This is a genomic window from Bacillus sp. LQ01 (assembly GCF_057624735.1).
Window position 1 is genome coordinate 1,150,272 of sequence record NZ_JBYEZL010000001.1, and the last position, 56,503, is coordinate 1,206,774.

A 56,503-nucleotide genomic window follows, 5' to 3' on the forward strand; every position below is an offset into this window, starting at 1 on the left:
CCAAATAAAAAAAAATCCACTTACACATATGCCAATTGTCCCGTATAATCCATTCACTGTGAAAAATTCAACAATTTCTCGTCCAGTAGCAAATCCAGCTCCAACGACAGTTCCGATATAAGTAGCAGCTACTTTCTTTGCTACTTGCCATTGTTGATTGTCCATGTTATCCCTCTTTCTACTATGATGAGCTTGATGTACTATTATGCATATGTATGAGCTTGGACAATTAGACGTATGAAGTGGTTGAAAAAATACATGAATTAAATGATATTAGGGAAGCATTAAAGGTGTTAAAACTTTGTTACATATAAGCCAATTGTTCGAAAGGAAAGGGAATGTATGGTAAAATGTAATTAAGTAATTAAAAGATAAACATTACAAAATGATAAGAGGAGTGATTGTATGAGTACGAAAACAAATGTTGTTGAAGTATTAAACAAGCAGGTAGCAAACTGGAATGTGTTATATGTTAAATTACATAATTATCACTGGTATGTGACAGGGCCACACTTCTTTACATTACATGAGAAATTTGAAGAGTTTTATAATGAGGCTGGAACGTATATTGATGAGTTAGCAGAACGTATTTTAGCTTTAGAAGGTAAACCATTAGCGACAATGAAAGAATATCTCGCAACATCTAGTGTCAGCGAAGGGACAAGCAAAGAATCTGCAGAAGAAATGGTGCAAACATTAGTGAATGATTATTCTGCACTTATTCAAGAATTAAAAGAAGGTATGGAAGTTGCGGGTGAAGCTGGCGATGAAACATCAGCTGACATGCTGTTAGCAATTCATACAACATTAGAACAGCATGTATGGATGCTAAGTGCATTCTTAAAATAACGATAAATATATAGAAACCCATTGAAAAATTATTTCAATGGGTTTTTTTATGATTTTTCAGTTTTCTTTTATGCTATAATATAGTAAAAAGGAGGCGATGCGATGTTTCGCTTTTTCAGAACTGGAAAAGAAGAGCGGGAAATTACGAAAGATGAATTAGAACAAGCGATGGCTCAGTTTTTAGAAACGAATGCTAATATCGTTTATACAGTATTAGTAAATGATGATTATACAGTAAATTATGATTTGTTAAAACCATATTTACCTGCATTTCCAACAAATGTTTTTCTCATAACGAAGGAAACGCTTGAGGTATTTGAACATACAGCAGAAAATTTAAACCTAGTGAAAGAAATTGATGTCGTACAAAAAGCAGTAGATCAATACGTAACAGAAAAAGAAATGTTCCCAATTGTTGAAGGTAGCGAAGATCGCCTCATATGTGGAATGAAATTAGGACCTTACTTAAATCGTAGCTTAAAAAGAGACTTATATATTTCAGAAAAACATTATTTAGTTTCAAGTAAACCAGATAGAAAAAAACAAAAGAGTGGGTAGACGTAATGAAAACAACAATACATATATTGTTGTCTTTTTTTGTTTGTTAAAATATTGATTTTTCAGTCTATTCTTATTTATACTAAATGTATTGGACAGGGAAGAGCAACTATTAAGCATCATTCTGAGAATAAGGTATTGTTAGCGTGGGTTATACAAAGTGGTATAAACATTCGCAAACAAATATTATAAAAGGTTTCGGGGGAATTGGTACATGAAAAATAGTATGACTTACATTCAATTATTAAATGAAACGTTACGTTGTTATGCAAATAAAGGAAGTTTTGAAGCGTACAATTATATAATGGAAAACGCTACAGGTGTAATAGGGAATGAGGCGCAAATATATAATTTTAAGTATGCACTCGCAAGTGCATCGGGACTTGAAAAAGAAGCATTACATTTAATGAGAGAGGCCATTATAGAAAAGGGATTCTGGTATGGAAATGAGTATTTAATTTCCGACGAAGATTTAAAATCACTACATAAATTTGAAGAATTTCATACAATGGTGCAATTATGTAAAGAAAGAGAAGAATTAGCACATAAAAAGGAAAGACCAGATGTGAAATATATATACAGTAAGAAAGAGGGAAATCTACTACTTACATTGCATGGTAACCAAGAAAATATACAAATAGTAGAACCATATTGGAAATCTGTTTTGATACAAGATTATATGTTAGCTTTACCACAGTCTTCACAAATTGAGTTTTCAGATGGATTTGTTTGGGAGGATATAGAGAGAGGGAAAGAGGAATTAAAAGAGCATTACAATAAGTTTATAGAAAATCATACAGTAGAAAGTGTAATCATTGGTGGTTTTTCTGCAGGGGCGAGAGTAGCTTTATATACGATTTTACAACAAGATATAAATGTAGATGGTTTTGTTTTTATGGCACCATGGCTTCCCGAGATTGAAGAATGGGATGAGTTGCTAAGAGTGCTGAAGGATAAACATATAAAAGGATATATAGTATGCGGGGATCAAGATGAAGATTGTTTCGAATCCACGCAGCAATTTGTACAACTATTAAGAGAGAAAAATATAGAACATAAGTATAAAGTTGTGCCTGACTTAGATCATGATTATCCTATTAACTTTGAAGAGCTATTAAAAGAAGCTATTGAATATATAGGAAATGAAAACAATAAGTAGTAAGAAAAAGAGATGCATCACATGTGATGCATCTCTTTTTAGAATTATAAATTAAAAGCATTTGCTAGTAAGCGATAAGAATTTAATTTATGTTCAAATTGATGAGTAATCGTGACAATCATAAATTCGTCAGTATTGTATGCTTTGCTTAAGTTTATTATTTTTTCTTTTACAGAAGACGGATCACCAACAATCATACGTTGACGATTTTCTTTTATACGGAATAAATCATAAGCGCTGTATGAATAATTTTGAGCAGTTTCAATAGAAGGTGTACCAGTAGTTCGTTTTCCTTGCTCTAATAATAAGATTGATAGATCTAAACTAGAAGCAATTTTTTCCGCTTCTTCATTTGTTTCTCCGCATATAACAAAGATGGCAACGATTGAATTAGGCTTATCTCCTAAAAATGAAGGCTCATATTGTTCTTGGTAAGCCCTCATAACTTCAGGGCCTCCGAAGCCGTTAATAAATTGTGCAAATGCGAAAGAAGCTCCGTTGTTTGCAGCAATTTTAGCGCTCTCTCCGCTAGAACCGAGCATCCACATTTCAGGAGATGTTGGGATAACTGGAGTGGCTTTTAAGTTTGCATAGTGATGGTTTTCTGGTATTTGATCATGTAAGTACATTGCAACGTCTGCAATTTGTTCTGGATATTGATCAAGTGAGACCATTTTCCCTTCTTGAAGTGCGCGAGTTGCTATTGGCATACCACCAGGTGCTCTACCAACACCGAGATCGATGCGGTTCGGATACAATGCTTCTAGAACACGGAAATTCTCAGCAACTTTATATGGGCTATAATGCGGTAACATAACACCACCTGAACCGACTCTAATACGGTCCGTTTTTGCGGCAATATGAGAAATAAGTATTTCTGGACTTGAACCAGCTAAGCTTACGGAATTATGATGTTCGGATACCCAAAAACGTGTGAATCCGAGTTTTTCAACTTCTTGTGCAAGCGTAACTGTATGTGAAAAAGCTTGGGCTGCTGTGCTACCATCTGAAATAGGTGATTGGTCTAATACACTTAACTTGATCATAGAATATACCTCTCAATCTTAATGTACATCCTATTATATATTTACTTATGAAAAATGCGTAGTGAAATGCTCAAAATGAAAAGCGGATAATCTTATTTCCGCTTTTAACGAGAAAATCCGCGTTCATAATGATTCATTTCGACTAGATTTAAAATATATTCATAGTTGTCAATTTCACGCTTTAGTTGTTCACGTTCTTTTTCAGATAGTGTCATATTGCTAAGTTTTTTACATAAGTTTTGTTTCTTTAATTCTAAATGTTTTTTTGTAGCATCGTAGTCATAAGTATGTTTCATTTTTAACCACTCCTTCTTTGTAGTTGCTATATTATACGAAGTATAAAGAAAAGTGAGATCTGTCTCTTATGTACTTTTAGTGAATATTCAAATTGCAATGGTGTTATGTTTATGGGGATTTATGAATAAAATGCACTAAACCACTAACGTCCATTTGATGAAGTAAGGGGTGGAATTGTGCAGAAAGATATAATGTATAACACTGAAATGGATGAAGCGTTAAAAGTTATAGATAAAGGATTGAAGAAGACGATAAGCCCAAAACAGATTATTGTAGTGGGAGCTGGTATGGCTGGGTTAGTTTCAGCATCTTTATTAAAGGCTGCAGGACATGATGTGAAAATTTTTGAAGCAAATAACCGGGTAGGTGGCCGTATAGAAACAGTGAGAATGGAAGATACCGGATTATATTTAGATGTTGGAGCAATGAGAATTCCGTATTCGCATACATTAACGATGGCATATATAAGAAAATTTGGGCTACAGGTGAGTCCTTTTATTAATAGGAATGAGACGGATATTATATACGTAAATGGACGGAAAACGACGTTAAAACAATATGAAAAAGATCCAAGTATTCTAAAATATCCTGTGGAAATGAATGAAGTTGGAAAAACGTCAGAGGAATTATTATTGTTAGCGGTACAGCCCATTATAAATTTTATAAAAAAGAACCCAGAAAAAAATTGGGATATTGTTGTAAAGGATTTTGGGAGATACTCTACTGGACAATTTTTAAAGTATCATCCTTATCAGTATAATACTTACTTTTCGCCAGTAACAATTGAGATGATTGGTGTTTTATTAGATTTAGAAGGTTTTTTGGAACGGTCGTTTGTAGAGACTTTACGCTTTCTATACATTATGCAAGAGGAGAGCGGATTTTGTGAAATTGTGGGCGGGAATGATAGATTGCCAAAGTCATTTTTACCGCAATTAGAAGAGAATATTATATATAATCAAAAATTAATGAAGTTACATCAACACGATAATGGTGTGACAGCTTTCTATCGGAACGAGGAAACTTTTGAATATAGTAGTATTACAGGAGATTTAGTTATTGTTACCATTCCGTTTTCGACAATGCGTTTTGTAGAAGTAGATCCGTTTGATTCTATATCTCATGAAAAATGGAAAGCAATTCGTGAATTACATTATATGCCTGCGACGAAAATAGGAATTCAATTTAAAAGCCGATTTTGGGAAGAACAAGGACAATTAGGTGGCAGAATTATAACAGATTTGCCAATTCGTTATGCCTATTATCCAAGTTATGGAATTGGGGAGGAAGGACCGGCTATGATGTTAGGTAGCTATACATGGTCTTATGACGCGTTGTTATGGGATGGTTTATCAAAAGGGGATCGTATTTATTACGCATTACACAACTTAGCAACAATATTAGGTGGTCAAGTGTATGATGAGTTCATATCTGGAATTTCAAAAAGCTGGACATTGGATCCGTATGCGCTTGGAGGATTTGCACTTTTTCAAGCAGGTCAAGAATCTGAGCTGCAACCAGCGATTGTCAAACCAGAGGGGAGAATATTCTTCGCTGGAGATCATACAACGCTATATCACGGATGGATTCAAGGTGCGATTGAATCTGGAATTCGTGTAGCGGTGGAAGTGAATGAGTAAAAGGTTTTCAATTCAGAAAATTCTTTACTATATAACTTCAGATGGATATTATTATATATAAAAGAAATATAGGGAGTGTTTACAGTGAATCCGTTATTATTCGATTTTCCTTCTGAATTTTATACTGACAGACTTTTTATTCGAATGCCGAAACCAGGAGATGGTAAAGTTGTATATGATGCAATTCAGGCTTCAATACAAGAACTAAAACCTTGGATGGTGTTTGCACAAACAGAGCAAACAGAGCAAGAAGTAGAAGAAAGTATTAGAAAATCACATATTCAATTTTTGCAACGTGAGGATTTAAGATTACTAGTATTTTCGAAAGAAACAGGTGAATTTATTGCTTCAGCCGGATTACATCGTATTAATTGGGATATACCTCAATTTGAAATCGGATATTGGATTGATACAAGGTTTAGCGGAAAAGGCTATATGGTAGAGGCTGCGAAAGGTATAACGGATTACGCTTTTTCTGAATTAAAAGCAAATCGTGTAGAAATTCGTTGTGATTCTTTCAATAAGAAGAGTAGAGCGATACCTGAGAAATTAGGTTTTAAGTTAGAAGGTACGTTAGAAAGTGCGAGTGTTGCGGTAGATGGAAATGGATTAAGAGATATGTGTGTATTTGCCATGACTAGAAATACATATGAAAAAGAAGAGCTGTAAGAAAACAGCTCTTCTTTTTATGCATTATGGTACAGGATGTCCATTAGAGCTTTCGAAAATTGTAAACCATTGTTGACGGTCTAAGTTAACTTTTGTAGCAAGAGCGGCAGTTTTTACGCGATCTAATTTACCAGAGCCAACGATTGGCATCATATTAGCTGGATGAGCAAGTAACCAAGCATACATAACCGTATCTATACTAGAAACACCTAGCTCAGTAGCAACTTTTTGCACAGTTTCACGTACACGTACGGCGCGTTCTGATTGACCAGTAAAGATCTCCCCACCAGCAAGAGGTGACCAAATCATTGGATTGATTCGTTTTTCTTGGCATAAATCAATTGTCCCTTTTTCAAAATGCTCAAGCTGCAATGCAGAAACTTCAATCTGGTTCGTAATAAGCGGGAAATCTAAGTACGAACTTAACATATTAAATTGTGAAGGTAAGAAGTTAGATACACCGAAGTGACGAACTTTCCCTTCTTGTTTTAATTGTGAAAATGCTTTTGCCACTTCATTTGGGTCCATAAAAGGATCGGGACGATGAATAAGTAATACGTCAATATAATCTGTATGTAAATTTTTAAGTGATGCTTCTACACTTTGCATAATATGCTCTGTACTAGTATTGTAGTGAGCAACATATCGCTCTGGAAATTTCGGTGATGGGGGAACGATTCCACACTTTGTAATAATTTGCATGCTTTCTCGTAAGGAAGGCTTTAATTGTAAAGCTTCGCCAAATAACCCTTCACACGTATATGCGCCGTAAATATCAGCGTGATCAAAAGTAGTAATTCCCATATCCATACAATCTTCAATGAAAGAAAGTAATTCTTGTTTCGTCATATTCCATTCTGCTAAACGCCAAAATCCTTGAATAATACGAGAAAATTCTAGCGTCTCAGCCATTTGAACTCGCTCCATTATAAGTACCTCCTAGAAGAATAATAATGTTTTGAAAAGGCTTTCTTACTACATGTTATTATATAGTTAATTAGGTGTACAGACAATAAATATGTTTTGCTACAAAAACGATTTTCTCTATATGCTATAATGTAGAAACATATAGCTATAAGGAGATGTACGAAATGATTCCAGTAACAATATTAACTGGTTTTCTTGGATCGGGGAAAACGACATTATTAAATCGTATTTTATCAGAAAATCACGGTAAGAAATTAGCGGTGATTGTAAATGAAATAGGGCAAATTGGCATTGATAATCAGTTGATTATGAATGTGGAAGAAGAAATTATGGAAATGACAAATGGCTGTTTATGCTGTACTGTACGTGAAGACTTACTTGTTGCTTTAAAACAGTTATTGGACGTAAAAGCAGAAGGGAAAATGGATTTTGATGGTTTAGTAATTGAAACGACTGGCCTTGCAAATCCAGGGCCGATTATTCAAACATTCTTTTTAGATCCAGTCATCCAATCTGCTTACCAAATTAACGGTGTTGTAACGGTGGTAGATAGTTATCATATACATAAACATTTTGAAAAAGGATTAGAAGCAAAAGAGCAAATTGCGTTTGCTGATGTCGTTTTAGTAAATAAATTAGATTTGATTGAAGAGAATGAGAAAGAAAATCTCTTGCATGAAATTCAAGGAATTAACCCGACTGCAAAGTTAATTGAGGCGACTAACTGTGAGGTAGATATACCATCTTTATTACAAATCCAAACGTTTAAAACGAAAGATACGTTGCAAATTTACCCTCATAAAGAACATAACCACTTAGAAGGTGTGAAATCATTTGTATTACGTGAAGAACGTCCGCTGGATTTACAAAAGCTTAATGAGTGGATGTCAGCTGTCGTTCAAGAGCTAGGGGAATATTTATATCGTTACAAAGGAATTTTATCGATAGATGGAGTAGATAAACGTATCGTTTTCCAAGGTGTACATACGTTATTTGCTGCTTCGTACGATAGAGAGTGGCAAGAGGGAGAAGAGCGAGTAAGTGAAGTAGTTTTTATCGGAAGAGATATTAATAAAGAGTGGTTCCAAGAACATTTCGAGGAGTGTGTGAAATAAGTCTGCGTAAATTGCAGGCTTATTTTTTATGAGCATTCTATTAGATTGCAAAACAGAATTAAATAAGGGAGAGAAACTAAAAATTGATAAATGTATAATAAAAAGCCTGTTTTCACAGGCTTGTATTTTCGTCTATTAGTAACTCCATTACAACACCTACAACTGGACCTTCATCATCAATACCCCCATTTAAGCGGAAACCAAATGATTCATACAGTCCCATTGCAAGTTTGTTGTCTGGATGTAAACTTAAGTAAATTATTTTGCATTCAAATTTTTCTTGTAAGAATTGAATGAGTAAGCGAAGGAAACGTTTTGCGTATCCTTTTCCTTGATATTGTTGGTCAATCATAAAGCGATCGAGCCATACACTTTTATGTTTTACTGAATACCATCCATACATTGCGTATCCTACAAGTGTTTCTCCATCATATAAACCTACTGACGTTCCGTTTCCTTCATATAATGATTCTGCTAAAGAAAACGCGTTACTTTCAATAAATTGTTGCTGATCTTTTGCGACGTCTAAAGCAACTACTGAACGCCAATTTTTTGCTGTTACTTCACAAATGTGAAGATTCATAATTCCAACTCACCTTCTAAATTAATATAGCTTTAAAGCTAATATGGATAATTTTACTTGTTATTTTGGTCAAGTCAAGGATAAATACATAAAAAGGCAGCTGAATAACAAATTCAGCTGCCTAGAAAGTGTAATGGATTAGTTTGTTGCTTCTTTCAATGTGTTTACGTTTTCTTCCATTAAAGTAAAGTAATCTTTATTATTTTTTGCATCATCTTCAGAAATAGTAGCTAAGTGATTTAAGCGTAAAACTTTTGTACCAGTTTCTTTTTGAATTACGGATGCTACTTTTGGAGTAGAGAATGTTTCGAATAAAATATATTTTAGATTATGTTCTTTTACTGTTTTTGTAATGTCAGCAAGCTGCTTTTGAGATGGTTCATCAGAAGCTGAAATTCCAGCGATAGGAATTTGTTTTAGGCCGTATCGTTGTTCCCAGTAACCATAGGCAGCATGAGAAACTAAAATTTCTTTCGTTTTTGCGTTCGCTACAGCTGCCTTAAATCCATCGTCTAAATCAGTAAATTTAGTTTGAAGTGCTGCAAAGTTTTTTTCGAATTCTTGTTTATGTTCAGGTTGTAATTCTACAAGTGCATTTTTAATTTTTTCTGCCTGTTTCATTGCTAGAGTAGGATCTAACCAAACATGCGGGTCTTTATCGTGATGATGTTCATCTTCTTTATGGCCATCTCCATGATCATGATGTTCTTCTTCAGTAGAAGCACGAAGCTCAATACCTTTAGATGCATTTACAATTTTAACATTTTCTTTTTGTAATGTTTTTTCCATTTTTTCAGCAAATGGTTCTAATTCAGCGCCGTTATAAACAAATAAATCGGCTTTTGCAACTTGTACCGTTTGTTTTTGACTTGGTTCAAATGTATGTGAATCTGCACCAGGTGGGTAAATCGCTTCAACATTTACATAGTCGCCACCGATTTTCTTTGCGAAATCAGCAAGTGGGAAAATCGTTGTATAAACTGTTAGCTTTCCATCTTTCTTGGCATTACTTTCTTTTTTATTTGAGCAGCCAGCGAAAATTAAGGTAAAAATAAGTAAGAATGAAAATATAGTCAATCTTTTAGGCATGAAGTTCTCCTCTTTTCTTTTTTACGGATATATTTTCCCCAATAATAGAAGAAAAATATCATTTTAATGCAAAACGGAATAATTACGTTTTAGTTTGCGAACTTAGTATAATACATCTTTAATAAAGTTGCAATAAATAATAATCATTCCGATTTGTTTTTGTTATAAAGTTGTCAAATATAGGGGTATTATTTTTGCAAATGCATGCATATGTGACAACGCTGTTTTCATATATTGAAAAGGAGGTAAAGAGGGGGATGAGCGCTTGGGTTACTTAATGGAAGCTATTTTATTAATATTAGCGGTAGTATTGCCATTATCTTTCGTATTAATTTTTTTAAGAAGATTAATAAGTAATTTAGGGGACGCTACAACAATAACGAAATTACAAGAGAGAGATGAGAAAAAAGAGTGAGTAAAGCACTATGCGTACGCATAGTGTTTTACTTGTGGTAAAATAAGAGCAGGAAACTCCTAAAGGTTGTATTTTACTAAAGGAGAGAAAAGTAAAATAAGAGGTATATGCATATATGAATAAGCGAACAGCGTTAATACTCGGTGCAAGTGGTTTAGTTGGACAAGAGATAACGCGTCTATTACTTGAATCAGATTACTACGATTCGGTTACTATTTTTGTAAGAGAGCCAATGCAATTGCAACATGAGAAGTTACAGCAGAAACAAGTTGATTTTTCGGTATTAGAGGAATATAAAGAGTTCTTTGCTGTGGATGATGTTTTTAGTTGCTTAGGAACAACAATAAAAAAAGCAAAAACAAAAGCAAATTTTAAAAAAGTAGATTATGAATATACGTTACGAGCTGCTTGTTTAGCTGAAAAACAAGGGGTACAAAATTTCCTTGTCGTGTCTTCTATGGGAGCGAATCCTAAATCATTCTTCTTTTATTCACAAGTGAAAGGAAAAATGGAAGAAGAATTGCAAAAGTTAGTGATTGGTGGTATTCACATTTTTAGACCATCATTATTAGTAGGAAATCGACAAGAATTTCGTTTCGGCGAACGAATGGCTGAAAAGTTATCTCGTATTATTCCGTTTATCTTTAAAGGAGCTTTCAAAAAATATAAACCAATTTCAGCTAAAGATGTGGCGAAAGGGATGTATATAACCGCGCTGCGAGAAGAATCGGGTATCCATACTTATAATTCAAATGAAATTACAACGATAGAATAAATAAAACCGAGAAGAATGACTTCTCGGTTTTATTTATTCGTATGAATTTTTCCTGGTGCTCGCTTATATTGGTGAGGTTCTTGCAATTCAAAGCCAAGTTCATTGGCCGCTATTCTCGGAAAATACGGATTGCGAAGTAATTCACGTCCGATAAAAATTAAATCTGCTTCGTTATTATTTAAAATTTGCTCTGCTTGTACTCCGGTCGTAATTAATCCAACTGCACCAGTTGCAATGTTAGCATGCTCTTTAATATGTTTGGCATATTGTACTTGATAACCAGGATACACATCAATATGTGCTGGTACAACTGCGCCAGAACTACAATCGATTAAATCTATTCCCTGTTCTTTCATCCACTTTGTATACTGAACGTAATCTTGAATCGTTAGCCCGTCAGGATGATAATCATTTGCTGAAATACGGACAAATATTGGTCCGTCCCAAACTTCATTTACAGAGTCGATGATTTCGCGTAAGAAACGATAGCGGTTTTCAGGTGAACCACCATATTCATCAGTCCGCTTATTGGAAAGCGGAGAAAGAAATTCATTAATAAGATAACCGTGAGCACCGTGTATTTCAATAACATCAAATCCAGCTTGTTTTGATCGTACTGCAGCTTGCTGAAAAGCTAATACAGTATCTTTAATTTGGTGTTTGCTCATTTCTATTGGCATTTTCATTGTTTCATTAAATGGAATGGCTGAAGGAGCTAACGCATCTGTTTCTAATTCTGCTTTTCTTCCGGCGTGAGCGAGTTGAATGGCAGCTTTTGCACCATTATCATGTATAAAAGTAGTCGTTTTATGTAAGCCTTCAATTAGGTTGTCATCCCAAATGCCTAAGTCTTTATTTGAAATTCGACCTTCAGGTAACACGGCTGTTGCTTCAATCATAACTAAACCAACTTGACCGGCAGCTCTTGTTCCATAATGAATGAGATGGAAATTCGTTACTTGGCCATCCCCGTTTTCCGATGAATACATGCACATAGGTGACATAACAATCCGGTTTTTTAATGTAACGTCCTTAATTGTATAAGGTGAAAAAAGTTCGGAATTCATCCAATAGCCTCCTAGATTGAATTTTCTTACATTGTATCATTCTCTTTTTTGTTTCTCTAATAAAACGCTTATACGAAAAATTTTGTATATTCGTGTTACAATGACTAATATGAACTGAATTGGAGGATGGCATATGTACCAGGCTTATTATGAAAGCGAAGTAGGTTTGCTTGAAATTACAGCGAATCAAGAAGGAATTACGTCTGTTATATTTGTTGATGAACGACAAGAAGAAAATAAAAATGAAATGATAGAACAATGTATAAATGAGTTAGATGAATATTTTAAAGGGAAAAGAAAAGAGTTTACGGTCCCGCTGTCTGCGGAGGGAACAGCATTTCAAAAAAATGTATGGGATGCACTTTATACTATTCCATACGGCGTAAGTGCTTCATATTTAGATATTGCAGAGAAAGTTGGAAATACAAAAGCTGTACGGGCAATAGGAGGGGCAAATAGTCGGAATCCAATTTCAATAATTGTTCCATGTCACCGTGTAATAGGGAAGAGTGGAAAGCTTGTTGGATATGCTGGTGGTTTATGGAGGAAAGAGTGGTTATTAAAACACGAAGGTATTTTGAAATGACGTATGGATGGGAAGAGGGATTGTTTTGAAATGTATAAATTGTGGGCAACCTTGCGAGGAGGAACAGTTAAATTGTGCAAGTTGTCAGCGAAACTTGGATAATGAACAAGATGAAGGTAGCTCGTTAATAGATAAAGAACTAGAAGTATATGTAGGGAGACAATATCCGTATTACAAAAGGAAATGGGAGCTTGAGAATAAGCGGATTGCTAGGTGGAGCTGGAATGGTTGGGCTGCTATTTTCAATATAGGCTGGCTAGGATATCGTAAGTATTATGTACCAGCTGCTTTATTTATGTTGTTATTAGTAGCGTGTGATGCATTTTCGTATTATATGGGATTTAATGTAGCGTTGCCAATCATTAATATGGTGCCTCTTACGTTTTTATTACTCATTTTTATTCTGTTTGGAATGGGGATTTTTGCAAATGGATTGTACTATCAATTTGCGGAAAGACGTATATACCGAATAAAAGCAAGAGAAATAAAAGATAAATCAGTTGAAAACTATCTAATCAATGATAGCGGCGGAACGAGCAAAATGGGAGCGACAATTGTTACTATTTTAGCAGTTGCTAGCATATTTTTTAGTCATTTCTTTTTTCCGACTGATCGAGACGTTATTCAAAAGGTTCGTACAAGCTCGCTTTATGAATATCCTTTCTTTTCAATAGGTGAATCTTTCGAAAATTATTTTCAAAATTCAGGTTGGATATATTATCGTGGAACGGAAGGGTTAGAATTAGTAGAATTCCAAGGATATAACACCGGAACGCCAAGACAAAAGGTGAAGATTCAATTTGTTGTCGATTATAAATTAGGTGAAGTGGAACCATACTCATTTATGGTTAATGGTGAATCTAAAACTGAAGAAGAGTTTTTGAAGCTAATGGAAGAAATATTTAAAGTTCAAAATCCATTGGATATAGAGGATGGATTACAAGTAAATGCTATTCAAGAAAGCGGCTGGAAAGAAATTTCCGATCGCTTTTTTCTATGTTTGTTAAAATAAATATTTAAAATAATCAGAATCTTTTGTATAATAAAATATATTATATAGGATTTAACTTATACATATAGATTGGGGGAAGGAAGAATGAAGAGAAAGACAACAACAATTGCTGCACTTGCGTTAACGACGAGTGTATTGGTTGCAGGGTGTGGGAATGGTGAGAAGGCTTCGACAACGAAGAAAGAATCGAATAAGGGAATGGCCGATAAACAAGTTTTAAATTTGCTAGAAACAGCTGAAATTCCTTCAATGGATACATCTAAATCAACGGATTCTGTATCTTTCCGTGTATTTGTAAATGCAATGGAAGGTTTATATCGTCTAGATAAAGATAATAAACCAACACCAGGTATGGCAAAAGATGTGAAGATTAGTGAAGATAAAAAGACATATACATTTGAATTACGTGATGCGAAATGGTCAAATGGTGATCCAGTTCGAGCACAAGATTTTGTATATGCATGGCAACGTACATTAGATAAAGCAACAGCGGCAGAATATGCGTTCATTTTATTTGATGTGAAAAATGCACAGAAAGTAAATAAAGGTGAATTACCAGCAGATCAATTGGGTGTTAAAGCGAAGGATGATAAAACGTTGGTAGTAGAATTAGAGCAACCAGCACCTTATTTTCTTGAGCTTACGTCGTTCCCTACATTTTTCCCATTAAATGAAAAATATGTGAAAGAGCAAGGAGATAAATACGGATTAGAAGCAGATAAATTAGTATATAATGGACCATTTACAATGAGTCAATGGAAACATGAACAAAATTATCAGTTAAAGAAAAATCCTAATTATTGGGATAAAGATACTGTAAAGTTAGACGAAATTAATGTAAGTATTGTGAAGGAAACAAGCACGGGAGTAAATTTATATGATAGTGATCAAGCAGATCGAGTTATTTTAACTTCTGAATTTGTTGATAAATATAAAAAGAATAAACCAGATGAATTTAAAACGAAGTTAGACCCGCGCATATATTTCTTACGTTTTAACCAAAAAAATGCAACATTTAAAAACCAAAAAGTACGTGAAGCGATTGATTTAGCATACGATAAAAAAGGAATTGCTGATGTCATTTTAAATGACGGTTCATTGCCAGCATATTTCTTAGTACCTGAAAAATTCACGACAGGTCCGGATGGAAAAGATTTCCGCTCTGTAAATAAAAACTTCCGTGATAGTAAAGATAACGCAGAGAAAGCAAAAAAATTATGGGAAGAAGCGAAGAAAGAGCTTGGTCAAGATACAATTACGGTTGAATTACTAAACGATGATAACGGTAGCCGTAAAAAAGTAGGCGACTTTATTAAGGAAGAACTAGAGAAAAACTTGCCTGGTATTAAAGTGAATTTGAAACAGCAACCATACAAGCAGAAGCTAGATTTAGAAAAGAAATTCCAATATGAATTCTCATTATCTGCATGGAGCCCTGATTATCCGGATCCAATGACTTATATTGATATGTTTGTTACTGGAAGCTCATTTAATGAAATGGATTATTCTAATCCGAAGTATGATGATTTAGTAGCGAAATCAAAAGGAGAGCTATTAAAAGATGATAAAGCACGCTGGAATGCACTTGCGGAAGCTGAAAAAATCTTAATTGGTCAAGACGCAGCAATTTCTCCTACGTACCAACAAAGTACAGCTTATTTAGAGAAGCCATTTGTAAAAGGCATTGCTAACCATACGTTTGGCGGGGACTTCAGTTATAAATGGGCATATATTACAAAAAAATAGTATAATAAAAGATGAGTGAATTTTCGCTCATCTTTTATTTGTATAAGGAGGAATTATAGTTGTTAAGGGGAATCAATCACATTTGTTTTTCGGTATCTAATTTAGAAAACTCTATTATGTTTTATGAAAAAGTATTAGAAGGAGAATTACTAGTTAAAGGAAGAAAATTAGCTTATTTTAACATATGTGGAGTATGGATAGCGCTTAATGAAGAGACGCATATTCCGAGAAATGAGATTCATCAATCTTATACGCACATTGCATTTTCTGTTGAACAAGAAGACTTTAAATGTCTAATACAGCGATTAGAAGAAAATGATGTTCATATTTTACAAGGAAGAGAACGTGATGTAAGAGATTGCGAATCTATATACTTTGTTGATCCTGACGGTCATAAATTTGAGTTTCACTCAGGGACACTGCAAGACCGTTTAAATTATTATAGAGATGAGAAACCTCATATGACATTTTATTAGGGAGGGATAGCATTTGCATGCACTTGTAATTGGTGGAACAGGAATGCTAAAGAAAGTTTCTATGTGGCTTTGTGAGAAAGGATTTTATGTTTCTATTATCGGGCGAGATGAAGTGAAATTAGAAAATGTTAAGCGAATGAGTTCTGCACCAGAAAATATTACATGCCTTTCGTTAGATTATCATAATGATGAAGATGTAAAGCTAGCTATTAAAAGTACAATTAAGAAAAATGGCCCGATCACATTAGTTGTTGCATGGGTACACACAAGTGCAAAGCATGCACTATCAAATATTTGTAAAGAACTAGATTTGTCGTCTAAAACATATAGTTTATTTCATATTTTAGGTAGTAAAGCATCACGTATGCCTGCACAAAAAATAGGGAGTACGCGATGTATTTATCATAGAATTATTTTAGGTTTTATTTTAGAAGATACATATGGAAGATGGCTTACTCATGAAGAGATAGCTGATGGAGTTATAAAAGGGATTGAAAGTAAACGAGCGGAGTGGATTGTAGGGAGAGTTGAACCGTGGGAATTACGACCAACATGGTGAGGGGGAGTAAGAAATGAAAACAACTATATATGTAACAAGGCATGGTGAAACAGAGTGGAATGTAGCGAAGCGAATGCAGGGACGGAAAAATTCTGCTTTAACTGAAAATGGTATAGTTCAGGCGAAACAATTAGGGAATCGAATGAAAGATTTACCAATCCATGCGATTTATAGTAGTCCGAGCGAAAGAACACTTCATACGGCAGAGTTAATAAAGGGGGAACGTGATATACCTATTATAGCGGATGAGCATTTCTATGAAATCAACATGGGTATATGGGAAGGACAAACAATCGCGGATATAGAAAAGCAATTTCCAGAAGAAGTACATCTGTTTTGGAATGAGCCACATCTTTTTCAGTCAACATCAGGCGAAAATTTTGAGGCCGTTTATGAAAGAGTAATTGAAGGGATGCAGCTTCTTTTAGAGAAGCATAAAGGACAAAACATATTGATTGTTTCTCATGCGGCAGCAGCAAAATTACTTGTAGGGCATTTCGCGGGAATTGAAATAGAAAATGTGTGGGATGATCCATTTATGCATAGTGCCAGTTTGAGCATAATAGAATTTGAAGAGGGTATTGGTAAAGTGAAACAATTTGCAGATATAAGTCACTTTCAATAAATGTAAAAAAGGCCGCAAAACGGCCTTTTTTGGGTGGTATAAAAACTAGCAGTTACGTTTTTTATACCAGAAGTGATCGAATTTCTTATTTTTGCAAGATGGGAATTTATGTCCGCCTTTGCAATCATTCCATTTGTGTCCGCTATCGTGACAGTCTTTACCATGATCACATGAATCATCGCAAGAGTGACCGTGTCTGTTAGGGAAGAATTCGCATTTTTTACAGAAACTTCGTTTTGTCCAGAAAAATTTCTTTTCAAAGCGTATGCATTTTGTAATGAATGTACAATGTTTTCTGCGAGTACGTTTTGTAACTAATACGCATTCTTTTCTACGCGTTACTTTCGTAACGAACGTCCATTTTTGAACACGTACACGTGTACATTTCGTAACAAATGTCCATTTTTTTACATGCGTACATTTTGTAACGAACGTACAATGTTTCACGCGAGTACATCTTGTTCTAGGACATTTACCCCCAGTTGTACATTTACATCCAGTTGTACAATGATGATGAGTGAATTTATCATCATCGCACTCAAATGTACTTGGATCTTGGTGTAAGAAATCCTCCATCCCAGCACTTTTGATTTCTTCGACAGCTTTTCTAATATCACGTTTCATAGAAATCCTCCTTATCATGTATTAAAGTGAAAAGGTATTCTTTTTCCTTAACATGATATGTATGTAGGCATCTTTCTGAACAGGACAAGAGTGTAATTTTATATAAATAGATGATTGCGGATGTATGGACAAGACAAGGCGCATACATTGAATGAAGAGAACTGAGAAGGGATGAGAAAACATGCTGCCTTCATATGATTTTTTTGTTCATCCAATGTACTTAGTGGAATTGAAAAAGGACATTTGGTCAGATAGTCCAGTACCAGCAAAATTGACTTATGGAAAAAAGAAGTATGATATTGATATCGTATACAGAGGAGCTCATATTCGCGAATTTGAGAAAAAGTCTTATCATGTTATGTTTTATAAGCCTAAAAAATTTCAAGGTGCGAAAGAGTTTCATTTGAATTCGGAGTTTATGGATCCGTCTCTCATACGAAATAAATTATCTTTAGATTTTTTTCATGATATTGGTGTACTTTCGCCAAAATCACAACATGTATTTATAAAAATTAATGGTCAAATTCAAGGTGTGTATTTACAGTTAGAATCGGTTGATGAAAATTTTTTAAAAAATAGAGGATTACCGAGTGGTTCTATTTATTATGCGATAGATGATGATGCGAATTTTTCATTAATGAGTGAACGAGATAAAGATGTTAAGACAGAGCTCTTTGCGGGTTATGAATTTAAATATTCGAATAAAAATAGTGAAGAACAGCTGAGTGAATTTGTATTTCAAGCGAATACTTTGACGAGGGAAGCCTATGAAAAAGAGATTGGGAAGTTTCTACATGTAGATAAATATTTACGATGGTTAGCAGGAGTTATTTTTACGCAAAACTTTGATGGTTTCGTTCATAACTATGCACTATATCATAACGATGAAACAAATTTATTTGAAGTTATACCGTGGGATTATGATGCGACTTGGGGGCGAGATGTACAAGGGAGACCACTTAATCATGAATATATTCGCATTCAAGGGTATAATACGTTAAGTGCAAGATTGCTAGACATACCTGTATTTAGAAAGCAGTATCGAAGTATTTTGGAAGAAATATTAGAAGATCAATTTACAGTTTCGTTTATGAGGCCGAAAGTAGAAGGGTTGTGTGAATTGATTCGTCCATATTTACTACAAGATCCATACATGAAAGAAAAATTAGAAACATTTGATCAAGAGGCTGATATGATTTATGAATATATAAATAAGAGAAGAAAGTATATACAAGACCACTTACATGAATTGGATTAATTTTGAAAGAGATTGAAACGTTATCAATCTCTTTTTTTTTGTATAATAAAGATGTATCAATAAAAATGAAGTAATATATTTGATAGAGAATGGGGATGCGGATATATGACGATTAAATGGATTGATTGGGTAAAACAAATACAATCTATAGCTCAAGCAGGTTTAACGTATTCTAAGGATGTGTATGATATTGAACGTTTCCAGCAATTACGAGATATTTCTATTTCAATGATGTCACATTACACGAAAACAGATTGGGAAATCGTAGAGAAGTTATTTGCAAGTGAGACAGGCTATCAAACACCTAAAGTTGATATAAGAGCGGTTGTTTTTCAAAATGAAAAGTTATTATTTGTGAAAGAAAAAAGCGATGGGAAATGGGCATTGCCAGGTGGATGGGCTGATGTCGGTTATACGCCAACCGAAGTTGCAGCAAAAGAAGTTTTCGAAGAGACTGGTTATGAGGTAGCTCATTTTAAGTTACTAGCTATATTTGATAAAGAAAAACATCAACCATCTCCATCGGCGACGCATGTATATAAGATTTTCATTGGATGTGAGATTATTGGTGGAGAAAAGAAAACTAGCATTGAAACAGAAGAGGTGGAGTTTTTTGGTGAAAATGAATTGCCTAATTTATCAATTGCTAGAAATACAGAAGACCAAATTAAAGAGATGTTTGCCTACATGAAAGACCCGCAGAAAGAGAAATTAATAGATTAATCCTGCTTGAATTGTACATATTGTTAAAATGAAGATATTGGCAGATTGCAGCCTTTATGTAATAATGGGATGGTATGTGAAGAAAAAAGGAGATAAAAAAGAACATGTTAGCAAACATAATAGATCAGTTATTGCAATTTTTTGCAAGCTTAGGTTACTTTGGAGTAGCTCTTGCTTTAATGATTGAAGTAATCCCGAGTGAAATTGTACTTTCGTATGCTGGCTTTTTAGTAGCGAATGGTAAAATTAGTTTTGTGGGTGCAGTTATCGCCGGAACGATTGGTGGTACTTTAGCGCAAATCTTTTTATACTGGCTTGGATACTACGGAGGGCGTCCGGTTGTAGAGAAATATGGGAAATATCTACTTATTAATAAACATCATTTAGACATAGCGGAAGGTTGGTTTAAGCGTTATGGAGCAGGCGTAATATTTTCTGCGCGCTTTATCCCAGTAGTACGTCATGCGATCTCTATTCCAGCAGGACTAGCTAAGATGCCATTAAAACTATTTACACTTTATACGGTTGTAGCGATCATTCCATGGTCAATTCTATTTATATACTTAGGTGAAAAACTTGGTGGGAATTGGCGACAAATTAAAGAGTATGCATCTGATTACACACATTACATAATTATAGGAGCTGTTCTTTTTATTGCTCTATACTTTGGTTTAAAGTATTTCAAAAAGAAAAAAGCAGCGCGTTAAAGTCAATGATTTTTCATTGGCTTTTTTATTTGTTTCGGTTCTAAAGAAAAGGAGTTGTCCATAATGTGTAATAATAAAGCGTAGCGGAGGAATGTGATGAAAGGGTCACCGTTTATACGTGGAACGATATTTTTAACGATGGCAACGATGATATCAAAAATGTTAGGGTTTATATATGTTATACCATTTACAGCGATGGTCGGTACGAGTGGTTACGTTCTATACACATATGCATATCGTCCTTATACCATCATGCTCAGCATAGCAACAATGGGATTACCGCTAGCTGTTTCAAAGATGGTATCAAAATATGATCAACTGAATGATTATCATACGGTTAAGAGAGTGTTGAAAAGTGGAATCGTGTTTATGTTTATAATGGGAGTCATTTCGTGTTTTACGTTATATATGCTAGCTCCGCATTTAGCTAAACTTGTCATCGATGGGAATGATCAAACGGGGAATAGTGTAGGAGCGGTTACTACTAATATTCGAATTGTAAGTTTTGCGTTAATACTTGTGCCAGTAATGAGTTTATTAAGGGGCTTCTTTCAAGGATTCCAATCGATGGGGCCTTCTGCATTAAGTGTAGTTGTAGAGCAATTTTTTCGTGTTTTAACCATTTTAATAGGAAGCTTTGTCGTTTTATATGTTTTAAAAGCTTCTGTTTCACTAGCAGTTGGTATTTCAACGTTCGGTGCCTTTATGGGAGCTGTAGGTGGATTAACTGTTTTAAGTGCGTATTATATGAGAAGGAGAAGGCACTTAAAGAAAAAAGAAATGGCAAGTATACCACAAACAACGAAATCTTTTTTCTCACTTTATAAGGAGCTCTTTACATATTCTATTCCTTTTGTTGTAGTAGGCTTAGCAATTCCGTTGTATCAGACGATTGATACATTTACAATTAATAAACTACTTATACAGATAGGGTATATGCAAGGCGAAGCGGAAAAAATTAATGCGATAATTGGCCTTGTTCAAATGGTTGTGCTTATCCCGGTATCCGTTGCGACAGCTTTTAGTATGTCTCTCGTACCAGAGATGACGAAAGCTTACACAGCAGGAAATACGAAGCTATTGTACAAACATTTTACGAGAACAAATGTATTAGTAGTAGCAATTACGGTACCGGCGGCAATTGGAATGATGGTGTTAGCCAAGCCTGTATATACCCTTTTATTTGGTGCTGGAAATGATCCAGAGATGGGGAGAATCATTTTACAGTATTATGCTCCTGCTTGCATACTATTTTCTCTTTTTACAGTAACGGCTGCTATGCTACAAGGAATCAATCAACAGCAGAAGACGGTGCTAGGACTAGTGATTGGAATTATTGTGAAGATAGTTTTAAATATTGTATTGCTTCCGTATTTCGATTATGTAAGTTTTATCATTTCAACATACGCGGGCTATACGATTTCAGTCGGGTTTAACTTGTGGATGCTTTCTAAATATGTTATAAAGGCAACATAAGCTTTTAAGGCAGAGAGCACTCTGTCTTTTTCTATGTTTATCCCGCTCTAACGGGCAGTAAGATCCTCATCTCAAAATTCAGCGAAAGAAAAGAAGTTTGGTTGGGGGCGGGCAGCCTGTAAAAGCCCGATTGGTGAGGGCTGAAAATCAGTGGGGGGGATGAAGCCCCCACTGATTAAAGTTTCACTTTATAATATTTTTCTTATAAAAACGTTTTCAAAATAATTTTTCTATTGAAATTTAAACGTATGTTTCATATGCTGAGAATGGCGGTTTAAAAACTGTGATTTAAGAGAGGTAGATTCCTACATGTAAAAAGAATCGGGGTGATAGTATGTTAAATATATATTTAACAGACCGAAACGGAAAACTACAAGAGATTGAGGAAATGCAAAAGGGGTGCTGGATTAATGTACTTCATCCAACAGAAGAAGAAATTCAATATCTAGTACAAACTTTAAATGTAGACTTAGATTTCATTAAAGACCCTTTGGATGATGAAGAACGCTCTCGTATTGAAAAGGAAGACAATAATACTTTAATTATCGTCGATATTCCGACAGTTAGACATGACGAAGAAGGAAATTCGATTTATGACACGATTCCAATAGGTATGATTGTGATGCCGGATTGTTTTGTTACAATCTGCTTAGAAGAGAATCCAATTTTTGAACGTTTTATTAATCAACGTATTAAAGAATTTTATACGTTTAAGAAGACGCGCTTTGCACTTCAGCTCTTATATACAATTTCTACTTATTATTTAAGATACTTAAAGCAAATAAATCGAAAAACAATTGATTTAGAGCATCAATTAAATCAGTCAATGAAAAATAAAGAGATTTTCACATTGTTAGGCCTTGAGAAAAGTTTAGTATACTTTACAACGTCATTAAAGGCTAATAAAATTGTAATTCAAAAGTTAATGCGTAATAGTACATTTTTAAAAATGTATGAAGACGATCAAGATTTATTAGAAGATGTATTAATTGAAAATAAACAGGCTATTGAAATGGCGGAAATATATAGTCACATTTTAAGTGGAATGATGAATACTTTTAGCTCCGTTATATCAAATAATTTAAATAGTGTTATGAAACTGTTAACGTCAATTACGATCATTTTATCTTTACCGACGATGGTTTCTAGTTTCTTTGGAATGAACGTAAAGGTTCCGTTTGAAGGAGAAGCCCACGGTTTTGTAATTGTACTCATCATATGTGTAACACTATCTTTCACGTTAGCTTTTGTTTTTTGGAAGAAACGTTACTTTTAACGATAAGAAAGCTGCTCTAGCATAGTTATACAACTACGCTAGAGCAGCTTTTTTGCTATGAAATCTCAAATTTTGAATAGAATATAACTTGTACAATGTAATGTATATAAAGGGTATGTATTCCATATAAGCCTTGTTCAATTAATGAAATGGGGTTAAAATTACATATTGTTAATGAAAAGTTGGAGGAAATACATCATGGAATTGTTTCAATTACCGAAAGCATTCCTGCAAATGAATACAATTTTTATCTCCATATTGATCGAAGCACTTCCGTTTGTGCTAATTGGTGTATTTATTTCAGGATTCATTCAAATGTTTGTGACAGAAGATATGGTGGCAAAATGGATGCCGAAGAACCGATTTCTGTCTGTTTTATTAGCTACTTTTTTAGGCATGTTGTTTCCAGGTTGTGAATGTGGAATTGTTCCGATTGTAAGACGATTAATTGGAAAAGGCGTTCCACCATACGCAGGGATTGCATTTATGTTAACTGGACCTATTATTAATCCAGTTGTATTATTTGCTACTTATGTTGCCTTTGGGAGTAGTATGCACATGGTATGGTATCGTTCTATTGTAGCGATTATCGTAGCCATTATCGTTGGAATTATATTATCCTTTATGTTTAAAGAACATCAATTAAGAGATGATCACTTCCCAGAAGTGAATAATAAGCGTCCACTGCGTAAAAAAATGTGGGATGTATGTACACACGCTGTTGAGGAATTCTTCTCAATGGGAAAATATTTAGTACTAGGTGCGTTAATTGCAGCAGCAGTACAAACGTTTGTACAAACTTCAACACTTCTTGCTATTGGACAAGGTCCGTTTTCTTCATCAGCTGTTATGATGGGACTTGCTTATATATTATCACTTTGTTCAGAGGCAGATGCATTTATCGCTTCTTCGTTCCAAAGTACGTTTTCAACAGCTTCACTTGTCGCGTTCCTCGTTTACGGACCGATGGTGGATATTAAAAATATGTTTATGATGCTTGCGACATTTAAAACGAAATTTGTAATTGTTGTTATAGTTACAGTTACTCTTGTTGTTTATGCAAGCTCACTACTCATTTATGCGATGGGGTGGTAGGTTATGTTTCGAGCATATATATTATTAGGTTTTACAATATTAATTGCGCAACTGCATATTTCCGGTAACATTACGAAGTATATCAATATGAAGTATGCCTATTTATCAACAACAGCAGCAATTATTTTAGGTTTCTTAACGATTATACAAATTATCGTCGTTTTCCAAAAAGAACACCAAAAGGAAAAAGAGAAAAATGATTGTAGTTGTGACCATGGTCATTGCGGACATGATCATTCAAAAGATGAGAATACATGGTGGAAAAAAGCATTTTCGTACTCATTGTTTTGTTTTCCAATTATCTCAGGGTTATTTTTCCCAATTGCGACGCTAGATTCGGATATTGTTAAAGCGAAAGGGTTTCACTTTCCTGTTGCACAAGCAGAAAGTAAGGATCCATTTATGACAAGACAATTTCTAAGACCTGATACGAGTATTTATTACGGGAAAGAAGGATACCGCGGTGTAATGGAAAAAGGGAAGAAAGAGTTTGTTACGAAAGATAATATTAATTTGAAAGATGAAGACTTCCTAAAGGGTATGGAAACAATTTATAATTATCCTGGCGAGTTTACTGGAAAAAAATTATCTTTTAAAGGGTTTGTTTTTAGAGATGATTCTTCTAAAAAAGAACAATACTTCTTATTCCGTTTCGGTATTATACATTGCGTAGCAGATTCTGGTGTGTATGGTATGTTAGTGAAAAAACCAGAAGGCGTAGAGTGGAATAATGATGACTGGATTCAAGTAGAAGGAGAGATAACTACTGAGTTTTATCAGCCGTTTCATGCGAATATTCCTGTATTAGAAGTAACAAAATGGAATAAAGTTGAACAGCCGAAAGAACAATATGTATTTAGAGGAGCCGATTGATAAAATCGGTTCTTTTTTGTGGACTAAAAGTTCTGAATGTTGTTAATATTAAACGTGTAGTTCATTTAGTATAGTGATTATTGAAATATTAGGGATAGATCATTAAAGGGGTGATAACAATGACAGAAGTAAAGGGGAAAACAGCCAATGAGTCAAGGGTGTTCAAAACGAGCCGAGTCTTCCCAACAGATTTAAATGATCATAACACGCTATTTGGTGGGAAGATATTAGCGGAGATGGATATGGTTGCTTCCATTTCAGCATCCAGACATTCAAGAAAGGAATGTGTCACAGCATCTATGGACTGGGTCGATTTCTTACATCCTGTTCGTTCTTCAGATTGTGTTAGTTATGAATCTTTCGTAATTTGGACGGGAAGAACTTCGATGGAAGTGTTTGTGAAGGTAGTGGCTGAAGATTTAATTTCAGGTGAGAAGCGTATAGCGGCAACGTCATTCGTTACTTTTGTGGCACTTAGTAAGGAAAATAATCCAGTTCCAGTACCGCGTGTTATCCCTGAAACCGAAGAAGAGAAAGAATTACATCGTATTGCTGTGTTACGTGCAGAACAGCGTCATATACGTAAGGCAGAGAGTAAGAAAGTAGCCACATTGTTAACCTTTTGAGATGAATATTTAGCCATTTAAGTTACTATAGCAGTCGGAAATGGTTTTAAAATGAAAAGCGGACACCTAAAAATAGGTGTCCGCTTTTATAGTTTTTTCATCCACATATCATATGACAGTAGCTACTTAGCAGAAGCAAGCAGCACCGACGATGATTAAGAGGATAAATAATACGACTAATAGCGCAAATCCATTACCATGTGCGAAGCCCATTGTTATTTCCTCCTTTTATTTTAAGATACAACATACAATATGCAAATGAGCTATTGTTTGATATGGACATATATCATGCAATGACATATTTTCTTGAATGATAATGTAATAAAAAAGGGAAGATATAGAAATAACAGTAAGTGGAGAAAGGAATTTATCCATGAAGCACTTTTTCGCTATAATTCTTTGTTTAATAGGTGTATTCATTTGGATGAACATCGATGTGGAAATGGGGAAGGAAATGGCTAGTGAATATGAATTAGGACAAGTTCGATTAGGTGAATTTCAACTATATACGAACGGTGAAGAGTTATATAGAAAATTATTTGATGATATAAACGATGCAGAAAAGTATATATATATCCATTTTTATATTGTAGGAAAAGACGAAATAAGCCAAGAGTTTTTACAGTTATTAGAGAAAAAAGCATCTAGCGGAGTAGAAGTGAAATTGTCAGTCGATCGGGTAGGCGGATATAAGCTGAAGAAAAAGGTAATTAGCCGATTAAAAGAAAACGGTGTGAAGTTTACATTTAGTAAAAAACCGAAACTGAAAAATATGTTCTATTCTTTGCATCAACGAAATCATAGACGTATTGTTACGATAGATGGAAAGGTATCATACGTCGGTGGCTTTAATATCGGAAAGGAGTACCTTGGACAAGATCCAAAGTTTGGGCCATGGCGTGATTATCACGTGCGTATCCATGGTGAGGGTGCAGTGGATATGGAAAGAAAGTTCGCCGAAGATTGGAAAGAAGATACAGGAGAAAAAATGCCTATACATGAAAGTATACCTACATTAGGGAATGTGAAATATCAATATTTATTTTCAAATGGAAAAGGCTTATGGGAAAAATATGGAGCACTATTAAAGCAGGCTAAAAAGTCTTTAATTATCGCTACACCATATTTTGTACCAAGTAAAGAAATGGTGAAAGAGTTAAAAGCTGCATTAAATCGTGGTGTTAATGTGAAAATTCTCGTGCCATTTAAAAGTGATGCCATATTGTTAAAACAAGCTGCCTATCCATATTTGAAAGATATGTTACATGCTGGAGCGGAGATTTATCAATATCGAAATGGATTTTTTCATGGGAAAGTAACAATTATTGATGGAGAAATTGTTGATATTGGGACAGCGAATTTTGATAATAGAAGTTTTTATTTAAATTGTGAGTCTAACTGTATCATATATGATAAAACCGTTGTTGATGAAGTATGGAGTCGATTACAGGTAGACTTTCATAAATCAAAACGATTTTCTGAAGAAGATTTTGAGAAAATTAGTAGATGGGATTGGTTTTTAGCAAGAATAGCGAATGTTTTAGCATCATATTTATAGTATATGGACAAAAGAGAAGGGAGGCGCTTTAATGGACTGTATGAAAGAATTAATGAGATATAGTTATATACTAATATACAAGGTTGGAGAGTATGCTGGAAAGGTCAGAGACGAAGAATTAAAAAATCTATTACAGCACCATTTACCATATATGTTACAAGCATATAATGAACAAGTAAATTTTCAAGAAGGAGAGAATGTGCAACATATAACCTGTGAAACAACGGAGTTTGATTTGCATGAAATGGAAAAGGAAACAGTTAGTAAATATACAGGGGATATTCATATTGCAACCAGTTATATTGCGCACTTGAAACGATTAGCTTTAAAGTTTGCTCAAGTTGCAGTGGAAGTTGCTAATCCAGAGTTTCGCTCATTTTTGGAAAATTGTTTCCTGAAAATGAACCGTTACGCTTATAGTGTGTGGCAATATGTTATGAAGAAGGAATATAAGATTACACATCTATATGAAAATGAAAAGTTTGCATGAGAAACTAAGGCGAAATGGTATGCGCCTTAGTTTTTTTACGTCCATTGAGAGAAAAAACTAGTTTTATTGTGTATCGATTGGAAATGAAATATATAAATTAAAATTAGGATTTGTTATCAGAAGATTTACAAAAATTTACCGTATATTTACTGTTTTTCAATCTCTCCTTTAAAAATAGAGAGTAATATGAGGTTGTACATATTCTATCACAAGGAGGAAACGCAAATGAATAAATGGGTTAAATCATTAACTGCTATGGCACTTGCAAGTTCTTTATTAATGGTAGGTTGTAGTAAAGGTGAGGACAAGAAGAAAGAAGACGACACAACAACACAACAAGAGGATAAAAAGGATAAAGAAACAAGCGGAACCGAGAAGTCTACTGATTCTAAAGAAAAGAAATAAAGTAATAATAAAGCTTCCTCTCATATATGAGGAAGCTTTTTTGTTGTAAATTGACTGAGATTATTGAAAAATAGAAAGAGAATGAAAGAGGGGGAAAACAAATGAAAGTATGTATATTGGGAGCAACAGGACGAGTAGGTTCAAACATAATTAATTTAGCATTAAAGGATTCAGCTGAAGTGACTGCATTAGCGCGTGATTTAAATAGAATAGAAATACAACATGAAAGGCTACGAGTGATAGAAGGTAATGTATTGAACGAAAATGATATAAAGAAAGTGATAGAAGGAAGCGATATAGTAATTAGTGCACTTGGAACGGATCAAAATGGAACATTAGGGAAGAGTATGCCACAAATCATTAAGCAAATGGAAGAAGAAGGGGTTCGTAGAATCATAACAATAGGAACAGCTGGTATTTTACAAGCAAGAACGGATCTAAATTTATATCGTTTTCAATCAACGGAATCAAAAAGGAAAACGACAACGGCAGCGGAAGATCATTTGGCTGCATATAAAGTACTAAGTAATAGTAATAATTTATGTTGGACAGTTGTTTGTCCGACACATTTAATAGATGGTGAGGCGACAGAGGTATATCGAACTGAAAAAGATATATTGCCAGAGGGTGGATCAAAAATTACAGTGGGTGATACAGCACACTTTGCATGGGATCTATGTAAGAAAAACATATATGAAAATAGTCGAGTAGGTATTGCATATTAAAAAACCATCCCGAAGTCGGGATGGTTAAAAGATGATATAACACAAGAAGATGATAATCATAATGATTTGGAGAATTGCTTTCGCTACTGTACTGCTTAAAAAACCAACTACAGTAGCGACTCCAACTAGAAAGGCATCTTTTGGCGCTTTTTTATGCACTAGTTCTGTTATAAATACTGATAAGAACGGTATGATAATAAGTCCGAATGGTGGGAAGAAGAACGATCCGGCAATGATAGAAATCATTCCGACACGTTCGCCCCATTTAGAACTACCGTATTTTTTTAAGAAATATCCATTTGCAAAAAAATCAGCAACGAAAATGAAAAGAGTAAAAATGACTTGAATAATCCAAAAAGAAGTTGTTAATTCGCCTCCATTTATACCGAAATGGTAAATCAAATATCCAGCCCAGACAGCTAGTATGCCAGGGATAATTGGATAAATAAAGGCGAGAAATGAAACAACGAAACAGGCAATGATACAAATTGTTAATAAAACAGTCACTTTATAGCTCCTTTTTAATATCTAGTTTATGTACAGCAACTTTTTTGACTTGATGGCCATCAAGTTCTAATACTTTAAATTGAAAACCAGCATATTCAATGGAATAGCCAGCTTCAATATTTAAGTCAACTGCTTGAGAAAGAAGCCATCCTCCGATTGTATCTAAATCACTATCATCAATATGTAGGCCAAACATATCATTTACTTCAGAAATAAGCACCTTTCCATCTAAAACAGTAAGCTTAGGTGTACGCTTTTCAATCATAGGTGATTCATCCGCATCGAATTCATCTTGAATTTCTCCAATGATTTCTTCAAGAATATCTTCCATCGTTAAAAGTCCGGCAGTACCACCATATTCATCCATAACGATTGCCATCTGAACGCGATTTTTTTGAAGATGGACTAACGTTTTACGAATTGGAACTGTTTCAAATACAGTTAGAACAGGATGTATATAAGATTCAAGTGGCTTATAAATACCTTTCGTTTGATCATGGAATACTTCTTTCGTATTGATCATCCCAATGATATCATCTTTATCTTTTTCGATAATTGGATAGCGTGTATATTTTTCAGTAGCGACGATATCCATATTTTCTTCTAACGTATTTTCAGTAGATAAGCAAATCATTTCGGTACGAGGAACCATAATTTCTTTTGCAACTCGATCATCAAATTCAAAAATGTTATTTACATATTTATATTCGGTTTGGTTTATTTCACCGCTTTTAAAACTTTCACCTAAAATGAGTCGCAATTCCTCTTCAGAATGAGCAAGTTCACTTTCTTTCGCAGGTTCTAATCCGAGTAATTTTGTGAAAAATATAGCTGTACTATTGAGTAGCCAAATGAATGGGTACATAATTTTATCAAATAAAATAAGCGGTCTTGCAAATTTGAGTGTGATTGCTTCTGCTTTTTGAATTGCGAAAGACTTTGGAACTAATTCACCTAATACAACGTGGAAAAATGTAATAACACTAAAAGCAATAACAAAAGATAAAGTGTTAGCCATTGTTCCAGTAATATTAATTTTTTCAAAGAGCGGTCGTAGTATATGTTCCACAGTCGGTTCACCAAGCCAACCAAGCCCTAAAGAAGTGATTGTAATTCCGAGCTGACAAGCTGATAAATAAACATCTAAATTAGATAGGACGCTTCTTGCAGCTAAAGCTTGTTTATTACCTTCATTTGCAAGTTGGTCAATTCGACTTTTTCGTACTTTTACAACAGCGAATTCTGATGCAACGAAAAAGCCAGAAATAAGAATAAGTACAAAGATGAGAAAAATATTTAATATGTCCAAGCGTGTTCTCCATTCCAAGGTTTGGAATAAAGATGTCACCTCCTGCAATTATGTTATACTTTTATAATAAATCCAAATGAAAAGAATAGTCAAAGGAAAAGGGTAAATATTGGTATGTTTCTGTAATAGTTTTTGAATTTGCTGTTATTTTGTCCGCTATACAAAAGGAATAACCCCCTACTTTTAGATTATAGAGGGTTATTTTAAATTAAGGTTTTGGAACACTTCTCGTTAAAGTGTATGACTGTTGCTTGGAGTAGTTTGTGGTCCATAGTGTTTGAAGGAAAGAAAGTATGCTATATGGGATATAGAGTAGTAATAAGCCGATTGTAACAATTATGGGTGAATTTCCGCCAAATTGAACGATAAATTGTAACAGTCCATTTGCATGAAAAACGCATTCCATAAAAACGAATGAAAGAATAATGGAACCTAAAATTGATTTATGATTCGAAGTAAGCGCCAAAAACAATGTATCCACAAGAAAAGAATCATGTTTTATTTCATATTCATTTGTGTTTTTTAAGAAAGGAATCCATTTTTTTACTGCTTGCATAACGATAATCATGGAAGTACTACATACGATGATAAATGATGAGTAGTAAGGAAGGTTTATAAATTGTGCGATGTATAGAAGTAGTAATAAGACTGAACATTGTAATACTACAGTGCAAAAAGAGTAAGGTATCCATTTCAATACAGTAGTAAACTTTTTAAACGAATTAGGTACTTTGAAAAATAAATGGCCGATACCCAAACTTATGAAAAATCCGATCGCAAGGGTAAAAGTAAAACGAACAATCGATATAAAATATATTTCCCATATGTAAGGGAATAATGGTGTTGAATGATTAGAAGTATGTATCATTTGGTTTGCTGAGAAAAAGATAGATTCATGCATCCAATCAACCTTTGGAATTGATATAGAAGAAAGCTGTGCGAAGTTTTGAAAAATGCTAATAAATCCATTTTGATAAGAATAATTGTGTGTAATAAAAAGAGCTGGAATAGGACTTATGGCAAAAATAACAATAATACCAATTATAAATTTACATATATGTGAGCGTAATAAGGACATATAACCACCTACTCTTAGAATATTCAGAAAATTCTTATTCTTATTTTAGCTTTTTTTGAAAGAAGTTACAATATATTTTTCATTCAGTAATTCAGAGAGAAGATTTGATAGCAAAAATATGCAAGTGAAGGATTCATGAATAAATTATGACAAGAAAATGAATAATTTTCAGAAAAATAAAATAAATTATTTATTTTTTTCTGAAAATATAATATAGTTATGGCACAGAAAGTATTTTAACATAAGGAGGCTTTTTATGAGGATTAAAGGGAATTACGTGCCGAAAAGGGAAGTTTTACTGTGCTCAAGTTCGATTACGATAGGGGAAGCGTTAGAGCATTTAAATAAAACGGGGTATCGTTGTGTACCAGTTTTAGATGAAAAAAAAGAGAAATTTTTAGGGAATATATATAAAGTAGATATTTTAGAATATAAAGGATCACTTGATGAGAGTGTAATACAATTATTAAACGATAAAGAAGGATTTGTGAGAGAAGATTCATCTTTCTTTAAAGTATTTTTTACAATAAAAAAATTGCCTTATTTATCAGTAGTTGATGAAAAAGGGGTTTTCCTTGGAATTTTAACGCATAAAAAAGTTTTTGAGTTATTAGAGGATGCATGGGGTGTTCACTCTAGTAAATACTCTGTCATGATTGGAACGCAAGACTATAATGGAGCAATCCAAAAGTTATCGACAGTTTTAAAGAAATACACTGGTATTCAAAGTTTGATGACTTTTGATAATGATGCCTTATTAGTTCGTAGAATTATGTTTACATTAGGAGAAGAGTTTAACGACGGTGAATTAGAGACATTATTGAAAGATTTAGAAGATCACGGATTTAGAGTTGTGTATGTGGAAGAGATGAAAAATCCACGTGAAGTTGAAACGATAGAGTAACATACAAAAGCCATCTAAATTATATTAGATGGCTTTTGTATGTTACGTGTATAAAGTTATTTGAAAATAACGATCGAATAATAGGTGAGATTATAACAATATTTGTGTAAGAGAATAAAAAATGTAGATAATTTCGATTTTCAAAAAAATCAATTTGAAAATATGTTTTTATTTTGCAACTAAATATGTTACTATATGTGTGATAAAAACAAAGAGGTCTGACATCTACACTCCACGTAATAACACTCTAATGATTTAAAAATTCAAAAAAATCAAAAATTAAAATAATAATTATATTAATGATTAGAGTAAAAATAAGGGGAATGGAGAAATTATGGAGAAAGACACTGCTTTGTAAGGGGCATATTTTATCATCTTGAGCAGAGAGGAGGATGCATAGCATATTGTAAAATATAGAGATAAACAATGAAAAAGTGCTATGCAAATGAAGAGCATGAAGGGACGTTTAAGGCCAGGTGATACGGTAGCAATTGGTTTAATGCTATTTGCATTATTTTTAGGAGCAGGAAATTTAATTTTTCCGCCAGTTTTAGGTCAACAAGCAGGAGAGAATGTTTGGATTGCTACAATAGGATTCCTTGTAACGGGAGTCGGATTACCCCTACTAGCTGTAACAGCTGTCGCGTTTGTAGAGGGGGACTTGAAAGCGTTATCTTCTAGAGTCCACCCTATATTTGCGTTTATTTTCCCATTGATTAGTTATTTAGCAATTGGACCATTTTTCGCGATTCCTCGTACTGGAGCTGTTTCGTTTGAAATGGGTATGAAGCCGTTTTTATCAGAGGCAATGGTTTCAGAGTGGTACATGCTATTTCTTTTCACGATAGTTTTCTTCGGAATAACGTGGTATTTATCATTAAATCCATCTAAATTAGTGGATTGGTTCGGAAAGTTTCTTACACCATTATTAGTATTAATTGTCGCTGTTATTGTCGGAAAGGCAATTATTGATCCAATTGGAGAGCCAGCTGCGCCGTTAGCTGCTTACAAAGAAAATGCTTTCTTTGGTGGATTTATTCAAGGATATTTAACGATGGATGCAATTAGCGCGCTCGTATTCGGAATTGTCGTTGTACAAGTTATTCGCTCTAAAGGGATAAAAGAGAGTAGTCAAATTGCAAAAATAACAGTAGTATCAGGTATTATTGCTGTACTTGGTTTAACGTTAATTTATTTATCACTTGCTTATCTTGGTTCAACAAGTACATCACTTGGTATCTCAGAAAACGGTGGTCTTATTTTAACGAATGTTGTAAATGAGCTATATGGGACGAGTGGTAAAATTTTATTAGGGCTTGTTATTATACTTGCTTGTTTAACAACTTCTGTTGGGCTAACATCTGCGTGTGCGGGTTTCTTTACAAACTTATTCCCAAAACTTTCGCATAAAACGATTGTAACAATGGTATGTGTATTTAGTTTAATTGTATCTAACCTAGGTTTAACGCAATTAATCGCAGTAACATTACCTGTGTTAATGATCATTTATCCAGTTGCAATTGTATTAATTGTACTTTCGTATTTCCATAAGTGGATTGGGAAGCGTAATACAATTTATATTGGAGCTATTTTAGGTGCATTGTTAATTAGTTTCTTTAACGGTTTAGAAAGTGCGAAAATTAAAATTGACGCGATTTCTAATGTACTACAAATGTTACCGTTATATAACGAAGGAATCGGATGGTTAATTCCATCATGTATTGGCGGGATTCTCGGTTTCTTCTTCTATAAATCAAATGAATCAAGTGAATTACAAAAGAAAGGTGCTTAGGCACCTTTCTTTTTTTGAAGGGGATTTTTGTATTTTGTCTAAGTAATAAGTGGGGGGGAATGATAAATGGCTAATTTTGAAGATTTTTTAAATTTGGATTTGAGAATTGGAACTGTAATATATGCAGAGGAATTTAAAGAAGCGAGAGTACCAGCGATTAAACTAGCAATAGATTTTGGAGAAATCGGGATAAAGCAGTCAAGTGCTCAAATTACGAAAAGGTATAGTCCAGAAGATTTAATCGGTCAACAAATCGTTGCTGTTGTAAACTTTCCACCAAAGCGTGTAGCTGGATTCAAATCAGAAGTACTTGTGCTTGGTGGTGTTCCTGAAGCTGATGATGTTGTGTTACTTCAGCCTAATATGGAATTGCCAAATGGAACAAAAATTAGCTAGGGTGAAGGTAGGGGCTAATATGGATATCGGACGAGAATATTTGCAATGTGCGATTTCGAACTTTAAAGCAACAAAGAAACAAGGGGAACGGGCACTTTCTCAATTATCATATGAACAAATACAATGGTCTTCTCATGAAGAAACAAATAGTATAGCGATTATTATTAAGCATCTGCACGGTAATATGCGTTCTAGATGGACGGATTTTTTAACGTCTGATGGTGAAAAAACAGATCGTAATCGAGATGGTGAATTTGAAGGATGCTATCACTCAAAAGAAGAAACCCTTATAGCTTGGCAAGAAGGATGGAAATATGTTTTTAATACGATGAATACTTTAACGCCGGAACACTTATTGAAGACGGTATACATTCGCGGTGAAGCACATACTGTCATGCAAGCAATTGAAAGGCAAATTGCTCATTATGCATTGCATATTGGTCAGATTATTTACATTGGGAAGATGTTAAAAGAAAATGAGTGGGAATGTTTAAGTATTCCGAGAGGTCAGTCTACGCGTTCTGTAGAGAAAAAACGTTCAACATAATAATAAGAAAGAAACCGATAAAAAATGGGAAAAAAGAAAGTCAGCCAAATAATAGATGGTTCTGTAATCATAAGAATACTGCCAAAAATAAGTCCATATATAATAAGAAAGAAATTGAAAAGTGTATTCACAGGGAGAAATCGTGAGATAAACACTTGCTGTCGTTTAAAACAATCACTGTGAAATAAATAAAAGCGGAAGTACCATGTGGCTGTAATAAGGTCTTTCTTTCTCACAATTCTTTTTTTGCATGTATGACAGATAAATGGTGGTTGCATTTCATTACGCTCCATTTTTTATTTTCATAATAATGTGAGACAAAAGTAGGTACAAAGTGTATGTTCCTATATACGCTCCTGCAATAAGGAAAAATGGATTCAGTAAAATTCCATGAATGCTCGTCATGAAAACTAAATCTTGTATTAAAACATCGTATATATTAATGGAAATAATTATACCGAGTACATACAGTGCCAAGTACGCAGAAATATGTAGCACAATAGCGATTTTTGGTTGCTTAGCGGACAAATAAAAAATGAATGATAGAGTGATTGGTAATATTCCTATTAATAGCTTCAATTCATTTCACCTCATTAACAATATAGCCGAAATTTTAACGGTCTATTCTCTAGGGCTTGTACATAACTTGAAATAGAGAGGTGATAGTATGAATCGGGGCTTTTTTTTTATGAAGTTTACAAGTATGCGTAAGTTAGTTTTATTTGTTATTACTACAATGCTAGCGACTTTTTTTCTTATTAGTATGATGGTAACCTCTATGAAAGAGACAAAGTCAACGTATTTATATAATTGGTTAAATGAGTTATCGATGAATGGTTACATGTATGTACTTGGAAAAGAGAATCATTATTTTACACAGGAGTATCGAAATTTGAATCAAGATTTTTCAATTTCTTCTTTTCTCTTTTCTATGGCTACAAATATTCGCTTTAATGATGTACGCAGTTTCGTCGGGAAAGAGCTCCCGGGGTTTGGTAAGTACGATACAGAAATTGTTATTGCGGGTGAGGGTACAAATTATTCTAACTTACCGATAGAGTCGAGTGTTCCTCTTGAAGAAGTGGTGAAGGAACGGACTAGTGGAACTGGACAAGTACCTAAACAAGATACGAGTAAAGAGAAAAAACAGCCGTCCCAAACGACTGGGAAGAGACAAGTTGCGTTTATTTATCATACACATAGCTGGGAATCTTATTTACCTTTACTTAACTTAACGAATGACCCGAATCCGAATAAAGCAACGAGTTCTGTATCGAATATTTCTATATTAGGAGATCGTTTCCGTGAACAACTAGAAGGTGAAGGGATTGGAGCTACTAACGATAAGAGTGATGTTGGTCAAAAGTTAATAAGTAAAGGTTTAAACAGTAATAGTTCGTATAAAATGTCACGGGAAATTGTGCAGCAAGCTATGGCTGGAAATAAAGATCTTCAATACTTTTTTGATTTGCATCGTGATAGTGCCCGAAAGAATGTAACGACAAAAACAATTGGAGATAAATCATATGCAAAGCTTGCATTTGTAGTAGGGAAAGGAAATAAAAACTATGAAAAAAACTTACAATTAGCGACAGCTTTACATGAGGCGATTAATAAGAAATATCCAGGAGTGAGCCGTGGGGTCATTCAAAAAGGGTTCCAGACAGGAAATGGAATCTATAATCAAGACCTATCAGGACAAGCGATATTAATAGAAGTTGGCGGTGTAGATAATACAGAGGAAGAATTGAATCGATCAATTGATGCACTTGCTAAAGCATTTGGTGAATATTTTTGGCAGGCAGAAAAAGTGAATGGATAAAGTGAAACGTGAATTAGCCAGGACATCTATCGATAATTATTAGCTCACTTCAATCTTGAAAAAACGTAAGTGTAATGCTTGCGTTTTTTCTTTGTAATGGTGAGACGTCACAGAATAGACATAATTTGTCGTTGTTATAGTAATATCGAAATTTGTCAATTTATAGTAGGAGATTTACAAAGGAATTTTCGGGAAAGTAGAGAAAATCTTTTTATAAGGAAAACTTTTTATTATGAAACTGGTAGGGTGATTGAAGTGATTAGGGAAATCGAAATAGAAGATGCAGCATCATTTTTGCAATTAAGTAAGCAATTAGATGAAGAAACGAAGTTTATGCTATATGAACCAGGAGAAAGGAAAACTACAGCTGAGCAACAAGAAAAAATGATCCATCGATTTATGGAAAATGAATATGCAACAATATTTGTAGCAGTTGAAGATGAGAGGATAGTAGGTTTTATATTAGTGAATGGAAATAACATTCAAAGAAAGAGGCATGTGGCAAGCATTGTAATTGGTATTTTGCAAGAGTATAACGGGCGAGGTATTGGAACGAGATTGTTTAAAGAGGTTGAGAAGTGGGCAAAATTACATGATGTATGGCGTTTAGAATTAACAGTAATGGCCCACAATACAAGAGCTCAGGCACTATATAAAAAAGCTGGATTTGAGAAAGAAGGTGTCAAAAAAGCTGCTCTTATTATCGATGGAAAGGGCATCGATGAGTATGAAATGGCCAAATTATTAAAATAAGAGGTCGTTATATGAAAAAAAGATGGGCACTACTTGGTATTGTAGCTGCAATAATTATTATTGGAGTAGCAGGAATCAATTATAAAATGTATAAGGATAAGCAGGCGCGGGAAGTAAGTGTAAATAGCATATTTCCGAAAGCGAAAGAAACGATTGCTAATATGGATGGGGATATTGCGGTAATTAATAATCCGAATTCAATGCTTGTACTTGTAAATAAAAGTAGGCGTTTACCAGATGGGTATAGACCGCCAGATTTAGTTATTCCGAAAGTGCGCTACTCTAGTGAAGGTGATCAAGAAAAGAAAAAGATGAGAAAAGAGGCAGCGAGGGCGCTTGAGGATATGTTTCAGCAGGCTGACAACGAGCGTATTTTTCTTTTTGCAGTTTCTGGATTTAGATCTTTTGATCGACAAAAAGCATTAAATACGATGTATAAAAAACAAGACGGGGAAGCAAAAACAGCAATGTCTAGCGCGGTTCCTGGCACAAGTGAGCATCAAACTGGACTAGCTATGGATATTACGTCTCAATCTGCTAAATTTCAGTTAGAGACGGTTTTTGGGGAAACGAAAGAAGGTCAGTGGCTTTCTGAAAATGCCCATAAATTTGGTTTTGTTGTTCGATACACAAAAGCGAAAGAAACGATTACGGGCTATCGGTATGAACCATGGCACGTAAGGTATGTGGGAAATCCACAAGCTACATATTTGTATGATAATCAACTGACGCTTGAAGAAGTAACAGAGTAAATGATTGAGGGGAGAGACGTATAATGACGATGTTATATAAGAAAAAAGTACATGCATATATTACAAGAGAAAAAGAGGGGGTTATGCAATTACTTGTTTTTAAACATCGTGATATACATGAAGCTGGTATTCAAGTGCCAGGAGGAACGGTTGATGAAGGTGAAACGTTAGAAGCGGCTATATTGCGTGAAGTACAGGAAGAATCCGGATTGCGTCATTTATGCATAGAACGTTTTTTAGCAGATTACATCATACATATGAAAGAAAAACAGGAATATGAAAAACGCCACTTTTTTCATGTAACTTTACTAACAGATGTAAAGGATACTTGGGAACATATTGTAAGTGCTGGTGAGGAAGATAAAGGATTAGTATTTTGCTACGAATGGGTTGATATTGCAAAATGCCCTGAATTAGCTGGGAAACAAGGTGAGTTTTTACATTTGTTAGATGAAGTATACGCACAGTAATGTAAGAGTCTGAAGCGAAGGTTAATGCGTTTCAGACTTTTTTTATTTTTCGGGAAATTAAAGGTGTTTAAATAAGGAAAGTGAATTTCTTTAAAGGAATATTAATTTAGGATGTGTTGAGGTGAAAAAAATGAAAAAGTAAGGGGTATACGCTAAAAAAGTTCATATAAGGGAGAATATAAATGGAAATTCAGTTTAATCCAATCTTAAAAAAGGAATTAACAATTCAAGATATTCAAAATGAAATGGAATCAGGAAAGTTAACTTCAAAAGAGCTAGTGATGTATTATCTTTATAGAATCGCAAAGTATGATCAAAACGGACCGAAAATCAATTCAATTTTAGAAATCAATCCAGATGCAATTTTTATTGCAGAAGCGTTAGATTATGAAAGAAAGACAAAAGGTATAAGGGGTCCATTACATGGAATACCTGTTTTGCTTAAGGATAATATTGAAACGAATGACTCCATGCATACAAGTGCAGGTACAATAGCTCTAGAACAAAATATAAGCAGTGAAGATGCATTTCTTGTTACTAAACTGCGAGAAGCAGGGGCAGTGATAATTGGAAAAACGAATATGACAGAATTAGCAAATGCAATGTCTTTTGAAATGTGGGCTGGATATAGTGCAAGAGGTGGTCAAACAATCAATCCATACGGAACGGGCAAGGATCATATGTTTGTTGGCGGATCTAGTACAGGATCTGCGATAGCAGTTGCTGCTAACTTTACAGTAGTATCTGTTGGGACAGAAACCGATGCTTCTATTTTGAGCCCCGCTGTTCAAAATTCTGTAGTAGGTATTAAACCGACTGTCGGTTTAATTAGTCGTAGAGGAATTATTCCATTTACTTATTCGCAAGATACAGCTGGACCATTTGCTAGAACGGTAACAGATGCTGCTATTTTGCTAGGGAGTTTAACTGGAGTGGATGAGAAAGATGTAGTTACTCGAAAAAGTGAAAATAGGGCATATCGGGATTATACATCTTACCTTGATGCAAATGGTTTAAATGGAGCGAAGATTGGTGTGTTTAACGATGCACCAAAAGATTATTACGAAAATGGTGAGTATGATGAAATCTTGTTTAAGGAAACGATTCAAGTATTACGTAATGAAGGAGCGACAGTAGTAGAAAATATTGATATTCCTTCTTTTCATAGAGAATGGAACTGGGGAGTTCCGCTTTATGAGCTGAAGCATAGTTTAGATAACTATCTTTCTAAATTACCTTCTACTATCCCGGTACATTCTATTTCGGAGTTAATGGAGTTTAATAAAAACATAGCAGAAAGTGCTTTAAAATATGGACAAACTAAGTTAGAGGGAAGAAAAGATTTTCCTAATACGTTACGAAATCCAGAATATTTAAATGCGAGATTAGAAGATATATATTTTTCTCAAGAACAAGGCATTGATTTTGCATTGGAAAAATATAATCTTGATGCGATACTGTTTCCTTCCTATATAGGTTCTACTATATGTGCAAAAGCGGGTTATCCGTCTATAGCAATACCAGCAGGGTATATGGAAAGCGGGAGGCCTTTTGGAATTACCATTGCAAGCACTGCCTTTAGTGAAGGGATATTAATTAAATTAGCTTATGCTTTTGAATAAGCGACAAAGCATAGAAAAATCCCCAACTTATCATGAATAGAATAAACAAAGAGGACAGGAATCCCTGTCCTCTTTGTTTTAGTGATTAAATTGAAATATCGTTCTGCTCTGTCTTATGATATTTTAATAAACTAAAAGATAAACAAGCGGAACATAAAATAAGAATAGAAGCGATGATATAAATTGTACGAACACCGAACATATCAGTAATAATGCCAATGCTAAGCATAGATAGTCCAGAGGCTGTTGAAAGAAGTGCACCATGTGCTGTATACATTTTGGATAATAAAGCAGGGGCGACACTTGATTGTAAAACAGTCGTTTGGGAAATATCTCTAATTTGATAACATGGTCCCATTAGAACACATAGAAAAAGCGCAATAAATCCGCTGCTCGTCATACCATATAAAAATGTAAGAATGCTAAATATAAGAGAGCCAATCGACATAGATCGTATTAAATTGTTTTGAATATAGGAACTCATTTTCCATGCTAATAGACCACCGATTAACGTGCCAACATAATAACTTGTATTAATATATCCCCACCATTCTTCGCCCTTATGAAGGATAGTCGTAACGTATGCCATCGTAATAGCACCAATCCATATTGTCCCTGCGAAAGTTTCGATTAAGTCCATATATGTAACGGTACGGAGAGAAGGATTTTGAAATAGGAGTTTCCAACCTTCCAATAAAACAGTACTTTTGGAAGAGGGAGAATCTGCTATTCTTTCAGTATGTATGGAACGTAATGAAAAATGTAATGCAATGCATCCGAAAATCATTAAAATGTTATTAATCATGAGTGTAGAAGTAGCGCCAATGAGAAGAACGACAATACTCGTAAATGAATAAGCAACGGCTTGCACAATTTGTGTTGAAAAGGAAAAGATACTATTTACTTTTACTAATTTTTCTTTCGGTGTAAGGCGCGGGAGAATACCGTATAATAACGGAGCACTCCACCCACTACATAATGAAATGACAAAAATAAAAGTTAATAGAGCTATAATGTTTGTGGATAAGACCGGGAACAAAATCATTAATAATAGTAAAAAGACTGTTTTCAGCCATTGGAGCGTATATAACAGCGTATAAGATGGAAAACGATTTATTATAAGTGGTGCAGAGATGTTAGCAATTAGATTTGTGATAACTTGTAATAATGGAAAAAGAGCAGTAATAGTAGCTGATTTAGTTGCTATATAAATATGAGTTGTAATAATCATTACATATACGATGTCAGCGAGAGTAATGCATATTTTGGAACCTAAATAGTAGATTAGTGACAGGTTTCTCAATAAGATTATCACCTCTATAAAAAATAGTATTTAGTAATTAGAATAATTGTAATTTAAAAATTAAAATTTTTAAAGAATTTAATTTTTTGTCACTTTTTGAAAGGGATTTTAATGTATAATGAAGAATATATTGATATAGTATTATATTAATGATCATTGTAACAGTGAGTATGTACAATAGCTTGTAGCAAACGCCCAAGTGTAAGAAAGGGCGGATAAACCATTCTTTTCTTCATATACATATAGAAAATGAGAAAGAAAGTGAGGGTTGCATATGGCTGCTTGGGTAATTTGGTTTATAATAGCTGGTATTTTATTTATCGCAGAAATGTTGTCGATTACATTTTACATGCTTTGGCTTGGAATTGGAGCTGTTGTCGGAGGTCTTATTGCTTTGTTTGCTCCTGATGCACTACTGTTACAAGTTACTGTTGGTGCAATTGTAAGTTTAACTTTGACATTCTTTACGAAAAGAATTTCAAAAAACTTTCGAGAAGCAAAAGGTTTTACTGATACAGTAGATATGCTTGTTGGTAAAAAAGGGATTGTTATGCAAGCGATTACAAATGAAGCGAGTGGTATTGTGAAAGTGGATGGAGATACTTGGACAGCTATTGCAGATTCTTCAATTGATGCTGGAGAAAAAGTCGTTGTTATAAAGAGGCATAGTACTATATTACAAGTGAAAAAGGAGAGTGAATAAATATGGTAGCATTAACGTTAACGATTATATTCGCACTAATTGTAGTTACATTTATCGCATTAACAATTAAAATTATTCCTCAGCAAAAAGTTGGGGTTGTTGAAAGATTTGGTAAGTTTCAACGTATCATGCACCCAGGGTTAAATATTTTAATACCAATTGTAGATCGTGTTCGTGTATATCATGACTTACGTATTCAACAAACGAATGTACCACCGCAAAAGGTAATTACGAAAGATAATGTTCAAGTAGAAATTGATACTATTATTTTCTATCAAATTGTTGAACCAGAACTTGCGACATATGGTATTTCAAACTATGAATATGGTGTTCGTAATATTACTTCAGCAACGATGCGTCAAATTATCGGTAAAATGGAACTGGATGAAACGTTATCTGGTCGTGAAAAAATTTCAACAGAAATCCGCTTAGCGCTTGATGAAGCAACAGAAAAATGGGGCGTACGTATTGAACGTGTCGAAGTTGTTGATATTAACCCGCCAAAAGATGTGCAAGCATCAATGGAAAAACAAATGAAGGCTGAGCGTAATAAACGTGCGATTATTTTAGAAGCTGAAGCAGCAAAACAAGATAAAGTCCTTCGTGCTGAAGGGGAAAAGCAAAGTAAAATCTTGATGGCTGAAGGGGATAAAGAAGCGCGTATTCGCGAAGCTGAAGGTATAAAAGAAGCAAAAGAATTAGAAGCGCAAGGGGAAGCAAGGGCAATTGAAGAAATCGCAAAGGCAGAACAAAATCGTATTGAATTGCTTCGTGAAGCGAATTTGGATGAGCGTATACTTGCTTACAAATCATTTGAATCATTAGCTGAAGTTGCAAAAGGACCAGCAAATAAAGTCTTTATTCCGTCTAATGCAATTGAAACACTTGGTACTCTTGGGGCAATTGGAGAAATATTTAAAGAAAAACAAGCGAAGAAACTACCTTCAAATGATACAGGAAAAGAACAATAAAAGTGAGGAAGAGAAATGGGATACCATTTCTCTTTTTTTTTGCGTATATTCCGAAAAGCTTGTACATATCCATGTATAAAGAAGGTGATGCAGTGAAAAAGTATGCAACTCGAATACATGGGAAGAAACTGATTTCGTTACTCCTTTTATATGCGCTAATAGTAATTATGATAGCGTCGATTTTGACGTCATTTTTACATACAATGAAATCGAATTATGCAAATCAATGGTTTGGAAAAGTATCGATGCAAGGTTTTGTTCAAATGATAGAAAGTGAGAATCGCTATTACGGATTTGATTATTTTAAGAAGAATAAAAGAGAGTCAGTTGGGAATTTAATGTTCTCTATTGCGACAGATTTGAAAATTAAAGATTTAAGAACATTCGTCGGTAAAGAAGTACCTGGTATGTCAAAGTATTATTCTAATATTATCGTAGCTGGGGAAGGGACAAACTTGACGAATATCCCAAATGAATCTAGTGTACCGATTGAAGAAGTAACGAAAGAACGGGAAATAGCAAAAGATAAAGTTACAGAAGCGGAAAAGAATAATCCGGTTCAGAAAAAGAACGGAGCGAAAAAAGGTGAAAGTGCAGTATATATTTATCATACACATAGCTGGGAATCCTTCTTTCCATTATTACCAGGGGCAACTGATCCATCTAGCCCAGATGTAAATGTGTCTTTACTAGGGAAACGTATGAAAGAGCAACTTGAAGGACAAGGAATTCCGGTAGTTCATGATAAAACGAATATGGGTGATTTATTAGCGAGTAAAAAGTGGGTATGGTATCAGTCATATAAAGCGTCTCATGAATATGTAAAAGAAGCATTAGCACAAAATAATAAAATTGGGTTTCCGATTGATATACACCGTGACGATCAGCGTAAGAAAGTAACAACAAAAGTAATTAACGGAAAATCGTATGCAAGATTATATTTTATAATTGGGATGGAAAATGAAGGCCGTGCTGAAAATGAAAAAATTGCAAGAGCGATCAATAGTTATTTAGATGAAAACTATTACGGATTAAGTAGAGGGATTTTTCCAAAGTATAAAAAAGATGGAAATGGCGTTTATAACCAAGATTTATCGAAAAATGCGATGTTAATTGAAGTTGGTGGTGTTGATAATACGTTAGATGAATTATATAACACAATTGATGTGTTAACAGAAGCGTTTAGTAAATATTATTGGAATGATGCGGAAAAAGTGAATGGATGAGGGACGGGAGACCGTTCCTTTTTTATTTTGGAATCTTAAAATGTGATATAATGGAATTTTATGAATGTTAAATAAAGGGGGAGAGAAACATGCAAATACTACTAATACGCCACGGAGAATCAGAAGCTGATATTTTACATGTGCATGAAGGTCGAGCTGATTTTGAGTTAACTGACAAAGGGAGACAACAAGTACAAAGACTTGTACAGAAAGTGAAAAAAGATTTTGCGCCAGATTTCATTTGGGCAAGCACATTAAAACGCGCTCGCGAAACGGGTGAAACATTAGCAGAAGCAATTGGTTGTCCAATTCAATTAGAAGAGGAATTAATGGAGTTTAATAATGGAGTGCAAGCAGGCTTATCATTTGAAGAAGCAAAGAAATATCCAGAGCCAAAGTTTCTTCATGACCGTTTTGAAAACGGAGAATCATTTATTGAGTTTCGAATGAGAATAGAAGGAATCTTTTCTAAAATTATGATAGAGAATACATATGATCGAATTGCAATTGTTGCCCATGGAGGCGTAATTAATAGTCTATTACGTGCATTTTTCAAAATGCCAATTTCAATGGACTACTATTTCAAAATGGGAGATACGGGAATAAGTTTAATTGAAATTGAGGGTGAACAAAAAACGGTGCATTTCATTAATGATACGAATCATTTGGACGGGATGTAAAGACTTATGTACAAAGTTGTATTTTTCGATGTTGACGGTACGTTATTAAGTGAGATTGATAGAAGCATGCACGAAAGTACAAAAGAAGCGATACGAAGGTTAATAGATAAAGGAATTCACGTAGTTGTTACAACTGGAAGACCGTATAGTTTATGCTCACAATTTAAGGAACTAGGTATAAATACGTTTATTTCAGCAAATGGTGCACATATAAAATGTGGGGAAGAAGTTATACATAAATCAGTACTTTCAAGCGAAATCGTTCATGATATTTCAAATTTTGCTGAATTACATGGTCACAGTGTTTCTTACTTTACAGAAGAATTTGCAATGAATAATATTGTTTCCAAAGATGACCGTGTCATGCGGGCGTTAAATGAAACTTTAAATTTAGAGCGGTATCCTGACAAAGTTAGAAACTTATCAGATGAGATGTATTGCATATGTCTGTATGCTGATGATACAGAAGCTCAAAAATTCATTGAAAGATATCCAGCACTTACGTTTGAGCGTTTTCATGGTTACGTTATAAATGTATTGGAAGATAGTAAAGTATCGAAGCTAACTGCAATTCAAAAAGTATTGGAACATTTAAATATTAGTAAATTAGAAGCCATTGCTTTTGGCGATGGTGGAAATGATATTGAGATGTTGCAGTATGTAGGATTAGGAGTTGCGATGGGAAATGGTGGAGAGGAGTTGAAGAGAAGGGCTGATTTCGTTACAACGAAGGCGAGTGAAGGCGGAATTTCTTATGCCTTAAAGAAGTTGCGAATTATTTAAAACTAATAGTTAGTCAGTGTGAAAAATCCTGTTTTAATAATGGCTTTTGTTAATATGTATACTGTTTTAGGGAATTATTTGAGCTCTCCTACTTACAATTTAACTGCAGAACAAATCCTTTATTTTCGCTTAGCAGGGCTGTTTGGTATGTTGCTGTCACCACTTGCAGGTCTTTTAACAAAGAGGTTTGAAGTAAGGAAAGTTCTTCAAGGAGGATTGTTGATTGTTATTTTTAGTCTAAGTTCAATGGGCTTTGTTTCGGATCTATCTCTACTTGTAATGATGAGTGTTTGTTTTGTAATAGGTATTGCTATATCCGTTCCGTCTTTAGTTTCTCTTGGAGGTCAATTAGGAGGGAAAGCAAGGGGAATATACTTTTATTTTATTTTTAGGTACTAGTATAGGACCTATCATTTCTATTTATCTTATGAAAATAGGAGGTTATGCTCAAACATTTATTTTATTAGGAATGATACTTTTTATTGATTTTGTAGCTAATTAATGAATGAGTGGAAAATCACTCAAATAAAGGAATGCTAGGATCTTTCATATGCTCGCATAATAAAATATGAATTTGTCCACGATGATGATAAAAGTGTGCAACGATTTCAAGTAACCATTCAAAGCGCGAATAAGAAATCCCCCAATAGGCAGTCATAACTTCTGCTAATTCTATTTGGGAGTAGGAAAGAAATGTTTTAGAGAGAAGGTTGTATCCTTCAATCATCGTTTGTTGCATGTGAGCAACTGTTACGGGCGTATGTTCTATATAAAAGGTATGTAATTCTTTTTCTGAAATACCATTTAAAATGAGTAAATCAGCATGACAAATAAGAGAAAGATGTGCACACATTTCAAATAATGATCGTTTTGAGTGAATCGGTTGTATTTTTAAATCGTTTTCACTATATTGGTTAAGCATATAAATAGAAGTATCAATAGCAACTTTTAGTTGATGCAATGCAGATTGAACAAACATTGTAATTCTCCTCGTCTCCGTATATAATAGTTTCTTGAGGATATTATATCATACTAAAAATTCTGAAAATTCTAGTAGTTTGACTAGCATAATGAAAAGTATTATATTGTAAAAGGTCATATGAAACGTGAAATAGAATGGAATGCAATTATTGAGTTAGGAGTTAGACCAATGAGTTTGAAATATGGAAGAGATACAATTGTAGAAATTGACTTAAATGCTGTAAAACATAATGTAAAAGAATTTAAAAAACATGTAAATGATGAAGAAATTAAGATGATGGCTGCTGTAAAAGCGAATGGGTATGGCCATGGGGCAGTTGAAGTTGCCAAAGCTGCAATTGAAGCGGGAATACATCAACTTGCAGTTGCATTTGTAGATGAAGCAATAGAATTAAGAGAAGCAGGAATTACTGTACCAATTTTAATTTTAGGATACACACCAGTAGCGGCTGTAGAAGATGTAATTCAATATGACGTTATGATGACTGTTTATAGAGTAGAAGATTTACATGGTATAAATGAAATTGCAAACCGTCTTCAAAAGAAAGTACAAATTCAAGTGAAAATTGATACAGGAATGAGTCGTATCGGTTTACAAGAAGAAGAAGTTAAACCATTTTTAGAAGAATTAAACCGTATGGAGTATGTAGAGGTAGTAGGGATGTTTACGCATTACTCTACGGCAGATGAAATCGATAAATCATATACGAATATGCAAACAAATTTATTTGAAAAAGCTGTTAATACAGCGAAAGAATTAGGAATTCAAATACCATATATTCATAGTTCAAATAGTGCGGGATCAATGGAATTAAGTAACACATTTCAAAATATGGTACGCGTTGGAATAGGAGTGTACGGTATGTATCCATCAAAAGAAGTGGATCATTCAGTCGTTTCTTTACAGCCTGCGTTGTCGTTAAAATCAAAAGTAGCTCATATTAAACATGCGAAGAAGAATCGTGGTGTAAGTTATGGGAATACGTATGTAACAACTGGTGAAGAATGGATTGCGACTGTACCAATTGGTTATGCTGATGGTTATAATCGTCAATTATCTAATAAAGGCTATGCGTTAATTAATGGGGTTCGAGTACCTGTTATTGGCCGTGTTTGTATGGATCAGTTAATGTTGGATGTTTCAAAAGCGATGCCAGTACAAGTAGGAGACGAAGTAGTATTCTACGGTAAACAAGGTGAAGAAAATATCGCAGTAGAAGAAATAGCGGATATGTTAGGTACAATAAACTATGAAGTTACATGTATGCTAGATAGAAGAATTCCGCGTGTCTATAAAGAAAATGACGAAACAACTGCAGTTGTAAATATATTAAGAAAAAACTGAATCATTTCGATTCAGTTTTTTTATTCATATCAAATGCGAATATACCCTCGTTATGTAATACGGAGTAAACTTTGCGAAACACACTTTTTAGTTCAACTAAATTAAACTATCACCGGCAGAGATGACCAGTCCCGCAACAAAGATCTAATATACGAGAGTAGGGAAGAGCATCTTGTAAAACGAGGCTGGATAGGAGTATTCAACAAAATGTCCCCAATGTTTATTATAGATGTCTGCTAAAATATCATAATTAGAATAAATTGTTTTTTTAACATATGTATTCACCTAAAAATTAATTAAATTATAATAGTCATGCCTCGTGTTAATTTCAAAACCACATTGTGTATATAGTTTTAAAGCGTGGATATTTTTCGTTTCGACGTCTAACTCAATTGTTGAAACTCCTTCTGTAATAAGAGTATGTACTATATTACAAAGAATATCTTTTCCGTATCCTTTACCTTGATAAGAAGGATGAACGGCGAATCCTGATAGTGTAGTAGATTGCTCTTGTTTAGAAACTGTAATTGTTCCTATCACTTTTCCAGCAATAAGGGCACTGTAAACTTGATGGGAAGATGAATTCATCATTTTTTGTAACCATGTAGCCGTATTTTCTACTGAATCACCAAAAGCTTTACTAGAAATTTCAATAAGATCAAGAAGTGATTCTGAAGGTGCAAGAGTAAGCTGTATATTATTATCTGTTGTTTTTTGAAATTCGTTTGTTTTGAACTCCATACTATATTCACTATATAAATATGGTAACTTCATATGTTTTACAAATTCATTCCCAGAAATAGAATCCCCATTAATAATAAGAAGAGCTTCATCTGTCTCTCTATTTTGTATTTCTTTCATTGCAGTTTGTAAAAGGATAGTTCCGAAACGTTGTTTTCTAAAATGAGGATGTACAAAGCCTATTAGTTCAAGCTTTGTTGGTCTTTCGAAATCATACATATTTAAAGCGCCAATTAATTGAGTACCGTTATAAAGAAGAAAATCGTTTATATAATCTTCATTTCGATTTTTTAAAAAGTTGATATGTAAATCTGAAGAGTAATCAAGATTGTCTTGTTGCCCACAAATATAAGCCAAATCCTTCATTTGCTGTATTTCACTTTCTGTTACATAACGCTTTTTCTGAATATCCATTGTATACTCCCTCTCATTTGTATTTAAAAATAGGATGGGTGACTTAACCATTTCTTTAATTCCACATTACCTTGCACAGATAACAGTCGGTATAAATAACGATAAGGCTGTCTATATTCTTCTAATTGAGGAATAGACATAATTGTTTCGTAACCACTTTTAAAGGCATGTGCTTCTTTTTCGGTAAGTACATATTCTAGTCCGATAAAATCAAGTTCTCGCGGAGCAACAGCGTAAGCTTCACTATCTACTAAACCCGTAATAGTTGTACCGTCAGATAAAAATTGAGTAGGATCCATATCAATTAAGACGAGTGTAGATTCCTTTGGTACGGACAGGGAAGAAAGTTGTGATTCAAAGGTAGGGAATGCATTTTTTATGCTTTCATCATTGGAATAAAACATATTCGCAAGCTCTTTACTCACGTTTAAAATATGTGATTGGAATTCATCTAGTGGAACTTGGAACGTGCCTGACGGATTTCCTATGAAATCGGCTTTAAATTTATGTATTTCTGCAAGTCCTTTTCCTAGGCTGAATAAAATAGAATCTGGTTGCTCGATAAAAGATTGAACTGTGTTACCTACTAACTTTTCGACCACCACAAATTCACGGCTATTTAAAACATGTTTTTCTAATATTGTTGGGATAGGAAGATTCGTATGTTCTTGCAGCAATGTATGTACAGTTTCTAAATGATGGACGTTCCTTGGATCAATTCCAAATAGATTTTTACATCCCCACCAAAAATCATTATTTGGTTCTTCATTCATTTTAGAAGCACGAACGATAACTTCTGTATCTTCTGTTTGAACGAGAAAAACATCACTTGCATGATCTTCATAACCTGGGTGCAAGGCTTGAACGGATAGAATAGGTGAATTGAATAGTTGTTGTAACATGAAAAGACTCCTTTTTCTGTAAATTCCATAAATTCATTATATAACAGATGATGTGTTATGAGGATAAAGATAAAAAGATTGAAAGCATACTTACATTTATAGTGAAAATTCATTAAAAATATTATATTTCTCTATTTTTGTATGAATTGTCTAAAAATAATGGTGGTAATACTTGAATGTAAGACTGGTATCTTTAAATCTATGAAGAGTAAAAGTAAAATTAAGCATTCATTTATAAGATTGTGAATCACAATAATGTAGACTATAGAAAATATTTCTCAATAATAAAATGAAGAGAAAAGCATGAAGAAGTAGAATGCATTCATTTATAATAGACTTAAATTAATTAATATAATTAATTGTTAATTTTATTATATTAATTGGATAGGAGAGAATGTTATGGCAAATGTACTCGTAATAAATTTTCCTGGGGAAGGTCATATTAATCCGACTTTAGCTGTTGTAAGTGAGTTAATTCAGCGAGGGGAAACAGTTGTTTCTTATTGTATTGAAGATTATAGAAAGAAGGTTGAAGCAACAGGTGCGGAATTCCGAGTGTTTGAGAATTTTCTCTCTCAAATTAATATTATGGAACGAGTAAATGAAGGTGGGAGCCCTTTGACGATGCTATCTCATATGATTGAAGCATCAGAGCGTATTGTTACTCAAATTGTAGAAGAAACAAAAGAGGAAAAATATGATTATTTAATATATGATAATCATTTTCCAGTAGGACGTATTATAGCGAATATTTTACAATTACCAAGCGTTTCATCCTGTACAACGTTTGCTGTTAATCAGTACATTAATTTTCATGATGAGCAAGAAGCGAGACAAGTAGATGAAATGGATCCATTATATCAATCTTGTTTAGCGGGAATGGAAAGATGGAATAAGCAGTATGGAATGAAATGTAATAGTATGTATGATATTATGAACCATCCTGGTGATATTACGATTGTATATACTTCAAAAGAATATCAGCCACGTTCAGAGGTATTTGATGAATCGTATAAATTTGTAGGTCCATCAATTGCTACTCGAAAAGAAGTGGGGAGTTTTCCTACCGAAGATTTAAAAAATGAAAAAGTGATTTTCATTTCTATGGGAACAGTTTTTAATGAACAACCTGCTTTGTATGAAAAATGTTTTGAAGCGTTTAAAGATGTTGATGCGACAGTCGTATTAGTCGTTGGTAAGAAGATAAATATAAGTCAATTTGAAAATATCCCGAAAAACTTTAAGTTGTATAATTATGTCCCGCAATTAGAAGTTTTACAGCATGCTGATGTATTCGTGACACATGGTGGTATGAATAGTTCGAGTGAAGCGTTATATTACGGTGTTCCATTAGTTGTAATTCCGGTAACAGGAGATCAGCCATTCGTTGCAAAACGATTGACTGAAGTAGGGGCAGGAATAAGACTTAATCGCAACGAGTTAACTTCTGAATTGTTACGTGAGACTGTAAAGAAAGTAATGGAGGATGTGACGTTTAAGGAGAATAGTCGTAAAGTGGGAGAGTCGCTTAGAAATGCCGGTGGATATCAAAGGGCAGTTGAGGAAATATTCAAATTAAAAATGAAGCCGTACGTAAAGATTAAATAGATGTTAAAAACACACTTACTTTTAATTTGTAAGTGTGTTTTTAGTATTACGCGTTACATGTGTTACATAAAAATAGCGATAAAGGAGAAACTTTTGTGTATATAAATCGATACCTTTGAATTAGTAGTAAAATTACGTTAAAATAATACTAAGAAAATATATAAGTTTTGGGGGTAATGAATGAAGAAAGTATTTGAATACGTATTATTAACAATTGGCTCAATTATAGTAGCAGGTTCATTAGAGCTTATTTTAGCACCTAATGGATTAGTAGATGGCGGGGTAACGGCTATTGCTATTATGGCAAATAAAGTCGCAGGATTGCCGCTTTATGGTGTGTTCTTAGGAATTAATATCCCAATTTTATTATTTACTGCAAAAGTAATGGGAAAGAAATTTTTTATCCGTACATCTTATGCGAATGTAGTTACAACACTCGGATTAATTTATTTAAAACCATTTCCAGCAATTACGACTTCTGAGTTATTAATTGTACTTTATGGTGGAGTACTGTTTGGAATTGGTGTTGGGATTGTTGTTAAAATGGGTGGAGCAATTGACGGTTCGGAAATGTTAGCAGTTTGGATGAATAAACACTTTAATGTACCGATTAGTACATTTTTACTTGCAGTAAATGCAGTTATTTTCATCTTTGTTGCCATTTTATTTTCAATCGAACAAGCGATGTTCTCATTAGCAATTTTCTATATTGTTACGAAGATGATTGATTTTATATTAGATGGTATTAATCAAGGTAAGAGCGTTATGATTATTTCTGGGAAGAATAAAGAAATAGGCGATTTACTTATGAAAGAATTGCAACTATCTGTTACGTATCTACATGGAGAAGGTGGTTTTTTAGGGGAGCATAAGAGAATCATTTATTGCATTACAAACCGATTCATTTATCCGAAAATGAAAGATCTCGTTCTCTCTGTAGATCCAGCCGCTATAATCGAAGCTTCCTATTCAACAGAAACGACTGGTGTGAAACGTCCGGGAAGGAAAGCTAGGTCAGGTGAATAACTAGAAGAAGGCTGTCCAAAAAGTTATTTTGGAACAGCCTTCTTTTTTATTTTGTTGAATTGTTAACATGTTACAAGTTAAATCCACTGTTAAAAAGTTTCCTTGCAACTAGGAAACCAAGTGTTTTTTAATAATGTAGCCAACGTTTCAATTTTATTTTCTGGAATACTACCAAAGCCGAGTAATACGTATGATTCCTTACGTAAATCATTCACGAAATCATATGGAGAAAGTGGGTATAATTTAACGCTTTGTTTTTTAGCGGATTCAATCAGTTCATTTTCATTCATACTGTTATGGACACATAAAACAATATGAAGTCCGGACTGTTCGCCAAGAATTTGAACATTAGCCCCCATTTCTTTCATAATGGATTTTACTAACGCATGATGTTTTCTTTTATATAGTGTACGACTCCGATTAAGGTGACGTTCCCAATTCCCGCTTTGTATAAAGTTAGCAAAAGCAAGTTGTTGTATTGTAGCGACTGTTTGTTTGAAAATTCCATGCAGTTCTTGATATGTTTTTAAAAGGTGTGGTGGTAAAACAACATATCCCATTCGTAAAGAAGATAAAAAAGATTTTGAGAAAGTTCCCATATAAATAACGCGTTCATTTGAATCAAGACTTTGTAAAGAAGGAATCGGCTTACCAGCGTAGCGAAACTCTCCGTCATAGTCATCTTCAATAATGTATCCGCTGCAATCATTAGCCCACTTTAACAATTCTAATCTTTTAGATAAAGGCATAATAATCCCGAGCGGAAATTGGTGTGATGGTGTAACGTATGCGACATTGGAATTTGTATTGTATAAACTAGAAATATCAATCCCTTTTTCATCCAATGGTATGGGATGAATTTGTCTATCACAGCTTTTAATGATTGCGTGTATACGGTGAAATCCAGGGTTTTCAATGCCGTATTCTTTTGTAGGGCCAAGCAGTTGAAGTAGTAGCCAGAGAAGTGGCTGCGTTCCGGCGCCAATCACAATTTGATCAGGTGAAGAATGGACACCGCGAGAATGATATAAATATGTTGATATATGCTCTCGAAGAGCGAATTCACCTTGAGGGTCTTCTTTGGCAAATAGTGCATTTTCGTATGTAAGTATGGATTCTTGTAATGCTCGTTTCCAATTTGTAATCGGAAATGTATTTTGATCAATAAGTCCTTGGCTACAATCATATTCAAATTTTTCGTCTATCAAATTGCTCGTCTTCTTTGCTGCATTTGGCTTTTTATTTGGGATAACGTCAATATCGAAATTTGCTACAAAAATACCACGTTTCGGTTTACTTTCTGCATAACCTTCAGCTAATAATTGTTGATAAGCTGATTCAACAGTAATGCGGCTAATATTAAGTTGTGATGCTAAATTTCTGTGTGAGGGTAGACGTGTGCCGACAGAAATAGTCCCTTGTATAATTTCAGCTTTAATATATTCGTAAATTTGCAAGTAAATAGGTGTGTTACTTTGTAATTGCAATGGGATAGTAAAATCCATATAAAACTCTCCTTTAAAACTGGCCTTATAAAAAACACTTAAACTGTCACTTAAGTGAAGGGCAGTTACTTTCTATAATAATGATATAACATTTAGAAAATTAAATAAATAGTTAGAGGAGAGTTAAAAATGAATGTTAAAGAAGTAGTAACAGAAGAGCAATTACATGAAGTATTACCTGTTTTACAGCAATTAAGAACGAAACTTTCAAAAGAGGAAACAAGCTCTTTATTTCGAAATATGAAAGAAGAAAATTATAAACTATTTTCGCTGCGTAATGAGAATGGTGAAGTTGTTAGCCTTGCAGGTGTAGCGATTTGTACGAACTTTTATAATAAGAAACACGTTTTCGTATATGACCTTGTAACAGCAGAAGCACATCGTTCAAAAGGACATGGGAAAGTATTACTTTCGTATATAGAGAACTGGGGAAAGGAAAACGAATGTGAGTCTATTGTCCTCACGTCAGCATTTTCAAGAATTGATGCTCATCGTTTTTATGAAAGAGAAGGGTATGATAAGGTGAGTTATTCTTTTCATAAAGAATTATAAAAAATAAGAAGAAGTTGTCCCGCAAAAGTTGGGAACAGCTTCTTCTTATTTTTTAAGTTATTATTGAACCGTAAATAGGTTGTAAGTTATGGTATATGTATTTGAAAAGGTTATATAGTGTATTTTGTCGAATTGTTTTTTAATAAAGAGGATGATTGGAGCGCTTATACTTGAAAAAAATAAAGAAACTATCAATCCCTAATGATGCTAGAGTTATTGTCATATCTGATATTCATGGAGAATTAAATCTTTTAAAAGAAGCACTACATAAAGTTAACTTTAAAGATGAAGATTATTTAATTATTAATGGAGATCTTTGCGAGAAAGGACGAGATAGCGTAGGCGTAGTAAACTACGTTATGAATCTTGTAAAGAACAATTCAAAGGTTCACGTTGTTGAAGGGAATTGTGAAGTTTTAGTTGATGCTCTTCTAAATGAAAATCCTGGTCTTATTAATTATTTATGTACGAGGAAGCATTCAATTTTTAATGAATGGCTAGAGCAATTGGGTTTTTCAGTTCATGAGGGCACTTCAATTCGTGAAGTGAAAGAAGCATTGTTAAGTGAATTTTCACAAGAACTATATTGGCTAACAGAGTTGCCAACAGCGATTGAAACAGAAGATTATATTTTTGTGCATGCCGGTCTAGAAGATAGAGTAGATTGGAAAGAAACTGAGCGCAAAAATGCGATAGCAATGCCGGAGTTTTTCAATCAATCACATAAAGCAAATAAGTATGTAATAGTCGGTCATTGGCCTGTCGTGAACTATTCTGAAGAA

The 56,503-nt window shown here is 34.1% G+C and carries 64 protein-coding genes and 2 pseudogenes (2 of these 66 only partly in view); 46 read left to right on the plus strand and 20 right to left on the minus strand.

Annotated features, from left to right (window positions below; genetic code table 11):
• On the minus strand, positions 1–165 hold the 5' portion of the coding sequence (locus tag AC22L0_RS06105) for a YkvI family membrane protein (RefSeq protein ID WP_087968000.1). 876 nt of this gene lie to the left of the window's left edge; the window shows 165 of its 1,041 coding nt (coding positions 1–165); the start codon lies at positions 163–165; its stop codon lies off the left edge, out of view.
• Positions 166–405: 240 nt separating this feature from the next.
• Here AC22L0_RS06105 and AC22L0_RS06110 point away from each other — a divergent pair, with 240 nt between their 5' ends.
• The 3 genes from AC22L0_RS06110 to AC22L0_RS06120 all read left to right on the plus strand — a co-directional run bounded on the left by AC22L0_RS06110 (position 406) and on the right by AC22L0_RS06120 (position 2,566).
• On the plus strand, positions 406–849 hold the full coding sequence (locus AC22L0_RS06110) for a Dps family protein (protein ID WP_000105199.1): 444 nt from the start codon (positions 406–408) through the stop codon (positions 847–849).
• A 102-nt stretch (positions 850–951) separates the two neighbouring features.
• Positions 952–1,407 (plus strand): DUF3939 domain-containing protein, encoded by a 456-nt coding sequence (locus AC22L0_RS06115; protein ID WP_000488206.1) that lies wholly within the window; start codon positions 952–954, stop codon positions 1,405–1,407.
• A 214-nt stretch (positions 1,408–1,621) separates the two neighbouring features.
• Positions 1,622–2,566 (plus strand): alpha/beta hydrolase, encoded by a 945-nt coding sequence (locus tag AC22L0_RS06120; protein WP_000798319.1) that lies wholly within the window; start codon positions 1,622–1,624, stop codon positions 2,564–2,566.
• 44 nt (positions 2,567–2,610) lie between these two features.
• Here the strand turns inward: AC22L0_RS06120 and AC22L0_RS06125 are convergent, their stop codons facing one another.
• Positions 2,611–3,612 carry an LLM class flavin-dependent oxidoreductase gene (locus AC22L0_RS06125; RefSeq protein ID WP_087967998.1) on the minus strand — a complete coding sequence of 334 codons (1,002 nt, stop codon included), beginning with the start codon at positions 3,610–3,612 and terminating at the stop codon, positions 2,611–2,613.
• A gap of 104 nt (positions 3,613–3,716) precedes the next feature.
• Entirely contained in the window at positions 3,717–3,908 is a 192-nt protein-coding gene (locus AC22L0_RS06130) for a DUF3896 family protein (protein ID WP_000683359.1), read from the minus strand.
• A 177-nt stretch (positions 3,909–4,085) separates the two neighbouring features.
• Between AC22L0_RS06130 and AC22L0_RS06135 the strand changes: the two genes are divergently transcribed.
• Positions 4,086–5,549, plus strand: coding sequence for a flavin monoamine oxidase family protein (locus tag AC22L0_RS06135; RefSeq protein WP_139894410.1), 1,464 nt, complete (start codon positions 4,086–4,088; stop codon positions 5,547–5,549).
• 84 nt (positions 5,550–5,633) lie between these two features.
• Positions 5,634–6,218 carry a GNAT family N-acetyltransferase gene (locus tag AC22L0_RS06140; protein ID WP_087967996.1) on the plus strand — a complete coding sequence of 195 codons (585 nt, stop codon included), beginning with the start codon at positions 5,634–5,636 and terminating at the stop codon, positions 6,216–6,218.
• Between the two features lie 24 nt (positions 6,219–6,242).
• Here the strand turns inward: AC22L0_RS06140 and AC22L0_RS06145 are convergent, their stop codons facing one another.
• Positions 6,243–7,145 (minus strand): aldo/keto reductase, encoded by a 903-nt coding sequence (locus AC22L0_RS06145; RefSeq protein WP_087967993.1) that lies wholly within the window; start codon positions 7,143–7,145, stop codon positions 6,243–6,245.
• Positions 7,146–7,309: 164 nt separating this feature from the next.
• Between AC22L0_RS06145 and AC22L0_RS06150 the strand changes: the two genes are divergently transcribed.
• Complete coding sequence (locus AC22L0_RS06150) at positions 7,310–8,260, plus strand: CobW family GTP-binding protein (protein WP_000613422.1); 951 nt, start codon at positions 7,310–7,312, stop codon at positions 8,258–8,260.
• Positions 8,261–8,372: 112 nt separating this feature from the next.
• Here AC22L0_RS06150 and AC22L0_RS06155 read toward each other — a convergent pair whose 3' ends face one another.
• The gene (locus AC22L0_RS06155) at positions 8,373–8,843 is read right to left on the minus strand and encodes a GNAT family N-acetyltransferase (protein ID WP_001048680.1); all 471 of its coding nucleotides are present in this window, start codon (positions 8,841–8,843) and stop codon (positions 8,373–8,375) included.
• Positions 8,844–8,981: 138 nt separating this feature from the next.
• Positions 8,982–9,932, minus strand: a complete 951-nt coding sequence (locus tag AC22L0_RS06160; RefSeq protein ID WP_001126151.1) for a metal ABC transporter substrate-binding protein — start codon at positions 9,930–9,932, stop codon at positions 8,982–8,984.
• Between the two features lie 265 nt (positions 9,933–10,197).
• On the opposite strand from AC22L0_RS06160, the gene AC22L0_RS06165 reads away from it, so the two are divergent.
• Complete coding sequence (locus tag AC22L0_RS06165) at positions 10,198–10,347, plus strand: hypothetical protein (protein ID WP_000540932.1); 150 nt, start codon at positions 10,198–10,200, stop codon at positions 10,345–10,347.
• A gap of 115 nt (positions 10,348–10,462) precedes the next feature.
• Positions 10,463–11,122 (plus strand): oxidoreductase, encoded by a 660-nt coding sequence (locus tag AC22L0_RS06170; RefSeq protein WP_001042736.1) that lies wholly within the window; start codon positions 10,463–10,465, stop codon positions 11,120–11,122.
• A gap of 29 nt (positions 11,123–11,151) precedes the next feature.
• Here the strand turns inward: AC22L0_RS06170 and namA are convergent, their stop codons facing one another.
• Positions 11,152–12,189, minus strand: a complete 1,038-nt coding sequence (gene namA, locus AC22L0_RS06175; protein WP_070179244.1) for an NADPH dehydrogenase NamA — start codon at positions 12,187–12,189, stop codon at positions 11,152–11,154.
• A gap of 133 nt (positions 12,190–12,322) precedes the next feature.
• On the opposite strand from namA, the gene AC22L0_RS06180 reads away from it, so the two are divergent.
• From AC22L0_RS06180 to AC22L0_RS06205, 6 genes are all read left to right on the plus strand, one after another.
• On the plus strand, positions 12,323–12,775 hold the full coding sequence (locus tag AC22L0_RS06180; RefSeq protein ID WP_000283913.1) for a methylated-DNA--[protein]-cysteine S-methyltransferase: 453 nt from the start codon (positions 12,323–12,325) through the stop codon (positions 12,773–12,775).
• 7 nt (positions 12,776–12,782) lie between these two features.
• Positions 12,783–13,787, plus strand: a complete 1,005-nt coding sequence (locus tag AC22L0_RS06185) for a DUF2628 domain-containing protein (protein ID WP_487272169.1) — start codon at positions 12,783–12,785, stop codon at positions 13,785–13,787.
• Between the two features lie 84 nt (positions 13,788–13,871).
• The gene (locus tag AC22L0_RS06190) at positions 13,872–15,533 is read left to right on the plus strand and encodes a peptide ABC transporter substrate-binding protein (protein ID WP_000824279.1); all 1,662 of its coding nucleotides are present in this window, start codon (positions 13,872–13,874) and stop codon (positions 15,531–15,533) included.
• A gap of 59 nt (positions 15,534–15,592) precedes the next feature.
• Positions 15,593–16,009 carry a FosBx1 family fosfomycin resistance bacillithiol transferase gene (gene fosB / locus AC22L0_RS06195; protein WP_000943769.1) on the plus strand — a complete coding sequence of 139 codons (417 nt, stop codon included), beginning with the start codon at positions 15,593–15,595 and terminating at the stop codon, positions 16,007–16,009.
• 13 nt (positions 16,010–16,022) lie between these two features.
• Positions 16,023–16,568 carry a short-chain dehydrogenase gene (locus AC22L0_RS06200; RefSeq protein ID WP_000543118.1) on the plus strand — a complete coding sequence of 182 codons (546 nt, stop codon included), beginning with the start codon at positions 16,023–16,025 and terminating at the stop codon, positions 16,566–16,568.
• Between the two features lie 13 nt (positions 16,569–16,581).
• Positions 16,582–17,193, plus strand: a complete 612-nt coding sequence (locus AC22L0_RS06205; protein ID WP_000858827.1) for a phosphoserine phosphatase 1 — start codon at positions 16,582–16,584, stop codon at positions 17,191–17,193.
• A gap of 45 nt (positions 17,194–17,238) precedes the next feature.
• On the opposite strand, the gene exsB is transcribed toward AC22L0_RS06205, so the two are convergent.
• Positions 17,239–17,817, minus strand: coding sequence for an exosporium protein ExsB (gene exsB / locus AC22L0_RS06210; protein ID WP_000817498.1), 579 nt, complete (start codon positions 17,815–17,817; stop codon positions 17,239–17,241).
• A gap of 181 nt (positions 17,818–17,998) precedes the next feature.
• On the opposite strand from exsB, the gene cotH reads away from it, so the two are divergent.
• The 8 genes from cotH (at position 17,999) to AC22L0_RS06250 (ending at position 25,851) form a co-directional block, all read left to right on the plus strand.
• On the plus strand, positions 17,999–19,075 hold the full coding sequence (cotH, locus tag AC22L0_RS06215) for a spore coat protein CotH (RefSeq protein WP_000937999.1): 1,077 nt from the start codon (positions 17,999–18,001) through the stop codon (positions 19,073–19,075).
• A 105-nt stretch (positions 19,076–19,180) separates the two neighbouring features.
• Entirely contained in the window at positions 19,181–19,798 is a 618-nt protein-coding gene (locus AC22L0_RS06220) for an NUDIX hydrolase N-terminal domain-containing protein (protein ID WP_087967991.1), read from the plus strand.
• A 104-nt stretch (positions 19,799–19,902) separates the two neighbouring features.
• On the plus strand, positions 19,903–20,505 hold the full coding sequence (gene uptA / locus AC22L0_RS06225) for an undecaprenyl phosphate transporter UptA (RefSeq protein ID WP_000880691.1): 603 nt from the start codon (positions 19,903–19,905) through the stop codon (positions 20,503–20,505).
• Positions 20,506–20,601: 96 nt separating this feature from the next.
• On the plus strand, positions 20,602–21,981 hold the full coding sequence (locus AC22L0_RS06230; protein WP_000678847.1) for a putative polysaccharide biosynthesis protein: 1,380 nt from the start codon (positions 20,602–20,604) through the stop codon (positions 21,979–21,981).
• A 334-nt stretch (positions 21,982–22,315) separates the two neighbouring features.
• Positions 22,316–23,257, plus strand: coding sequence for a magnesium transporter CorA family protein (locus AC22L0_RS06235; RefSeq protein WP_000932389.1), 942 nt, complete (start codon positions 22,316–22,318; stop codon positions 23,255–23,257).
• A 198-nt stretch (positions 23,258–23,455) separates the two neighbouring features.
• The gene (locus tag AC22L0_RS06240) at positions 23,456–24,352 is read left to right on the plus strand and encodes a permease (protein ID WP_000418716.1); all 897 of its coding nucleotides are present in this window, start codon (positions 23,456–23,458) and stop codon (positions 24,350–24,352) included.
• Between the two features lie 3 nt (positions 24,353–24,355).
• Positions 24,356–25,225: a TIGR03943 family putative permease subunit gene (locus AC22L0_RS06245; RefSeq protein WP_084064636.1), complete on the plus strand. Its 870-nt coding sequence runs from the start codon at positions 24,356–24,358 to the stop codon at positions 25,223–25,225.
• Positions 25,226–25,344: 119 nt separating this feature from the next.
• A complete protein-coding gene (locus AC22L0_RS06250; RefSeq protein WP_000141164.1) occupies positions 25,345–25,851 on the plus strand; it encodes an acyl-CoA thioesterase in 507 nt (168 codons plus the stop codon).
• 126 nt (positions 25,852–25,977) lie between these two features.
• Here AC22L0_RS06250 and AC22L0_RS06255 read toward each other — a convergent pair whose 3' ends face one another.
• Positions 25,978–26,064 (minus strand): YjcZ family sporulation protein, encoded by an 87-nt coding sequence (locus AC22L0_RS06255; protein WP_000505094.1) that lies wholly within the window; start codon positions 26,062–26,064, stop codon positions 25,978–25,980.
• Positions 26,065–26,224: 160 nt separating this feature from the next.
• Between AC22L0_RS06255 and cls the strand changes: the two genes are divergently transcribed.
• The 4 genes from cls (at position 26,225) to AC22L0_RS06275 (ending at position 29,029) form a co-directional block, all read left to right on the plus strand.
• Complete coding sequence (cls, locus tag AC22L0_RS06260) at positions 26,225–27,409, plus strand: cardiolipin synthase (protein WP_033689718.1); 1,185 nt, start codon at positions 26,225–26,227, stop codon at positions 27,407–27,409.
• Positions 27,410–27,440: 31 nt separating this feature from the next.
• Positions 27,441–27,899, plus strand: a complete 459-nt coding sequence (locus AC22L0_RS06265; protein WP_000340535.1) for a spore coat protein — start codon at positions 27,441–27,443, stop codon at positions 27,897–27,899.
• Positions 27,900–28,124: 225 nt separating this feature from the next.
• Positions 28,125–28,304 carry a hypothetical protein gene (locus tag AC22L0_RS06270; RefSeq protein ID WP_001045960.1) on the plus strand — a complete coding sequence of 60 codons (180 nt, stop codon included), beginning with the start codon at positions 28,125–28,127 and terminating at the stop codon, positions 28,302–28,304.
• Between the two features lie 101 nt (positions 28,305–28,405).
• Positions 28,406–29,029, plus strand: a complete 624-nt coding sequence (locus tag AC22L0_RS06275) for an NAD(P)-dependent oxidoreductase (protein ID WP_058840114.1) — start codon at positions 28,406–28,408, stop codon at positions 29,027–29,029.
• Positions 29,030–29,053: 24 nt separating this feature from the next.
• Here the strand turns inward: AC22L0_RS06275 and AC22L0_RS06280 are convergent, their stop codons facing one another.
• From AC22L0_RS06280 to AC22L0_RS06290, 3 genes are all read right to left on the minus strand, one after another.
• Positions 29,054–29,536, minus strand: a complete 483-nt coding sequence (locus AC22L0_RS06280; RefSeq protein WP_087967989.1) for a DUF456 domain-containing protein — start codon at positions 29,534–29,536, stop codon at positions 29,054–29,056.
• A 1-nt stretch (position 29,537) separates the two neighbouring features.
• Positions 29,538–30,845 (minus strand): hemolysin family protein, encoded by a 1,308-nt coding sequence (locus AC22L0_RS06285; protein WP_000353738.1) that lies wholly within the window; start codon positions 30,843–30,845, stop codon positions 29,538–29,540.
• A gap of 208 nt (positions 30,846–31,053) precedes the next feature.
• On the minus strand, positions 31,054–31,923 hold the full coding sequence (locus tag AC22L0_RS06290) for a hypothetical protein (protein WP_000055260.1): 870 nt from the start codon (positions 31,921–31,923) through the stop codon (positions 31,054–31,056).
• A 256-nt stretch (positions 31,924–32,179) separates the two neighbouring features.
• On the opposite strand from AC22L0_RS06290, the gene cbpA reads away from it, so the two are divergent.
• The 4 genes from cbpA to AC22L0_RS06310 all read left to right on the plus strand — a co-directional run bounded on the left by cbpA (position 32,180) and on the right by AC22L0_RS06310 (position 35,562).
• Positions 32,180–32,827, plus strand: coding sequence for a cyclic di-AMP binding protein CbpA (gene cbpA / locus AC22L0_RS06295; RefSeq protein WP_001220526.1), 648 nt, complete (start codon positions 32,180–32,182; stop codon positions 32,825–32,827).
• A 454-nt stretch (positions 32,828–33,281) separates the two neighbouring features.
• On the plus strand, positions 33,282–34,619 hold the full coding sequence (gene brnQ4 / locus AC22L0_RS06300) for a branched-chain amino acid transport system II carrier protein BrnQ4 (protein WP_011110049.1): 1,338 nt from the start codon (positions 33,282–33,284) through the stop codon (positions 34,617–34,619).
• A 66-nt stretch (positions 34,620–34,685) separates the two neighbouring features.
• Positions 34,686–35,015 carry a chaperone CsaA gene (csaA, locus tag AC22L0_RS06305; protein ID WP_001263024.1) on the plus strand — a complete coding sequence of 110 codons (330 nt, stop codon included), beginning with the start codon at positions 34,686–34,688 and terminating at the stop codon, positions 35,013–35,015.
• Positions 34,996–35,562, plus strand: a complete 567-nt coding sequence (locus AC22L0_RS06310) for a DUF1572 domain-containing protein (protein WP_000435829.1) — start codon at positions 34,996–34,998, stop codon at positions 35,560–35,562. The genes csaA and AC22L0_RS06310 overlap by 20 nt, the downstream gene beginning before the upstream one ends.
• Here the strand turns inward: AC22L0_RS06310 and AC22L0_RS06315 are convergent.
• A complete protein-coding gene (locus AC22L0_RS06315; protein ID WP_002098535.1) occupies positions 35,523–35,840 on the minus strand; it encodes a hypothetical protein in 318 nt (105 codons plus the stop codon). The genes AC22L0_RS06310 and AC22L0_RS06315 overlap by 40 nt on opposite strands.
• A 4-nt stretch (positions 35,841–35,844) precedes the next feature.
• On the minus strand, positions 35,845–36,141 hold the full coding sequence (locus tag AC22L0_RS06320; RefSeq protein WP_044584383.1) for a hypothetical protein: 297 nt from the start codon (positions 36,139–36,141) through the stop codon (positions 35,845–35,847).
• A gap of 88 nt (positions 36,142–36,229) precedes the next feature.
• On the opposite strand from AC22L0_RS06320, the gene spoIIP (AC22L0_RS06325) reads away from it, so the two are divergent.
• The 5 genes from spoIIP (AC22L0_RS06325) (at position 36,230) to AC22L0_RS06345 (ending at position 40,981) form a co-directional block, all read left to right on the plus strand.
• Positions 36,230–37,384 (plus strand): stage II sporulation protein P, encoded by a 1,155-nt coding sequence (gene spoIIP / locus AC22L0_RS06325; RefSeq protein ID WP_001079280.1) that lies wholly within the window; start codon positions 36,230–36,232, stop codon positions 37,382–37,384.
• 255 nt (positions 37,385–37,639) lie between these two features.
• On the plus strand, positions 37,640–38,137 hold the full coding sequence (locus tag AC22L0_RS06330; RefSeq protein ID WP_000617573.1) for a GNAT family N-acetyltransferase: 498 nt from the start codon (positions 37,640–37,642) through the stop codon (positions 38,135–38,137).
• Positions 38,138–38,148: 11 nt separating this feature from the next.
• Positions 38,149–38,889: a M15 family metallopeptidase gene (locus AC22L0_RS06335; protein ID WP_000747647.1), complete on the plus strand. Its 741-nt coding sequence runs from the start codon at positions 38,149–38,151 to the stop codon at positions 38,887–38,889.
• A gap of 23 nt (positions 38,890–38,912) precedes the next feature.
• Positions 38,913–39,359, plus strand: a complete 447-nt coding sequence (locus AC22L0_RS06340) for an NUDIX hydrolase (protein ID WP_000178285.1) — start codon at positions 38,913–38,915, stop codon at positions 39,357–39,359.
• Between the two features lie 182 nt (positions 39,360–39,541).
• A complete protein-coding gene (locus AC22L0_RS06345; RefSeq protein ID WP_087967984.1) occupies positions 39,542–40,981 on the plus strand; it encodes an amidase family protein in 1,440 nt (479 codons plus the stop codon).
• 85 nt (positions 40,982–41,066) lie between these two features.
• On the opposite strand, the gene AC22L0_RS06350 is transcribed toward AC22L0_RS06345, so the two are convergent.
• Positions 41,067–42,284 carry an MFS transporter gene (locus tag AC22L0_RS06350; protein WP_001245226.1) on the minus strand — a complete coding sequence of 406 codons (1,218 nt, stop codon included), beginning with the start codon at positions 42,282–42,284 and terminating at the stop codon, positions 41,067–41,069.
• A gap of 274 nt (positions 42,285–42,558) precedes the next feature.
• On the opposite strand from AC22L0_RS06350, the gene AC22L0_RS06355 reads away from it, so the two are divergent.
• The 6 genes and pseudogenes from AC22L0_RS06355 to AC22L0_RS06380 all read left to right on the plus strand — a co-directional run.
• The gene (locus AC22L0_RS06355) at positions 42,559–42,987 is read left to right on the plus strand and encodes an NfeD family protein (RefSeq protein ID WP_087967982.1); all 429 of its coding nucleotides are present in this window, start codon (positions 42,559–42,561) and stop codon (positions 42,985–42,987) included.
• 2 nt (positions 42,988–42,989) lie between these two features.
• Entirely contained in the window at positions 42,990–43,958 is a 969-nt protein-coding gene (locus AC22L0_RS06360; protein WP_000226252.1) for an SPFH domain-containing protein, read from the plus strand.
• Between the two features lie 20 nt (positions 43,959–43,978).
• Positions 43,979–45,184, plus strand: coding sequence for a stage II sporulation protein P (gene spoIIP / locus AC22L0_RS06365; protein WP_340637547.1), 1,206 nt, complete (start codon positions 43,979–43,981; stop codon positions 45,182–45,184).
• An 89-nt stretch (positions 45,185–45,273) separates the two neighbouring features.
• A complete protein-coding gene (locus AC22L0_RS06370) occupies positions 45,274–45,864 on the plus strand; it encodes a histidine phosphatase family protein (protein WP_001166436.1) in 591 nt (196 codons plus the stop codon).
• Positions 45,865–45,870: 6 nt separating this feature from the next.
• Positions 45,871–46,647, plus strand: a complete 777-nt coding sequence (locus tag AC22L0_RS06375; protein ID WP_087967980.1) for a Cof-type HAD-IIB family hydrolase — start codon at positions 45,871–45,873, stop codon at positions 46,645–46,647.
• Between the two features lie 30 nt (positions 46,648–46,677).
• Positions 46,678–47,149, plus strand: a pseudogene (locus AC22L0_RS06380) (MFS transporter); the annotation flags it as partial.
• Positions 47,150–47,164: 15 nt separating this feature from the next.
• Here the strand turns inward: AC22L0_RS06380 and AC22L0_RS06385 are convergent.
• The gene (locus AC22L0_RS06385) at positions 47,165–47,626 is read right to left on the minus strand and encodes a DinB family protein (protein ID WP_087967978.1); all 462 of its coding nucleotides are present in this window, start codon (positions 47,624–47,626) and stop codon (positions 47,165–47,167) included.
• 171 nt (positions 47,627–47,797) lie between these two features.
• On the opposite strand from AC22L0_RS06385, the gene alr reads away from it, so the two are divergent.
• The gene (gene alr, locus AC22L0_RS06390; RefSeq protein ID WP_087968098.1) at positions 47,798–48,973 is read left to right on the plus strand and encodes an alanine racemase; all 1,176 of its coding nucleotides are present in this window, start codon (positions 47,798–47,800) and stop codon (positions 48,971–48,973) included.
• A 22-nt stretch (positions 48,974–48,995) separates the two neighbouring features.
• On the opposite strand, the pseudogene AC22L0_RS06395 reads toward alr, so the two are convergent.
• From AC22L0_RS06395 to AC22L0_RS06405, 3 genes and pseudogenes are all read right to left on the minus strand, one after another.
• Positions 48,996–49,258 (minus strand): annotated as a pseudogene (locus tag AC22L0_RS06395) (class I SAM-dependent methyltransferase); the annotation flags it as partial.
• A complete protein-coding gene (locus tag AC22L0_RS06400; RefSeq protein WP_087967976.1) occupies positions 49,259–50,128 on the minus strand; it encodes a GNAT family N-acetyltransferase in 870 nt (289 codons plus the stop codon).
• Positions 50,129–50,151: 23 nt separating this feature from the next.
• Complete coding sequence (locus AC22L0_RS06405; protein ID WP_087967974.1) at positions 50,152–51,030, minus strand: nitrate reductase; 879 nt, start codon at positions 51,028–51,030, stop codon at positions 50,152–50,154.
• Positions 51,031–51,429: 399 nt separating this feature from the next.
• Between AC22L0_RS06405 and AC22L0_RS06410 the strand changes: the two genes are divergently transcribed.
• A complete protein-coding gene (locus AC22L0_RS06410) occupies positions 51,430–52,638 on the plus strand; it encodes a macrolide family glycosyltransferase (RefSeq protein ID WP_097796442.1) in 1,209 nt (402 codons plus the stop codon).
• Positions 52,639–52,818: 180 nt separating this feature from the next.
• The gene (locus AC22L0_RS06415) at positions 52,819–53,664 is read left to right on the plus strand and encodes a YitT family protein (protein WP_000755125.1); all 846 of its coding nucleotides are present in this window, start codon (positions 52,819–52,821) and stop codon (positions 53,662–53,664) included.
• An 89-nt stretch (positions 53,665–53,753) separates the two neighbouring features.
• On the opposite strand, the gene pdxR is transcribed toward AC22L0_RS06415, so the two are convergent.
• The gene (pdxR, locus tag AC22L0_RS06420) at positions 53,754–55,169 is read right to left on the minus strand and encodes a MocR-like pyridoxine biosynthesis transcription factor PdxR (protein ID WP_487272170.1); all 1,416 of its coding nucleotides are present in this window, start codon (positions 55,167–55,169) and stop codon (positions 53,754–53,756) included.
• Between the two features lie 129 nt (positions 55,170–55,298).
• Here pdxR and AC22L0_RS06425 point away from each other — a divergent pair, with 129 nt between their 5' ends.
• Both AC22L0_RS06425 and AC22L0_RS06430 read left to right on the plus strand, forming a co-directional pair.
• The gene (locus AC22L0_RS06425) at positions 55,299–55,721 is read left to right on the plus strand and encodes a GNAT family N-acetyltransferase (RefSeq protein WP_058840366.1); all 423 of its coding nucleotides are present in this window, start codon (positions 55,299–55,301) and stop codon (positions 55,719–55,721) included.
• Between the two features lie 170 nt (positions 55,722–55,891).
• On the plus strand, positions 55,892–56,503 hold the 5' portion of the coding sequence (locus tag AC22L0_RS06430; protein ID WP_000721385.1) for a metallophosphoesterase. The gene runs 516 nt beyond the window's last position; only the first 612 of its 1,128 coding nucleotides appear in the window; it begins with the start codon at positions 55,892–55,894; its stop codon lies off the right edge, out of view.

What these genes read in the sequence shown, in the direction of transcription:
- AC22L0_RS06335 (WP_000747647.1), top strand. Translation starts at nt 38,149, where the DNA reads ATGAAAAAAAGATGGGCACTACTTGGTATTGTAGCTGCAATAATTATT.
- AC22L0_RS06315 (WP_002098535.1), bottom strand. Translation starts at nt 35,840, where the DNA reads ATGCAACCACCATTTATCTGTCATACATGCAAAAAAAGAATTGTGAGA.
- AC22L0_RS06400 (WP_087967976.1), bottom strand. Translation starts at nt 50,128, where the DNA reads ATGGATATTCAGAAAAAGCGTTATGTAACAGAAAGTGAAATACAGCAA.
- AC22L0_RS06270 (WP_001045960.1), top strand. Translation starts at nt 28,125, where the DNA reads ATGAATAAATGGGTTAAATCATTAACTGCTATGGCACTTGCAAGTTCT.
- AC22L0_RS06370 (WP_001166436.1), top strand. Translation starts at nt 45,274, where the DNA reads ATGCAAATACTACTAATACGCCACGGAGAATCAGAAGCTGATATTTTA.
- AC22L0_RS06265 (WP_000340535.1), top strand. Translation starts at nt 27,441, where the DNA reads ATGGACTGTATGAAAGAATTAATGAGATATAGTTATATACTAATATAC.
- AC22L0_RS06345 (WP_087967984.1), top strand. Translation starts at nt 39,542, where the DNA reads ATGGAAATTCAGTTTAATCCAATCTTAAAAAAGGAATTAACAATTCAA.
- csaA (WP_001263024.1), top strand. Translation starts at nt 34,686, where the DNA reads ATGGCTAATTTTGAAGATTTTTTAAATTTGGATTTGAGAATTGGAACT.
- AC22L0_RS06240 (WP_000418716.1), top strand. Translation starts at nt 23,456, where the DNA reads ATGGAATTGTTTCAATTACCGAAAGCATTCCTGCAAATGAATACAATT.
- uptA (WP_000880691.1), top strand. Translation starts at nt 19,903, where the DNA reads ATGTTAGCAAACATAATAGATCAGTTATTGCAATTTTTTGCAAGCTTA.
- spoIIP (WP_001079280.1), top strand. Translation starts at nt 36,230, where the DNA reads ATGAATCGGGGCTTTTTTTTTATGAAGTTTACAAGTATGCGTAAGTTA.
- AC22L0_RS06375 (WP_087967980.1), top strand. Translation starts at nt 45,871, where the DNA reads ATGTACAAAGTTGTATTTTTCGATGTTGACGGTACGTTATTAAGTGAG.
- AC22L0_RS06340 (WP_000178285.1), top strand. Translation starts at nt 38,913, where the DNA reads ATGACGATGTTATATAAGAAAAAAGTACATGCATATATTACAAGAGAA.
- AC22L0_RS06220 (WP_087967991.1), top strand. Translation starts at nt 19,181, where the DNA reads ATGACGATTAAATGGATTGATTGGGTAAAACAAATACAATCTATAGCT.
- AC22L0_RS06120 (WP_000798319.1), top strand. Translation starts at nt 1,622, where the DNA reads ATGAAAAATAGTATGACTTACATTCAATTATTAAATGAAACGTTACGT.
- AC22L0_RS06110 (WP_000105199.1), top strand. Translation starts at nt 406, where the DNA reads ATGAGTACGAAAACAAATGTTGTTGAAGTATTAAACAAGCAGGTAGCA.
- AC22L0_RS06425 (WP_058840366.1), top strand. Translation starts at nt 55,299, where the DNA reads ATGAATGTTAAAGAAGTAGTAACAGAAGAGCAATTACATGAAGTATTA.
- AC22L0_RS06130 (WP_000683359.1), bottom strand. Translation starts at nt 3,908, where the DNA reads ATGAAACATACTTATGACTACGATGCTACAAAAAAACATTTAGAATTA.
- cotH (WP_000937999.1), top strand. Translation starts at nt 17,999, where the DNA reads ATGCTGCCTTCATATGATTTTTTTGTTCATCCAATGTACTTAGTGGAA.
- cls (WP_033689718.1), top strand. Translation starts at nt 26,225, where the DNA reads ATGAAGCACTTTTTCGCTATAATTCTTTGTTTAATAGGTGTATTCATT.
- AC22L0_RS06180 (WP_000283913.1), top strand. Translation starts at nt 12,323, where the DNA reads ATGTACCAGGCTTATTATGAAAGCGAAGTAGGTTTGCTTGAAATTACA.
- AC22L0_RS06245 (WP_084064636.1), top strand. Translation starts at nt 24,356, where the DNA reads ATGTTTCGAGCATATATATTATTAGGTTTTACAATATTAATTGCGCAA.
- alr (WP_087968098.1), top strand. Translation starts at nt 47,798, where the DNA reads ATGAGTTTGAAATATGGAAGAGATACAATTGTAGAAATTGACTTAAAT.
- AC22L0_RS06275 (WP_058840114.1), top strand. Translation starts at nt 28,406, where the DNA reads ATGAAAGTATGTATATTGGGAGCAACAGGACGAGTAGGTTCAAACATA.
- AC22L0_RS06415 (WP_000755125.1), top strand. Translation starts at nt 52,819, where the DNA reads ATGAAGAAAGTATTTGAATACGTATTATTAACAATTGGCTCAATTATA.
- AC22L0_RS06250 (WP_000141164.1), top strand. Translation starts at nt 25,345, where the DNA reads ATGACAGAAGTAAAGGGGAAAACAGCCAATGAGTCAAGGGTGTTCAAA.
- cbpA (WP_001220526.1), top strand. Translation starts at nt 32,180, where the DNA reads ATGAGGATTAAAGGGAATTACGTGCCGAAAAGGGAAGTTTTACTGTGC.
- AC22L0_RS06145 (WP_087967993.1), bottom strand. Translation starts at nt 7,145, where the DNA reads ATGGAGCGAGTTCAAATGGCTGAGACGCTAGAATTTTCTCGTATTATT.
- AC22L0_RS06150 (WP_000613422.1), top strand. Translation starts at nt 7,310, where the DNA reads ATGATTCCAGTAACAATATTAACTGGTTTTCTTGGATCGGGGAAAACG.
- AC22L0_RS06190 (WP_000824279.1), top strand. Translation starts at nt 13,872, where the DNA reads ATGAAGAGAAAGACAACAACAATTGCTGCACTTGCGTTAACGACGAGT.
- brnQ4 (WP_011110049.1), top strand. Translation starts at nt 33,282, where the DNA reads ATGAAGGGACGTTTAAGGCCAGGTGATACGGTAGCAATTGGTTTAATG.
- AC22L0_RS06155 (WP_001048680.1), bottom strand. Translation starts at nt 8,843, where the DNA reads ATGAATCTTCACATTTGTGAAGTAACAGCAAAAAATTGGCGTTCAGTA.
- pdxR (WP_487272170.1), bottom strand. Translation starts at nt 55,169, where the DNA reads ATGGATTTTACTATCCCATTGCAATTACAAAGTAACACACCTATTTAC.
- AC22L0_RS06310 (WP_000435829.1), top strand. Translation starts at nt 34,996, where the DNA reads ATGGAACAAAAATTAGCTAGGGTGAAGGTAGGGGCTAATATGGATATC.
- AC22L0_RS06235 (WP_000932389.1), top strand. Translation starts at nt 22,316, where the DNA reads ATGTTAAATATATATTTAACAGACCGAAACGGAAAACTACAAGAGATT.
- AC22L0_RS06230 (WP_000678847.1), top strand. Translation starts at nt 20,602, where the DNA reads ATGAAAGGGTCACCGTTTATACGTGGAACGATATTTTTAACGATGGCA.
- AC22L0_RS06115 (WP_000488206.1), top strand. Translation starts at nt 952, where the DNA reads ATGTTTCGCTTTTTCAGAACTGGAAAAGAAGAGCGGGAAATTACGAAA.
- exsB (WP_000817498.1), bottom strand. Translation starts at nt 17,817, where the DNA reads ATGAAACGTGATATTAGAAAAGCTGTCGAAGAAATCAAAAGTGCTGGG.
- AC22L0_RS06355 (WP_087967982.1), top strand. Translation starts at nt 42,559, where the DNA reads ATGGCTGCTTGGGTAATTTGGTTTATAATAGCTGGTATTTTATTTATC.
- AC22L0_RS06125 (WP_087967998.1), bottom strand. Translation starts at nt 3,612, where the DNA reads ATGATCAAGTTAAGTGTATTAGACCAATCACCTATTTCAGATGGTAGC.
- AC22L0_RS06160 (WP_001126151.1), bottom strand. Translation starts at nt 9,932, where the DNA reads ATGCCTAAAAGATTGACTATATTTTCATTCTTACTTATTTTTACCTTA.
- AC22L0_RS06255 (WP_000505094.1), bottom strand. Translation starts at nt 26,064, where the DNA reads ATGGGCTTCGCACATGGTAATGGATTTGCGCTATTAGTCGTATTATTT.
- AC22L0_RS06360 (WP_000226252.1), top strand. Translation starts at nt 42,990, where the DNA reads ATGGTAGCATTAACGTTAACGATTATATTCGCACTAATTGTAGTTACA.
- AC22L0_RS06290 (WP_000055260.1), bottom strand. Translation starts at nt 31,923, where the DNA reads ATGTCCTTATTACGCTCACATATATGTAAATTTATAATTGGTATTATT.
- AC22L0_RS06205 (WP_000858827.1), top strand. Translation starts at nt 16,582, where the DNA reads ATGAAAACAACTATATATGTAACAAGGCATGGTGAAACAGAGTGGAAT.
- namA (WP_070179244.1), bottom strand. Translation starts at nt 12,189, where the DNA reads ATGAATTCCGAACTTTTTTCACCTTATACAATTAAGGACGTTACATTA.
- AC22L0_RS06410 (WP_097796442.1), top strand. Translation starts at nt 51,430, where the DNA reads ATGGCAAATGTACTCGTAATAAATTTTCCTGGGGAAGGTCATATTAAT.
- AC22L0_RS06385 (WP_087967978.1), bottom strand. Translation starts at nt 47,626, where the DNA reads ATGTTTGTTCAATCTGCATTGCATCAACTAAAAGTTGCTATTGATACT.
- AC22L0_RS06170 (WP_001042736.1), top strand. Translation starts at nt 10,463, where the DNA reads ATGAATAAGCGAACAGCGTTAATACTCGGTGCAAGTGGTTTAGTTGGA.
- AC22L0_RS06185 (WP_487272169.1), top strand. Translation starts at nt 12,783, where the DNA reads ATGGGAAGAGGGATTGTTTTGAAATGTATAAATTGTGGGCAACCTTGC.
- AC22L0_RS06405 (WP_087967974.1), bottom strand. Translation starts at nt 51,030, where the DNA reads ATGTTACAACAACTATTCAATTCACCTATTCTATCCGTTCAAGCCTTG.